The following is a 57,671-nucleotide window of genomic DNA, read 5'->3' as shown; positions in this document are numbered from 1 at the left end:
CCATGTAATCGGAAGGATGTAGAATATAAGAATATTTATAAAAGCAGAATTTTGCATATGAAATGTATTTTCTATCAATTCATTACTGACTCTTGCAACTAAAGTTAATAGTGCAAATACAATTAAAAAATATCTAGCTCGCATCGTTTGAAACGGATTCACACTCATCTCCTCCCCTATGTTACTTTTATCATATCATTTGATTCTTAATTTTTTGCGAAAGAAAACCTTAAAATTTCCTTAAAAATTCCATAAGTTACAGAAAGGTGATATGATATTCGAGGAAATTAGGAGGGATTTTTATGTATGAAGCAAATATTTTGCTCGTTGATGATGAAACAGCAATTTTACAATTATTAACTACCATTCTTGAAAAAGAAGGTTTTTCTCATATTACAACTGCAACATCAGCTGAAATAGCGTTATCTCTCACGCAGCAAAACGATTACGATTTAATTATTTTAGATGTCATGCTTCCTGGACAATCTGGTTTTGATATTTGTCCAATCATTCGCCAAAAAACAGATTGCCCTATCTTCTTCCTCACAGCTAAAACATCTGATGTAGATAAAATATCTGGATTTTCACACGGTGCAGATGATTATATTACGAAGCCATTTAATCCACTTGAAGTAGTAGCCCGTATGAAAGCACAACTCCGAAGACATATGAAACAAGCAGTACCAAATGAACAAAAAGCACACTCCAGTTCGTTTGGCAGATTTGAAATTGATCGATATTCCGCAGAACTTACAGTAGATGGACATGTTGTCGAATGTTCCGCCCAGCTATTTCAGCTACTACTCTTCTTTTGCGAGAATCCGAACTACGTATTTTCGAAAGAAGAAATATACGAAAAAGTTTGGGGAGCACCTGCCTATAATGGCGATGATAATACCGTTATGGTTCACATTCGAAAACTACGTGAAAAAATTGAACAAGACCCAAGTAAACCAGAATATATAAAAACCGTTCGCGGACTTGGCTATAAGTTCATTACAAAGTAGGGTGACAATATGAATTTTAATAAACGACTTATTATCCAGTTTATCATGCAACACGTATTTGTTTTAGTTACATTACTGCTTGCCGTAGTAGCTGCTTTCACTTATTTAATTTTCCTTGTTACTAGTACTTCATACGAACCGAATATTCCAGATGCTGATAATTTTATGATTTCAAAATATATCTCTTCAGAAGATGGCGATATTTCGTTAAAAGCTGAAGTAAAAGACTTAATTAAAGAAAAAAATGATTGGATTCAAGTTGTAGCGGAAAACGGAAAAATTCTCTATCACTTTAATACGCCGAGTGACGTACCAACATCTTATACGAAAACATCTTTATTCTCATATATACAGAATCATATAGAAAGCCCTTATACATTTACATATTGGGAAATTGAACTAGAAGAAAAGAACGTACTTGTTATATACGGCGGTATGTTAAAAAGCAATGTATTACTGAAAACAATACAGAAAGAGCACCCGTCTGTATCTACGGATTCGTTCACATTAACAGAAGAAGAAAAACAGTTACTTTCTAAAGAAAAAGCAGCACTTCAAATCTTTAATAGTGATGGCGAAGAAGTATTCTCCTATCCAGCTGGAAAGAAAAAAACGTTTTCTGCCATACAAGCTGCTCTTAGCGAAAAGGAACCGTGGAATCATAAAGAAAACACGTCTAGCTTTTACGACACAAATAGCAATTATCTTCTTGTTGTAACTGCCAAAAATGAGTACTACTATCCAGATGATGAAATAGACGATGTATTTACTAAAAAGTTTCTAATCGGATGTGGATTAATCCTTCTTATCGTATTTGTTTATTTAGTCATTCTTTCTATTTGGTACGGTAATAAATTTGGAAAACCATTATTACATGCGATGCGCTGGCTTAAAAATATAGCTGGTGGAAAGTACGAAGAGCCTGTTAGTAAAAAAGGGAAACCTGTCAGGTTCCGGCGATCTGGGAAAGAAAAATGGTCATTCCGCTTATTTAGTGATGTAACAAATTCACTAGAGCACCTTTCTATTACACTCAAAAAAAATGATGCAATGAGGCAAGTACTGCAGCAAACACGTGAAGAATGGATTACCGGTCTCACACATGATTTAAAAACACCACTTAGTTCTATATATGGCTACGCATTATTACTAGAATCACAGCAGTACAACTGGACTGATCGCGACATTCAACAATTCGGCAGCGTTATGAAAGAGAAATCTCAATATATGACGACATTAATCGATGACTTAAGCTTAACGTATCAATTAAAAAATAACAGTCTTCCTGCGCAGCACGTAAACATTGAAATGAATCAATTCGTCCAAAAAGTATTATTACAATTTATTAATAATCCGACACTTCAAAATCAAAATATTGAATTCGTACCGAGCTCAAATAAAATTCAATATTTCATTGAAGAAAAATGGTTCCAGCGTATTATCGAAAACTTACTCGTAAACGCTGTAAAACATAATAATGAAACGACAAATGTGAGCGTAAAACTTTCCCAAAACGCTACTTCATTTACACTCTCTATTTCAGATAATGGAAAAGGAATGGATGACAAAACGAAAGAGCTTCTATTTGAGCGATATTACAGAGGAACCAATACAGAAGAAAGCAACATCGGAACTGGGCTTGGCCTTGCTATTACGAAACAGCTCGTTCATGCTCATAACGGAACGATTTCTATTGATAGCGAACTTGGAAAAGGAACAACGATTATACTTGTGTTCCCGTTTCATTCGTAGAAAAGACGCTATGTGGCGTCTTTTTTTTGGCGGAGTTCAGAGGTAAATGAAATTATATCGGTGATTTTTCAAATATATCGGAGCAACTCAAAATATATCCGCGGTTTTCAAGATATATCGACTTACCGACAAAAATCATCAAATATAGCAACCTATATGAAAAAAGCGAACCACTCAGTGGCTCGCTTTTCTTTCTATTATTTCTTCTTCACCGGTATCCAAAGTTCAATTTGAGCGAACTCACTTTTATCTGCATGGGAACGCTCATCGTATAGTTCAAATTCATTAACGCCGCAATGTTCGTATCCTGAATGCGGGAACCATTCTGAAAATACCGCATTCCACGTTTGGTGGATAGACGATACCATTTCGTCATGAGGAACTTTCGGCGTTGTAAATACAGCATATGTCGCTGCTGGGAAAGTACGCTTCGCAACTTCATTTGGTACATTTTCAAAGCCTGTAACTTCCATTCCGATAATATAAGTGAAGTCGCCTGTTTCTAAATTAAAATCAGTACATAATCCAAGCTCTACCCATTGGCTCGTATCTTTCCGATTCGGAATTGTCGTTCCAAGATCTTTCTGTAAATATTCTTGCCAAAATGCTGGGATGTCTTGATGGTTTTTCCCTTCTTTACTTGTCGTCTTCAGTTCATAGCCCGCCATTAAAAATTCTGGTTTATTTACAATACGATATTCCATTTGTATGCCTCCTAAATACGGATTTAATTTTCTTTGCTTTACATTCACGCTGTAATACATCGGTGTTTCAATTTCTTGTTTTCGATATTCACTCGGTGTCATTTGAAATATTTTTTTAAAGGCTCTCGTGAACGTTTCATGAGATTGAAAGCCATGCTCAAATGCGATATCAATAACTTTTTCATCCGTATGAGAAAGTTGATAAGCTGCCCGGGCTAGCCTCCTCTTTCGAACATACTCCATTACTGTATCACCTACTAATGCCTGAAATACACGATGAAAATGCGACTCAGAAAAACCTGCAATACGCGCTAAATTACGCAGCGTCTGTTTTTCCATTACATCTTCTTCAATATAATCAATTGACCTTTGAATTTGTGTCTCATAGCTTTCCATCTCTGTTCACCCGCCTTATATGTATTATGATAAAAGAGAATCCTATCCAATTCTTGACGTTTTTTACTATAATTCCATGAAAAATTGTAACTTTTTTATATGTATTTCGTTGTTATGTATGAAGGGAGGGAAATGTAGTGAAACGCAAACAATCATTAGAAGACATTTACTCCGAGCATATGCAAGATTTATTTCGCTATCTTCTCTCCCTAACCGGAGATTCCCACTACGCGGAAGATCTCATGCAAGAAACATTTTACCGAATGCTCGTCCATATTGACTATTATAAAGGAGAAGAAATTAGGCCGTGGTTATTTACGATTGCCTACAACGCCTTTATCGATTGGTATCGAAAAGAAAAAAGATATAAAACAACGACAATTACAGAATTCCATTTACCAAACGTACCAAGTACAGAGCACTCTTATTTCGTAAAACATGAAATTGCTAGTTGGTTAGACAGCTTATCTTCTCTCCCCCTTGAAAGACGAAATGTGTTACTACTACGAGATTACTACGGATTCTCGTATAAGGAAATAGCCGAGATGACTGGTCTCTCACTAGCGAAAGTGAAAATTGAATTACACAGGGGACGAAAAGAAACGCAAAGCATAAAGGAGTGATCAGGATGGGTTGTACAAAGTTTAAAAAACTATGGGAGAAGTACGAAAACGGAACGCTCACGCATGATGAACAAGAGCAGTTAGAAAGTCATATTGAGACATGTGAAGAGTGTGATGCTTACTTAGATGAGTTGCTTTCAAAAAGTGAACCAATAAAGAAAAGACTACTACCACAAAATCTTAAAGTCCCGTTTTGGAAAATAAAATGGAAACAGCGTTGGCAAACCGTTAGTTTTGTCCTCGCTGTTTGTATAGCAATCTATTTTGTTGATCATTTTTCATCTTCTTTTTATTTCTATAATATGAAAAAATTAGCTGAAGTAGATGAGATTCCAGCACTCGCACTAGAAGCAACCATGCCAAATAGTCGTTCCACTGGAGGCAGTACAAAAATAAAACCCTTTTTTCGTACAGAAAATGAAATGAATTTAGTTAAAACTGTCGGCAAAAAAGAAGTTCAATTCGGTACAGTAACAACGAAAAGCTTCTTATCTTCTGTAACTGTTACAAATAAATCTTGGGCAAACAAATTGAATTACTCTAATCTTTATTTTGTTCATCCAAAAATAAAACAAGGTGATCACTTAAAAAAATCGTCTAAAAAAGTTTGGGATACACTTACAAAAGTACATGAAGGAACCGTTGCAGAAGTAGCAATTTCTTTTGACAAACCATATACGTTAAAAGAACTAGAATCCATACTATATAGCATATTTGAAGCACAAGAAATGCCACCAACTCCTGTATGGTACGCTTTAGACACAGGACAAGAGAGAATAGATGAGGAAGATTTCATCCTACATGGCGGAGAGGTTATCGGATTTCCAGAACATATAAACCTCCCTGATAGTGAAACAGAACGACCGAAGACAAAAGAAGATGAAGTAATCGAAATGATGCGCATTCTTTCTGAGCATAAAAAAACTGTAAGTAAAACTACTTGGACTCCTGAAAAAGATCTGAACTTAGATAAGCGCTATCAGTATGTAAAAGATAACGGTGTCAAAGTATACGGCATTGTCATTACTGGCCCGTCAAAAGAGTTATTAAAATTACAAAACTCACCGAATGTGCGTTATGCGACTCTTGGAGATATTGAGGTTTGGAATTGGTTTGATCAGTGATGTGAAAAAGTAAAGCATCTAGGGGTGATGCTCTACTTTTTTATTTCCTCTCCACAAACTTCCAAACTAACATTGTTGCACATAAATAGGCGATCCCCATTACTAAAAAACTATAGCTTGCCCCTCTGTACCAATTCGATGATTCATTTAAAATGATTCCCATAATTGCTATACCGACTAATGCACCAATTTGACGATTTACATTTAAAGTTGCCCCAGCCATATTTCCATTTTCACGACCGGCAGATTTCATTACGATTGTAGTCATGGCAGGCACTGCTATACCGATTCCAAGATTAACAATACTGTATATGAATGCAATTCCTATATAACTCACATTATTTACTAAAAGCATTAATAATAAAGATCCTATACTAGCTATAAATAACGCTATGAATAATAACGATTTTGAGCTAAACTTAGTCACCATTTTTGCAAATAATACATTCCCAATAACAAATACGCTCATCATCGGCAATAGTTGTAATCCTGCTACAAACGTGCTTGCTCCATATGCTTTTTGCAAAAAGAGTCCAAACATAAATATGCCACCAAATAACGCAAAGTTTATTAGAAATCCAACTATATTCGCCGAGGTAAATGTCTTGTTTTGGAACAATACTCTTGGTATAACCGAGTTTTTTGATTTTCGTTCTGCATAAACAAAGAGAATAGTAGTTAATACCGTCCCCACTACCCCTCCTAAAATTTGAAACGAGGACCATCCGTAACTTGGCCCTTCAATTAGAGTAAACGCCAACAATGTTATTGCAATTATACCGATTAAATGATTCGCTATATTTATTTTCTCCTTTTTCGGTAATACATTGGGAATAATTACAAAGGCCATTAGAACACCAATAACCCCAATTGGAAGGTTTATAATAAAAATGCTCCGCCAACCAAATGTATTTACTAAAAGACCACCAATAAAAGGACCTGTACCAGAGGCGATAGAGACAATTGCCGACCATATCCCAAACATTTTAGCTCTCTTCTTTTCATCTGGAAATGATACTACTAATAAGCTAAGTGAACTTGGCATAAATAAAGCCGCTCCAACGCCTTGAAGTACCCGGCCGATAATAAGAGTGTTCCCATTTGTGGCAATCGTACATAAAAGAGAGGCGAATACAAAAATGATTAAACCAACCATATACATATTTTTTGCTCCATATTGGTTAGCCAATGCCCCTCCAGCGAGTAATAATACCGCAAAAGATAAAATATATCCGTCAACAATCCATGTTGAACTATATAATGTCATTCCTAATGTTTCTTGAATATTCACCACCGCAACATTTACTACTGTCACATCTAACGTAGCCATAATAAAACCGAGTGCCAAAGTTATTAAAATGACGATACCAGATTTCTCTTTTGTTTGAACATCTAAATTTCTACTAGCCACCCCACTCACTTGCTAACTCCCCTCTCAAAAATTAGTAATTTACCTATATATTCCTTTAGAACTATAATAAAGAAAGTACTTCATTTATAAAAGTACTGATTTTTTATATAGTACCTATACTTTTATATAGTAAGGAGTGTTTATATGGAAAATGTAAATGAAGAGATTTTATTAAAATGCCCCATTGAAAAAACAATGTCTGTAATAGGTGGAAAGTGGACTTTCTTAATTTTAAGAGATTTATTTTATAGTCCTAAACGTTTTGCTGAGCTTGAAAGGCGTCTAAGTGGCATTAGCCCACGCACACTCTCTCTTCGCTTAAAAGAACTTGAACAAGAAAATATTATAAAGAGAACAATCTATTCAACTATGCCACCTCACGTGGAATATTCACTAACAAAAAAAGGGGAAACACTCCGTCCTATTTTTGACGCGATGAAGGACTGGGGAAATGCGTGGAAAATATTAGATGAATAAAAAGAAGGTATCATCTTATGTGATGATACCTTCTTTCTGTTAATCCGAAATCACCTTCACATACATCCCTCTCACCGCTTTTTCATAAGCGACCTCGCTCATCCGTTTTATGTTTTCTGATACGACAGACGATGAAACAACTTTACCTTCATGAAGTAACGGCGGATCAATGAGACGCACTTTATTTTTCTGATACAAATCATAATTGTTTCTATCTTCTTTTACTTTTACATTCGGATGAACTTTGCTTAATAAAGCATGTACTTCTGGATCACTACATTGCTGTAATTTCGAAATAAGCGCATCATCTTCAAGAAGAAAATCATCTGCATGAATAATCGTTTTATGAAGAGCTAACTTTAACGTTTTCGCTAACATATCATTTCCGTAAATATTCATTGGTTTCATAAAGAAATCGATTACTTCTTTGTAATATGTTTCTGCAAACCATTCGGCTATTTCGATATTTTGAAGGACCATTTTCCCATCTACTGCGATAATATCCGCTAAAAATCTATGAACCTCTTCTAAAGAAATATATCCGTATGTATACATATCTCGTAACGTATAATCCACTCTGTCTGCGCATAATTCTGGTGCTGATCTTTCCAGTAACGTCCACTTCGAATCATCTAATAAAATGTCCTCATAGTTATAACCATACTTTGAAAGAATCGCTGGAATTTCTGAGTTTTTCACGACGGAACTAAATATCTCTTCATGATAACTTTCACCCTCATTATGAAAAACGTAATCAATCACGTGTGAAAAAGCAGTATGTGATACGTCATGCAGTAAACCTGCAATTTGCTCTTCTACTGAACCACCTAGTTTCTTCACTAACAACATAACGCCAACTGAATGATCAAAGCGCGTTACATTCCATTTCTCATTCATTAAATAACTTGCACCGTTTTGATGAATGCCTTTCAGCCTTTGCACAGGCTTGCTTAAAATTAATTCTTTTACTACTTGACCCACTTTAAATTCTCCGTATAGTACATCTGATATGATCACTTATAATCCCCCTTTATTTCAGCCGAGTCTTATAATCGTACCTCTTTTATGAAATCAACATCAATATAATTATTAAATCTAAATATATTGATATCTAGTTTTTAATGTTGTATATTATACATGTCTGTTATTTCTGTTATTTCTTTTAATTCATTTTTTATTGAGTGCTCCTTATATGGAGCCTTTTTTTATTGAAAAATATGGGGACTTTCATTCCAAATCGTGAACAGGACGCTAGAAATAAAAACGTACATATTCCGGCAAGAAAAAGGATAACATTGCCAGTTTTATTCTATTTTGATTTAATACAGGTATAGCTATTAAGGGAAAGAGGGGAAACATGAGAAAAATTTTCTTCACCATTCTATTCATCATTATTGTATTAATTAGTTTAGGATATTGGAAATTCTTCACTTTATCTGGGCTCTCAGGTGGTGAAAAGATTCAATCTATCCACTCACCAAATAAAACGTATACTTTACATATATACAGGCATAATGGCGGCGCAACGACTAGCTTTGCTATAAGAGGAGAGCTTGTAGCAAATAATAAAAAATTTATGAACACGAAAAATATATACTGGAATTATCGTGAAGAAGATGCAACTGTACAATGGTTAGACGATCATACAGTGATGATTAATAAACATAAATTACATGTAGAGACGGACACGTATGATTTTAGAAAAAACTAGTTTTACAATCGTACTCAATACTAGAGAAGCGTTTTTTAACGTACAATGCTTTATAAAATTACTTCCTTGAAAAATATTCAAATCTATTTAATCATATTGCCTAAATACTGATAGATGTAAGGAAATGGCCGGAGTTAAAGGTAAAGCAGTTTACAGTTATAGTACGAAAGGTTGGGAATCTATGGACAGTTATTTTCCAAAAATGGGGAAGTTAATTGGTGGATTATGTGTACTTGTCATTTTACTTTCATCCTTTTGGCTTATATGGATTGGCGAAACAAATATTCGTTATAGTGGGGATCATAAGGGCACGATGCCTTTTTGGCACAAGTGGGTCCCTGTTATGATCGGTATACTCCTTATCCGTTTCTTACCGTTTCATCATAAAAACTATAATCCTCTTCAACAGTTTGAACCAAAGCGCATCATGATTCAAGCTATTGTCTTGTTCTTGAGCGGATCCCTCTTCACAATTAGTCTTCTCACCACGAACTTTGAAGGGATGGCATTACAATTTTGGTTTATGATATTTAAAATTATTTTATTATTATTCACCCCATTTATGCTTCTTTTGTTTTATAAAAGTAACTCCAAAAAAGAACGACCAAAATCTGTAAAAGCAATAGAGAATAATAGATGGTATCGTTTTACACCACTTATTGTCATTATAATCTGGGGTTACTTCAACTTCTTTTCTACATTCTCTACACCTTTTGTTTCAGCTAGAATGGAACCCACGGTATTAATATTAATTTTACTTGTAGGATTTCTTATAAATAGTGTACTTGAAGAGTTTTTTTATAGGGTTTGGTTGCAAACACGTTTGGAATTATTACTAGGTACTTGGCCGGCTATCCTTCTTACATCATTGTTATGGGCGAGCTGGCATATCGCATTACACGGCTCTGGTCATTGGGATATTGATACCGCTACGGTTATTGTGAACCATGGTATCGTAGGTCTATTCCTCGGATATTTGTGGGCACGTTATCGTAAAGTATGGGCAATTATTATTGTCCATGGACTAATTAATGCACATCCACTACAACTAATTGAAATTTTATTCACGTAACGGGCGCGATTGCGAAACAAAAAAGGATTATACATATTAGTCATGTATAATCCTTTTTTCCAATTCAAATCCTAGTAACGGATGAAATTTTCAGCTTAATGCGTGTGTGATTCTACTTCTAAATAAAATTTTATAACACTATTCAAACGTAACTTCCACCTGCACAATCTCAGATCTACTTCCAAGTCGAAGCGGTGGTCCCCAGAATCCGAAACCAGAAGAAACAATCGCGTGGAATGCACCTTTTTGTGCGTATCCCCAGTCTAATTCGTACATTCTTCTCGTTACAATATGATTCGGCGCCATTTGTCCGCGGTGCGTGTGACCGGATAATAGTAAATCGACGCCAGCATCCGCTGCTTGTTTCAACTCAAATGGTTGGTGATCCATTGCGATAACTGGCATGGATTTATCTACCGTACTCATTAAACTTTCAAAACTTTGGCGATCTCGCTCTGTTTTATCTCTTCTTCCAACGATATAAAAATGATCTTCAATTGTAATCACTTCATCTAAAAGAATACGAATATCAATCTTATCCATCTCTTGTAAAAATTCCGGAACCGCTCGTCCGTAATATTCGTGGTTTCCTAACACACCATATACGCCTAATGGAGCCTTCATTTGTTTCATAATTGGCCCCATATTTTTTTGAATGAACACACCTGGATGATCATCGATAATATCTCCTGGCAGTAAAATAATATCAGGCTCCATCTCATTTACATGACGGACAAGTCTTTTCAAATGCGAAACGCCAGATAATTTACCGAAATGCATATCCGAAGCCATCGCAATGCGTAAGCTTTTACGTCCCTTTACTTTTTTCGGTATGTGCACCTCGTACTTTCTAACTACTGGGCTATATGCGTTGAATACCCCATATGCAAAAATGAAGATGAACGCAAGTAACACGGCCGTTCCTGTCCAAATAATTGCCGTCTCTTTCTCCATTGAAAACTGTAGAAGGAAAACTGTAATATCCGCAAGTGGCAACAACATAAGCGCGTATTGTATGACCGCAAACCAAATTGAACCTATTGTTCGTAGAAATGGCAAAAACTTAAACACTTGCACGAGAATGTACGCATATGAAATAAAACCGACTACGAAAGCGTAATATCCCCAAGATTCCCAGCCAAACACCGCACTGAGCCAAACCCAACCGTTCCAGCCGATGTAAAACATGAGTAGTGTGTATACAATTAAAATAGTAAATATATTGAAATAACGAAAATTCTTCACAGATAGCCTCCTTCTTAATTTCTTCTATTATATCTTGTTATGCACGTTTAACGTAAATATTAAGCACAGCAATCTTTACAATAAAAACCTCTAACTGCTAGATGCAAATCTAGCAATTAGAGGTGCAATTCAAAACAAAATTACTTTTACAGATTTTCGTTATAGAAACTTGTTAATTTTTCAACTGCAATTTTTACTGGTTCTGGTTGGTCGTATAAATCGTAATGACTCGCACCTTTCACAACAAGTAAATCTTTTTTCTCTGAAGCTGCTTTCTCATACAACTCATGACCATCTTTATAAGAACCGAATGCGCCTTGCTTGCTGCCGACAATAATTTGTAACGGCTGTGTTAATAATGTATCTGCTAAATGGAACGCATCAAAACCAATTACCGATCCCATGCTCGTAAAATTTAACTTATTTGGAGAGTTAACACTTTGCCCTCGCGGTGTTGTATAGTACTCAACTGCTTCTACAATATCTATATCCGTCATACTTGCTGCCTTTAATTCCTCCTGATTTTTAGGAATCCAGTTTGTAATCATTGCCTCTGCTCCGCGCGCTTCAGCAGTACGTTGTTTACCAATCGCCTCTAACACCCCAATCGGATCAGCTTCACGGTTTAATCGCCCAATATTTGCACCAACAACTGTGCCAACTGCTTTAATACGGCGCTCTGTCATTGCGGCATTTACCGCATAACCACCGCCTGCACAAACCCCTAACACACCGATGCGTTCTTCATCTACATAAGGGAGAGTAGTTACATAATCCACTGCTGAGCGAATATCTTCAACGCGCGCAGCTGGTTCTTCCATATATCTCGGTGCCCCTTCACTTTCACCTTGATACGATGCATCAAACGCAAGCGTAACATAACCTCGTTCTGCTAATTTCTCCGCATATAATCCTGCTGTTTGATCTTTACAGCTACTACCTGGATGCACACAAACAATCGCTGCATTTTGTTTCTTTTCCTCAGCACCTACAGAAATATTTAAAATGCCTGCAACTCTTAATCCTCTTGCATAAAAATGAACATTTCTCTTCGTAACTGCCATATATAAAACCACCCTTACTTTACTTTTAATTTACACTTGTGAGAGTTAATACTCACGTGTATATTTATAATAAAGCGAGTAACCACTTGTTTCAATGACCACATTTACGCATTTGGGTGATAATACACACATAACGAAATATGTGTATCAATAACGGAGGAACATCATATGGAGAAAATCGATAGAAGAATTATAAAATCACAAAACGCCATTCAATCCGCATTTATCGAAATGTTAATTGAAGATGGCTTTGATGAAATTACTGTAAAAAACATTACCGAAAAAGCGAACATCGGAAGAAAAACTTTCTACCTACACTACCTAGATAAATACAATTTATTAGATAAAATTGTGGACGACCATTTAAATCAATTAAGAGAAATATGCGATATAAAACAAACAAAAGGCTATATAGAAGGAACTGTCATATGGTTTGAATACTTCAAAGAACACAAACCATTTTTCGCAGCGCTATTTAGAAGCAACAGCACATTATCATTTCAGAAAAAGTTCCTAACGTTCATCATGGGTGAACTAGAGAAAAAATTAAACACAAATACGTCAGTAAATAAAAACATTGATACACACATCGTCTTAAAGTTTTTAGGAACAGCTGTCATGGGCATTTTGGAATCTTACGTATTGGATGAGATTGATAATGATGTTGAGTATGTTGCGACGCAGGTTGGGGAATTGATGAGGAGGAATATATAACGGTTATGAAAAAGTGCACCCAGATTGTTGGGTGCACTTTTTATATTTATTACCTCACATATTAATTGCATCAACAGAATACAGCGTATCGTCCGTCTGAAAATACATAGCAAATCCGCGGCTATAATAAGTACCAAATTGAATTGGTTCTCCAAGTTCATTACGAAGATTCATATCATGCACATGATTATTATTTAAATCATAAACAAATCCGTCCTACATTATTTTCATCATATTTGTACGTTGCAAATACTATATTTTCACCCTTAACTGTTTATATATAAGATATTTATAAAAAAGAAAAGCTGATATCAGCTCTTCTTTCTACAATTTATTTTTCATTTAATTTTCACCATCCATTTCCTCTGCTGTCTCAGATGAAAATTCTTTTAGGTTTTTTCAATATCTCTAGTTTTTTCTTCATATAAATATCCCTTTTTACTAAAAAAGATGTTTTAAGCTCCCCTATAGGAATATATTTCTCCAATACTATTTGTCATCATAGAGTGTAAATGAATTAGCGGGGAGTTGTTGTGTAAAATTAGAAGTATTGAGTTGTTCTATTGGTTCTTGAGATGTTTGTTTCATGTGTCGTTTTTCAAATGCTAATTGTATCCTTTGTAGCATAATATGTGCTGTAATAATAGTCAGGATGAAAAATGTAATAGGAACCATTGGAATCCACGGTTGAACAGAGAGGGAACGAAAATAGAGACCAATTAAACCTGACCATTCATTGCTAACTGACTCAACTTCATTTCCGTAGAAAAGAATTGTACCACCAAAAAATAATTCTAAAATACCAAAATGAGAGAAAATGATTAAAGTTTGTACAAATTGTTGCATCATGACAATGATTAGAATAGGAAATATATTCGGAAATATGTGTTTTATAGCGAGATGAAATTTGCTTCCTCCTAATATTGTAGCAGCTTCTATAAATTCTTCATTCAGTATCTTTTTTGTCTCTTTTGCAAAATAAAATATAAGAACGGGTAAAGCGAGAATGACTAAGACTATGATTTCAAAGGATGCTCGTTCAAAGAAAGAGGGAACTGGAGACCCGTTTTGAAAACGCAATACTGTATCAAGAATAAAGTAACCAATGAGGGTCATTGGAACAACTGTAAAACAATCAAAGAGAGCTTCAAGTGTCTTAAAACTTTTTCTTACATAAAAAGCGAAGAATAATCCAATTGCTAGCCCGATAAATGTTCGTAGAAATGCTATCAATAGCGATATACCAATGGTCCATTTCGCTCCATCTACTACTCTATGTAATAAATCAAATCCCTTCATATCCGTACCTAACAGAAAAGTGAAAGAAGGGGGAAATGGTGCTGCTTGTACATTACCACTTTCATCATATAGAATAGATGTTTGGCGAACTTTCCCATCAAAGAATATGGAATTTCCGATGCTTACTATGATTAATAGAAGCAAAAAGGATATACAAATTATGAAATACTTATCTCTTTTTAAATGGGCCCACATGTTAAGATTCTCCTTTCAGTTCATCAGGTATGAAAATATTGAAAAGCTTAAAGACAATAAAGATAGGAATGTAAATTAAAAACAATGTAACGCAAAATATTTCAGGTGCTGGTTCTAATTCAGTATTATACGTTTTTAAAAATGTGAAAATACCTTGAACATTGAGTAAATATTCAATAATGTATAAATTAGATAACATATACCAAATATTTGTTTTTGAGAAGTAGAGAGTACTTAAAAAGACGTTTCTTAGAACGTGATGATTGAGAATATAAAACGTGTCAAATCCTTTGGCGCGTGCTAGCAAGGTATAATCTTTTTGTAATTCATTTTCAAAACGTAGCAATAGTAGCTTGTTAAACATAAGAATAGTTGGCAAACTTAAGCAAATAATCGGAAATAGTAAGATTGAGTTGTCTTTTGTACCAGCTATATTTGCGATTAAAAAGTTTGTCTGTTTATAAATCCAAACGACAAGTAATTGGAGACACAAAATAATAAAAATATCGGGAATTGCTTCTAATAGTAAAAAAAATGATTTTATTCTTTCTCTTTTTTTTACAGGGAGTAGCAACAAGGCATAAACAGTCATAAAAGAAACTAATACGGAAATAAAAAGAGCAGCTAAAAAGATAATAACCGTGTTTCCATATTGAATTAGAATTTGAGGAAATAGGGGTTTTGCAAATTTCGTGTAAGTTAATGGATCCGCCCCTATTAATTTAGAGGTGACGTCCATAAGTGTGTGCAGGTAATTGTTAAAGTCGATCTTCATCCCAATAAATAAGTGCGGTAATGTGCCGATAAATATAATGATAATAAACGATAAGAATAGGTGGAACGGTATCGTTAAATATGTTTGTGCAGAAATTTTTTTCATGTTAGCCTAACCTTTCCTATAAAGTGAAGCTACCATCAGTAGAGAATCTCTACTGATGGTAGCCTAATGAACCAGTTTTTACAACAAATTCAGGAAAAGGGAACAAATTTTTATTCCTTATTTATTAGGGGGTGCTAAATGTTTTTTATAAACAAATTGCATCGCTGAACCCTTTAAAGTGAACTGTTCTATAAAAGAAATTTAAGTAACTACTTTGCTTTCTAAATGTCAAGATATGAAGTTTAGTTTATGTAGACTCAAAGGTTAAAAAATTTTATTTATTAGCTTTTCATTAACTCTTCTTTGTTTATCTCTATATTTGTCTTAGTAGAATTTTTAACTTCGATTATATTTACTTGATTTTGGAATTTATTCAAGAAGTCTGTTACTAACCTAATTAACAAAAAGAAAATAATCATTTGGATAATCATACAAGCCCAAAGTAAATAATCAGTCCAGTTCATATCTTTCGCTCCTTTATTTGTTTTGTAAGGTATAAAAAATGATTCATACTACGATAAATTGTGAATGTTGAGTTTAAAATTGCTATTAATAAAACTAAGAATGTTGATAAAAGTATAGAGAAGATTCCATTATGATTGAAAATTAGTGATATATCCTTTTCATATATAAGGAGAGATTGCAAGCTGAAAAAATCTGTTTCATTTTTAATAAGGAAAATAATTAATCCTATTAAAAAAATATTGCGAAACACTAAAGTCCAAGATAAATTATGATCTCCTACAATTCCACCACATCCACAAGAAATATTGGTTCTCTTCCTATATAAATTAACAATGATTCCTATTGTATACATAATTAATAAAAGTAAAAGTATAGCGCCTACCCAAAACTGTAATAGTCCTAGAATGAGTGAAATGGAACAAATTAACGCAAAGCTTACTTCCATCCTAGAAAAGAATTTTATGAATTTTTTGGGGAGGATTTTATATTCCCCTACAATGACAACGTGTTTGCTAAAATGTAATAGTTTACTAATAGAGGACGATAGAAAAAGAGTACCTATTAATATCCTTAAAATTAAGATAATTTCATTCATATTAAAACCTCATCAAGTTTATTTTGATATAGAGTTGCTTGGGTTGTGTATAATTCATAGTATTTCCCTTTTTTTAGGAAGAGCTCTTCATGAGTGCCGAACTCAACTAATTCACCATTGTCTAATACAACAATTTTATCTGCTAATTTAGCTGCAGACATTTTATGAGAAATCATAATTGTAGTTTTCTGGTTGGTCAGTAATTCAAATTTATCAAAAATTTCTCTTTCTGAAATAGGATCTAACGCAGCAGTTGGCTCATCTAAAATCATGATATTACCATTTTTAAATAACGATCGAGAGATTGCTAATTTTTGCCATTGCCCTCCAGAGAGCTCTTCCCCCTCTTGTAAAAACCTCCCTAATGGAGTGTTGTATGCATTCGGGAATAGTTGGATATCTTCATGGATTCCTGACTGCATAGCTACATTTTTTAATTTTTCATCATTATTTATTTCGGAAACATTACCAAGAGCAATATTTTCTCTTATGGTTAAATGGTACTGAATAAAATCTTGAAACATTACTGTCGTGTGCTCTCTTAAAGAATGTAATTGAATTTTGTTAATAGGTATATTATCAAAATATATATTTCCAGATGTAAGTGGATATAGTCCAAGCAGGCATTTTATTAATGTAGTTTTTCCAGATCCATTATGACCGACTATTGCTATCTTTTCATTAGGTAATATAGAAAAAGATACATTTTGTAAAATTTTATTTTTATTATTAGGATATGAAAAAGATACATTTTCAAATCGTATGCCATATTGTAAAACACTAGGAAATGGTACTTGTTCATCGGTATTTATTTCATCCTCATCTAGTGAATCGATATAATGGAAATAGTCATATATATATAATACATCCTCATATAATTGAGCCAAATTAGCTGAAATGTTATGTAATGCATTTTGTGTACTATGTACTGCTTGTCCTATAGAAACGAAGTCACCAATTTTAACAGCAGATTTTTTAATGAGCCAAATAATAATTCCGGCCGAACCACAATATGAAAGAGCTACTAGCAAATCTAAAAATATTTCCGCTTTACTTTTGGTTTTTAAGAAATTTAAAGAATAACTCATATTTTTATTATATTTTTTTTCCCATCTTTGTATGAAGTACGTATGTAAGTTAAAAATTCTAATTTCCTTAATCGTATCTTTTTGCATTAACAAGTTCTCTATATAATTTGTCTCCCTTAAGAGAGGAGTGGTTTTTTTTGTAAGTTCAAACCCTTGTTTACCGAGATATGATTTTATGAAAAGAGCTGGAAAAAAGGTAATACTAGCAACTACAGCTAAACTCCAATGAATAGAGAGTAAAAAAATAATTAAAGATGAAATGGTTATTAAAGATTGTGCAATTAAAAACAAATTGTTAATTGGTGATAGTAGACGTCTACCGGTATTTGATTTTATTCGATTGGTATAGTTATAAAAATCAGGATTATCAAAATATGAATACGGTATTTTAAATGTCTTATAAGCAATCTCTTCAGTTAAAAATTTAGTGAGCTTAAAGCGCATATTTTCGTCAATATAATACTGGAATTGTTTAATGATAGTTTCAATTAATAATAGCAAAAATTGTAGTACAAGCAGAGTAATAGCTAATGTATAATTTTTATTTTCACTTGTAATTATGGTGGATACATTGTTAACAAGTTCTTTTGTAGTCCATATTGTAGCCACAGGTAACATCCCTAAAATAATCATGAATATGCTAGAAAAGCAAAACCAAATCTTATTGAGTTTCCAAATTAGTTTAATAGTTCTTAGTATGTAAGTAATGAACATATAAAAAACCCTCACTTTTTTTCTTTTAGAGGACATTGTCAGATATTGGAGAAAACTTAGTAATAGTAGCTTTAGAATTGATACGTATAAATGTCGGGAAAACAAATATTTGTAATTGTTTTTTTTGAATCTCAGATAAAGGAAATATCGGAATCTTACAATGCGCCGGAATACTATTATTAAATTGATTGTATAAATCTGGGGTTTCGGAATATAAATATATTATTAGGTTATGTGATTTGTGCTTATTTTTATGAATAATTTCATTTAATTTTTCATGACATATTTTACATGATGCGGCCATTAACAAGATAATAGATTCATCATGGGTCGAGTAGGAATTTGGTAATTGTAATATATTGCTAATATCTTTTTTTATTAAGGAGTTTGATTTGTTCTGAATAAATTTTGTTTTGGGCAATAGAGCGAGCACCTTTTTTAACTTACTAATTTGTATAAGTAGAACTAATAGAAAAAGTAACCATATGAAAAATAATAGAAGATATACAATCATATTAAACGCCTTTCTATCTTTAATTTAATAGGATTCAAAGCTAAGAATTTTATATTCTTAGCTTTGAATTTTACACTTTTAGCAACAACCAACAGCAACAAAACGTCCGTTACCATAATGACGAAGTAGTGTGCGACTTCTTGTGCCACAATAACTATCATAGTCACAACCTTCTTCATAATATTGTGGACCAACAACCTCATTTTTTACCCCAAATAATTTTGCTAAAACATTACTCATACTAACAACCCCTTTTCAAATTATTGGTAATACATTACAAATTTTAACAATAAAAGACAGAATATTCAATATAAATAAAATTTTATCAAGTTTTTTAGTTTATAGCACATTAATTATAAAAAGAACCCATTTCACAATTGTTTCTTTTCCTGTTTGCCAGTTTTTCTAGTAGAGAAGACGTTAAATTACAGCGCCGTTCTTCAAAAAATAGTTATAATTTATTTTGAATAGAAAGATTTATAAATTTTCTCAAGTTTTTTCAGTTTATAGCAAATTAATTATAAAAAAGAACCTGGTTCACAATTGTTCTTTTCTCATTTGTTAATTTCCATCAATAAAAGCATTAAATTACAGTTGTAATTCATTTTGAATAGAAGGATTCATAATCTATCATATTTAACCCCTTATATCATTCCATGTATACTTGTATTTTCCATCTGATGTACGATTTCCACATCCAACGCCCGCATTATCTACACATTTTAGTACTCAAACCCTCCTGTAAACAATAGATACAAGAATATAGCTCCTAACCCTATCATAAATATTCTAAACAAATAATAGCTGATAGTTAGAAGGAACGGGAATACACCCGTGAAACTGAAAAGTGACATAAACATTCGGTTTTCTTTATAACTCTCTGTATCTATTTTAAATCCCAACCATATAAAGAGAATACTCATTACAAAAATATATAAATCAAGTATAAAATCTATTATCATCATTAACTCCCTTGTATATGTATGTAACAACCTCTCCGATATTTTGCTCATTCTTATATGATTTCGGTAATTCAAAGACATCTACTTTCTTCTCACCTAAAAATTTAATGAATTTTAGAAAGAAACTCAATTAAAAAAATGTAAGACTTTAAGGAAAGATAGCAATTCTGACTCTTTATCGACAATTTCCCGTTTTCTATTCCATAATTCATTACAACGAACTAAAATATTTTTATATAAGGATAATCATTAAATAAGATGTAATATCTATCTTATTTACGATGAATAAATAGTGGAAAGAAAAGAAATTAAATCCATCCCTCAAAAACAAAAATACGGTCTTACATAAGCTACTCCGTCTACGTTTGAAACGTGCTTATACTCTGGTGCTTCTAGTTCCACGGTTTCATATATAAAGGCCCCTTAGTTTGTATAATAGAAAAAAGGCACACAATCCATTCACAAAAGTGAACGTTGTGCGCCTTTATTTCTCACTCTATTTCATTTATTTCTTCAACTTATCCGTCTTCGCAATAAATTTTGCTGCTTCTGCGCGGCTTACCGCTTTATCTGGAGCCCAGCCATTATCTGTTCCAACTGAAATGTTTTCTTGGATTAAAATATTGGCATACTTCGCACCCCAATGATTGTTTAAGTCAGCAAATTCTTTTGGTAGTTTCATATTTTCATTTGTTTGCTCTTTATAAGTTTTAAAAATAACATCGTATGTATCAGCTACTTTTATATGAATATACGCAACACAACCACGTTATCGATAATAATTATCAATAGCGCACAAAAAATATCATTTCCTACACAAATACGCCTTTCGTTCATTTTTAAACAGTAAATAATGTGCCGTATGAACTTTCCGTTCTAAATAATCGATAGAATACGAGCTTGATGGATCAACTAAATCACCTATCGCACCTGAAAGATGATCAATTACTTGCTGCAAAATTTCTAAGTTTTTCTTTTCACTTTCCGCGTTCATTTCATCCATAATGTCACAAATAAGGTATTGAACTCTCCGTAAACGTAATTCCTTTTGCTCCACGTATATCTCCTCCTTATTAGTCATATTACGGTTTAAATATATGGGGCTATAGCTTAACCAATTCTAAAAAATACAAAGGCAACCACCTTCGTAAAGATGGTTGCCCCTATTTTTAAACTTGCATCGCTTTTTCTTTTAACGCTCTTCTTAACAATTTACCCGTCGTATTCTTCGGCAATTCTGTTAAAAATTCGATACTCATTGGCACTTTATATTTTGCTAAATGTAACGTGCAATAGTGCATCAGTTCCTCTTCTGTTACGTGAGCTTGTTTCAAAACGACGTAAGCTCGCACTGCTTCTCCTAAGTTTTCATCAGGAACACCGATTACGACAACTTCTGCTACAGATTCGTGTGTATATAATACTTCCTCTACTTCACGAGGGTATACGTTATAACCGCCAACTAGGACGATATCTTTTTTACGATCAACGATATAGAAGTAACCTTCTTCATCCATTTTCGCTAAGTCACCTGTATACAGCCAACCATCTTTCAATGTCGCTGCTGTATCTTCTGGTGCGTTATAGTATCCTTTCATAACGTTAGGCCCGCGAACAATTAATTCACCGACTGCGCCAACAGGTACTTCTTCCCCAAGTTCGTTCACAATTTTATTTTCTACATGCCAAATATTTGTACCGATTGATCCTGGTTTACGCGGACGATCTAGCGGGTTAAAACAAGTAACTGGTGATGCTTCCGATAAACCGTATCCTTCTGAAACGATTACGTCAAAACGTTTTTCAAAGTTTTGCAGAAGAGCAACAGGCATTGATGCACCACCTGAAATACAAAGGCGAAGCGTCTTCACATCTTCTGCGCTTGCTTCTTCAAATAAATATAAATAATTGTACATTGTCGGTACACCAGCAAAAATCGTTGGCTCGTACGTGCGACAAATACGGAATACTTCTTTCGGACTAAATTTCGGTAACATTAAAATAGTTGCTCCGTTCACAATCGGCGCATTTACTGCTACTGTTAAGCAAAATACATGGAACATCGGCAAAGCCGCAACGACGCGATCATCAGCCGTATATTGTAAATACGACGCCACATCGCTCGCATTACTATATAAATTTTTATGTGTTAACATAGCGCCTTTCGGTTTTCCAGTTGTGCCTGAAGTGTATAGAATAACCGCTACATCTTCTTCATCTAGATCTGGGCCTTCGTAAGTTAAATCTCCAGCCCCTATCATTCTCGTAAACGTTTTCATTTTTTCGGTTTCTGTATGGTTAAAATCTGATGAGGTTTCGCATATGATGATGTTTTCAAGTGAAGGAAGTCTTGTTGTAAGAGATTGTATAACAGGTAGAAGGACGTCGAGTACGATGATTGTTTTTACATCTCCATTTTGTAAAATATAATGCATTTCGTCTGCTGTATAAATTGGATTAACTGGAATGACAGTTGCTCCAGCTTTCATTGTTCCGTATAAACCGACCAAAAAATGTGGTGAGTTTCCAACAACTAATGCGACATTGTCCCCTTTTCCAATGCCCATTTCTGCTAAATTGCTAGAAAACCTTGTGACCATTTTGTTTAATTGGTCATACGAGACCGACTGATCCATAAATATATAAGCCGGTTTATCCCCCTTCTTTTTCGCCGTTTCAGCCAAAGATTGAACGAGATTCACACAAACCCCACCTTTATAAAATTTAGAATATTTAAAAATTCTAAATTAATTATATTAAAAGAAAATTAAAGTAGCAAGTGATATTCCATTAACTGCATATACAACGATCACCTCCTATTGACTTTCTTTGGAAGGATAAGGGAATTTCATTTGTTAGCAAATGATGAAACGAAGGCTAAAATCATTTCAGGATAATATGCACTCATCTTTTCACTAAGTTTTTCTAGTTCCTCTTTATTCAAGCTCGTATGCTCCCCATATAAGTTGATTGCATCCGCTCCGTTTTCATGAAAAAACAATGTAACATATAATGTCGGTAACCCGGTATTGGCCTCATCTATCGACAAGACAAGATCTGGCGTTTTATTCACCGTACTAAACGTTTCATTTCTTTTCCATTTCTTATTTTGAAACATAGTTTGTATATCATCTATCTTTCGTCTGTTATCTGTGTGCGTAAAATATATGACATTATCCTTCGCTGGCTTTCCAATAGATAAAAGTGTGCGACTTGAGGGCGTTTCATCGTTACAGGCTGTCATTCCGATAACGAAGCTAAGCAATAATACGACGTACATTACCCTTTTCATTTCGAACCGCCTCCTTTTGAATATATATATTCCTTTATGAGGAGCAAATGTCCTGTGATTTTATGGTGAGTGAAATTATATCGGCGATTTTTAAAATATATCGACTTACCGACAAAACGTGACAATTTATGCAAAAAGAAAGAGGCTGCCCGTTACGGCAGCCTCCCTTATTTTTAGAAGAATAAATGTAAGAAATCTTCTGTTGTAATATTACCGAAGTAACGTACGATATCTACGCCTTCTAAAGCTACAGTGAATGCATCTTTATCAAATTGTACACCTGTTAGACGCTCTTCAATGTCATGCACATCTAGTGATCCGAAGAAATCACCGTAAATTTTACATTCTGTTACTGTTCCTTTTTTCACTTCAAGACGAACGTCAACTTGTCCAACTGGGAAGCGGTGTGAATGTTGTAAGTTGAACTTCGGAGATTTTCCGTAGTTCCAGTCCCAATTTTGGTAGCGTTCTTCAGAAAGTTTATGGATCTCTTTCCAATCATTTTCTGTTAATTCGTACGTTGGAATTTCTGTTTCCCCTTCGAAAATTGTTTCTAGAAGAAGTTGTCTAAACTCTTCTGTCGTCATTTTTTCGTTTAAGAATTCTGTAATGTTCGCAACGCGGCTACGGATTGATTTAATGCCTTTTGATTGAATCTTATCCATTTTTACTTTTAACGCTGATACGACGTGATCGATTTCAGAATCAAATAGTAACGTACCGTGACTGAACATACGACCTTTCGTTGAGAACTGCGCGTTACCTGAAATTTTTCTACCTTCAGCTAAAATGTCGTTACGACCACTTAGTTCTGCATTTACACCTAATTTACCAAGCGCTTTCGTTACAGGTTCTGTGAATTTTTTGAAGTTGCTGAAACTGTCTCCATCATCTTTCGTAATAAAGCTGAAGTTTAAGTTTCCTAAATCATGATATACTGCGCCTCCGCCTGATAGACGACGAACGACATGAATTCCTTGTTCTTTTACGTAATCTGCATTAATTTCTTCTACTGTGTTTTGGTTTTTACCAATGATAATCGAAGGTTCGTTAATGTAGAACAGTAAATATGTTTCGTTAATATCTAAATTCTTCACACAATATTCTTCAATTGCTAAGTTTATTCTAGGATCTGTAATCCCTTTATTATCAATAAATAACATCGTATCACCTCATGAGTTCCAAATGTAACCACTATGTGCTAGCGTAATGTGGCCACTGAAAATTTGTTTTACTTCTGTTACTAAATCAGATGTGTTTCCTGTATGTGGTAAATGCGTTAATAAAAGTTCTTTTACATTCGCATCTTTCGCAATACTTGCTACTTCTGTACTATTCATATGCCCTGCTTTTGCAGCTTCTTGATGTGCATACATATTACACTCACAAATGAAAAGATCAGCATCTTTTGTGAATGGAATAAATTCAGGAATATAACTGGAATCCGCGCTATATACTACAGCGTCACTACCAGCTGTAATACGCATCGCAAAACATGTAACAGGATGAACAGTTTTTAAGAATGAAATCGAGAACGGTCCAACTTGAAGTGTTTCTTCTGGATTGTACGCGATTCCTTTCGTATGCGGTTCATGCGTTAAAGAATGGAATCCATTCTCGTCAAACGTATGACCGTATATTGGTAATTCCGGTAGTTGCCTTGTTGTCGCACTCGTAATTAATCTCGCATATTGCAATACCCCAATATCTGCAACATGATCATGATGATAGTGTGACAGTACAACTGCATCTATATCAGATGGTGTTATATATTTTTGAAGCTGTGCTAGTACACCACTACCACAGTCGACAAGTAAACGAAAACCATCGTGTTCAAACAAATACCCCGACGTTGCTTCTCCCGCTTCTGGAAAGCCGCCCCAAAAGCCGACAACAGTCATTTTCATATGTATCCATCCTTTCTAAAACCGAGTAGGAATGCATGTTTCACTTACATTCTACATTGTTAACTATAATCCATTTCCTAAACTTTTTCATTATTTTTCAATTTTGTTATAAAACAGTTGTTGACTTTTATTTTTTGTACTAATACAATGATAGTAAGAAATGGAAATGGAGGGATTGACATGATCGATCAACCAATGGAGTTTTTCAGAAATTTACCGACGAAAACTTGTGCGCACTGTGGGAAAGAAATTGATGAGCAGCACGAAGCATACCATAACAAATGTGATGACTGCGTTCACGAAGAATAGTAGTTTATGAACATAAAAAAACCTAGCAGACATAGTCTACTAGGCTAATAACATCGTATCCTTCTTCATCGTTGAACCTTTCACCAAGAGCTCCAATTCAAACTCATACAATTCTTTTTGTCGATAATTTTTCGTATGGATTTTATCCATCATCAGGTCGACAACTTTTCGGGCCATCTCATCGATTGGCTGTTCAATTGTCGTAATACCTGGCTCAGTAATCTGTGATAATATTTGATTATCAAAACCGATAACAGCGAGATCATCTGGAATACTCCAGTCATGGCGTTTTGCCTCTGAAATGATTCCAGCTGCAACCTCGTCACCTCCTGCCAAAATCGCGGTAGGATTTTTTTTGTCCTTTAATACTTCATGGAATATTCTCTTTCCATCATCCCAAGAGAAAGCGTTTTCAAGAAAATCGATCGCTTCTACTTGGCGGCTCTTCTCAGTTATGGCACGTAAAAAGCCCATTTTTCGCTGCTGGCTAACCACTTTGGTTTCGTTACCACGGCAAAAAATAAGATTACGATATCCTTGTTCTAACACATGCTTAGCAGCTATGTATGCTCCTTGCGCATGATCAAACTTCACTGTTGGAACATTTGCTTCCTCAATATATTCATTACATAACACGATTGGACCGTGCTGTAAGTATGGCTCTACATCTTCCCACGGATTTTCTAGTGAACATAGAATAATCCCATCTACTTGTTTCGTAGATAATAATTGTAAATACTCCATCTCTTTTTCCGGTAAATATCTTGTTTGACAAATAATCAGTTTATATTTATGTTCAGAAGCAGCAATCTCAATTGCTTCGATAAATCTACTGAAGAAAGGATTTGTAATCCTTGGAACTAGCACCGCAATTGTTTCCGTCTTTTGTTTACGAAGCCTTCTCGCCGCAGAATTAGGAACGAAACCTAAATGCTTCATTGCTAATTGAACCCTTTTTTTCTTCTCATCTGAAACATATGGATGATTATTAATCACCCTAGAAACCGTTGTCCTTGATAACCCCGCTAATTTCGCCACGTCCTCTATAGTCGACACGAAATTCTCCCCCTTTGCATGAAAACGTTTTCTTAAATTGATTATATAGTATATTATTGGAAACTGCAATATGGGTTGTTATGATTTTACTATATTAATATTATACATAGGGAAAAGTCTGTTAATGGGAGGGGATTTATATTAGTTTTAGAAGTTTACAGTAGGCATATTTATTAAAGATAAAAGGAGATATTTCATGAATCGGACGGATCGTTTATTAACTATATTAATTGAATTACAAAGAAGACAAACTGTTACAGCACAAAGCTTAGCTGAAAAATTTGAGACAAGTATAAGAACAATTTATAGAGACATGGGTGCACTTAGTGAATCTGGCGTCCCACTCTTCGCCATGCCCGGCCACGGCTATTCATTAATGGATGGTTATTTCTTACCACCCATTCAACTTACGCCTGAAGAGGCTGTTACTCTTTTATTAGGCGGTGATTATATCGAGAAAACTTTCACTTCTTCTTTTTCTGTACACGCACAATCAGCAAAAGAGAAACTTGAGGTTGTTCTCCCTACTGATCAACAAAAGAAAGTGAAAGAGTTACGAGGAACTTTCCGTTTTCTTTCTCCTATATTTTCACACAAACAATCTGAACAAGAAAAACTTGAAAAACAACTTATCCTGTTGCAAGAATCTATCCAAAAAGAACAGGCTATCTCTTTTTCTTATCGTAAACCAAGAGAAACTACAAAAATAAAACGGACCGTTCACCCTTACGGCTTAGTCAATATTTCAGGAATTTGGTACGTCGTTTCCCATTGTTTACTTCGAAAACAAATACGTAATTTCCGCTTAGATCGAATGGAGGAATTACAGCGAGAACAAGAATTCTTTACAAAACCTGAAGACTTTTCTTTGCAAGAATATCAGCCTGAAAGCAACCGTACTGTGATGATTCATTTGTTATTCCCAGCCCATATTGCACATAAAATTATTGAATCACGATACTTCTTTATAGAGTCATACGAGCATAGAGACAATGGTTTTCACGTCTTTTTGAAATCAAGAAACATAGACGAAGTATTTCAATGGGTATTAAGCTGGGGAAGCCAAGTGCAAGTACTTGAGCCAAAAATTCTTTCTGAGAAAATTCGTAATGAAGCAAAAAAAATGTTAAAACTTTAATTTTTGTATTTCACTACTGACATAATGTTGTCAGCATTACTTCTTTATAGTAGGTATTAACAAATACATTTTCATAAAAGGAGTTAGCGATATGAAGAAATTTGAAGAGTTAGCAACGTACTACATAGAGGAATTAGAAAAGTACTCTATAGAACAATTTAGGATGAAGCCTTCTAATGAGGAATGGTCCCTCGGTCAAATGTATAATCACTTAATTTCAGCTACACGCATGCAGTTAGATGCAATCGTGAAATGCAGAACTGAAGTGCCTTCTGTAGCTAAAAAGAAAACAGATATGGGGGAAAAGGTATATATGATGGGAGCTTTCCCAGACATAAAAATCAAATTACCAGATCATCCTGGATATACGCCTGAAAACCCAGCTAATAAAGAAGACGTACAGAAACAGCTTCTAGAATTAATTACAATTGTTAAAGACATTGAGCCAACACTTTCTTCTATCCCTAGTGATTGTAAAGTCGAACACCCTGGGCTTGGTTACTTACATGCCGCAGAATGGTTCCAGCTTATTTCTATGCATTTTGCACATCATCTGCGCCAGAAAGAGCGACTGGAACTTAAGGTTCGCTAAGCACCTCCACTAAAAAGAGACTGCCAATATCGGCAGTCTTTTCACTACAATATGCACCGACTATACAATTACTCATAGAATCCCACTTTCTATCAATAGAAAACTCCTTTATTTCATTCAATGTAAAAACCCATCAATACATCATCTCCAAATGATCCATCTTCATACTTTATTTGCTTTCTTTGCCTTCCTTCTTCTACAAATCCCATACGTTTGTATACTCTAATCGCCCTATCATTAATAGAAACTACGCCTAAGCAAATTTTCTCCAAACCTTTCTGCCCTCTAGCCCAACTAATAAGAAATTCAATTAGTTCTGTACCAATGCCTTGATTACAGTACGCCTCTCTAATTCCCATTCCCATTGTGCCTACATGTCGTAAGCGGTCTAATTCATATCGATTGAAAATTAAAAAGCCAACCACTTTTTTATCCACTTCATAAACTATGTAAAGATTACCTTTCTCATTACTTTTCCGTATCTTTTCTCTTTCTGCATTAATATCATTTGGTACATTATTTGGAGATACTATAAAAAACTTTGTAGTAGTTTCCGATAATATAATTTCTTTTCTAATATTCGTAATGGATTCTGCATCAATCTCTTTTGCAAATCGTATCACTAAATCACCTCGTACCTTTTTCTTTAAAAAATAATATTAAAACTATATAACGCTCAAAATGCAACATTACATATTGAGAATTTTTCCACTTTTGATACAATATCCTTACATCTATATAAAAGGAATGTATACAATGAATCCAATTTTAACAGCTGCAAAACAACTATTACATAAAGAAGAAACAATTTTATCTACTTTAAATTGTTCACTTACTGGCTATATGATTACGCATAAAGTTCCGCATCCAGGCATGCTACTTGCTACTAATGGAAGACTTCTCTTTTTTAGCCAATATAAAAGCACATTCATTGCCGAATTTGATTATGAAAAAATTCTATCCATAGAAACGAAGAGACGGATCTTTGATAAAAAAATAATATTTTACTATGAAGATGAATATATCACGCTGGGATACATTACAAGTTCAAATATTGAAGAATTCATAGACTTACTACGCAGAAAGTGCAAGACTAGCACAGACTTATAATCAGTGAGGATCCCCTCACTGATTCATTATTTTAACTCCTCCCACTTCGTCCAAACTTCTCTCCCGTTTATACGGTACATATTATCCTCTCGATCCATAAATCCGTGCACAATAAACTCACGTCTAATCGTACAAAAATCATCATGATATTGTTTTATGAATGTATTCATTTCCTTTTCCGTATATTGATTTTCAGCGTTTAACTTGCTAATTAAATGCTCTAACAATACTAGTTTCTTCTTCTTTTGACCTGGAATCGATTTTAGGCGGTCCTCTTTATCGAAAAAGTTACGAATCGTCGTATCTCTGAATTTCATTTCATTTTCGGTCATTTTGTTATCCTCCATCTGTTTTTATGTACTAAAACTTTTTATTTGTCTTTACCGTTTTTCTTCATTCTTTCACTTATAACATCCATAAGGTAATACCCGCTAATTAGCACATAGTAAACTAAAAGTATTCCTAGTGCATCTTTCATATTTATATATTTTTCTTTGTGAAACAAGATAGGTGAAAGGGCGTAAACAAGAAAGATGATTAGCGGATTTACGATAAAATAATAAGTAAGATTTCCTCTCATCATATCAGCTCCTCTACCCTATGTTTCTCTGTAAATTGTTGTAAATCCTTTTCTTTCGTCTCTATATCTTGTAAAAAGGTTTATATAAACTACAGAAAAGACCCCTCCATTAAAATAAAAAAAGCACCGAAAAGGTGCTTTTTTCTATGCTTCAATCGATTGGTTTTCCGCAATATTTCTAAATTGTCGTTTGTGCATCCAAGTTAAGGATGCGATCGTTCCAAGTGATAATACAACGATGAAAATCATGAGTATTCCTATGTTTTGCCACATGAAGTCAAAGTCTCCACTTGATACGACTGCTTTCAATCCTGATACAGAGTATGTCATCGGTAACCAAGCATTGAATGGTTGTAAAAACTTCGGAATCAATTCTAGTGGGAATGTTCCAGCACTTGTTGTAAGCTGAATAATTAATGTGATGATGGCGATGAAACGCCCTGCATCACCGAATGCTGTTACTAAACATTGAATTAATGCGATAAACGCTAAACTTGTAACGATGCTAAAGAGTATGAAATACGGAATACTTTGTACTTCTACACCTAATCCGAATAGCAATATAACATCTGCTACTATCGCTTGAATAATACCGACTGATAATAACACGCCGAACTTACTAATAAACCAGCTAAATCCTGATTTCGGAACGCCAACTGTATCGCGTAATGGGTATACGATAGATAGTAGTAATGCCCCAACGAATAAACCAAGTGATAAGAAATATGGTGTAAATCCAGTTCCGTAGTTAGGAACTTCCGCCATTTTCTCCGTCTTCACTTTTACAGGACTTGCAAACATATCATACGTTTTATCTGTTCCTTTTACTTCACCAGTTTTCTCTGCCCCTTCACCAAGCTTCTCAGCAAGTTCACCTGAACCGTCGTTTACTTTTACAAGACCATCCGTTACTTTTCCGGATCCGTCTGCTAGTTTATTTACGCCGTCGATTAGCTGGGTTGAGCCAGTGGACATTTTATTTAGACCACCATTTAGAGTACCTAAACCAGTTGTTACTTGACTTGAACCGTCCGCTAATTGCGTTATACCACCTGTCATTTGGTTTGCTCCTACAGATAATGTACCTAAACCGCCTGTTACTTGGCTTGAGCCATCTGCTAGTTGATTTACACCACCTGCCATTTGGTTTGCCCCTGCAGATACTGTGCCTAAACCGCCTGTTACTTGGCTTGAGCCATCTGCTAATTGAGTTACTACTACAGATACTGCGCCTAAACCGCCTGTTACTTGACCAGACCCATCTGCTAATTTGGATACTCCTGCAGATACTGTGCCTAAACCGCCTGTTACTTGGCTTGAGCCGTCCGCTAATTGATTTACACCACCTGCCATTTGATTTGCTCCTGCAGATAGTGTACCTAATCCGCCTGTTACTTGGTTTGAGCCATCTGCTAATTGATTTACTCCTGCAGATAATTGACCTAATCCTGCTGTCACTTTTCCGGATCCGCTTTGTAATTGCGTTACTCCGTCAATTAATTGAACTGATCCATCTTTTAATTTATCGGCACCTATTTTTGCATTATCTAATCCCTCACCAAATCCATGAAACTTACTAACAAATTCGTTTTGTGCGTTCGTTAGTTTCTCAATGCCACCTGCTAGAGTTTTCACCCCTTCTGGATTTGGTAATTTGTTTTGCAATCCATTTGTTGTTTGATGTATTTCGCCTTTTAATTGTTTTACTTCTTCATTCAATTTATTTGTTCCACCTGCTACCCCAGTAGCTTTTTGCTGAACTGTCGCTGTACTTTTTGCCGCATTTGTTATATATGGCTGTAACTGCTCTTGATATTCTTTCGGTAAACTCTCAATTTGCTTTTGTAAATTCGCTATTTCTTGCGCTGCATTTTTAGCATCTCCTGCTGTTGATTGCGTAAGTTCATTTAACTGATTTACATTCGCCCCAGCTCCATCTATTTTCTCATTTACTGTATTCAATATAGAAGGAATTTTCGACTGCATTTCCTCTAAGCCTGCAGCAGACTTTTGTACGTTACTATTTAAATCTTGCAATCCCTTTTGGATTTCTTGAGACCCTTTTTCTAATTGACTTTGCCCTTCAGCAAGTTTTCCCATACCATTTGATAGATCAGTTGTTCCTGCTTTTAATTCACCGGATTTACTTACTAATTGGTTCAAGCCACCGGTCACTTTCTCAGATCCATCACGCAATTCACCCGTTTTGCTATTTAACGTAATTAAACCGTCTGTTACTTTTCCTGACCCATCTACTAATTTTCCGATACCTGTTTGCATCTCACTTGTTTTACTATTTAACGTAATTAAACCGTTCGTTAATTTTCCTGATCCGTCTACTAATTTCCCAATACCTGCATTGCTATTTAATACATGTAAACCGTCTGTTACTTTTCCTGACCCATCTACTAATTTTCCGATACCTGCATTGCTATTTAATACATGTAAACCGTCTGTTACTTTTCCTGACCCATCTACTAATTTCCCTATACCTTTCTGCATCTCACCCGTTTTGCTATTTAACGTATTTAAACCTACTGTCACTTTGCCTGACCCATCTACTAATTTCCCTATACCTTTCTGCATTTCACCTGTTTTGCTATTTAGCGTATTTAAACCATTTGTTACTTTGCCGGAGCCATCTACTAATTTATTAGAACCATCCGCTAATTTCTGAACTCCATCCTTCATCTCCCCAGACTTCCCTTGAAGTGTATGAAGGCCATCCGTCACTTTACTTGAACCATCATGCAATTCACTTGATCCGTCGTGTAGTTTATTTGCTCCTTCTGCCCCATCTGCTAATCCTTTTGAGACGTCTTGAATGGAATCAAACATTTTCTCTGCATATGTTTTCGTTAACGTACTTGATACTTCAGTTTTAATCTTTTCAATGGCTGTTCCGCCAATTTGTGAAGATAAGAAGTTTAAACTCTCGTTTGGAATGTATTCTAAGTTTAATGGTTTTGGATCATCTTTTAATAACGTTGTAGCGTTACTTGAGAAGTCATCTGGAATGCGTACTAACATGTAATACTTTCTACCTTCCATTCCTTTTTTCGCTTCTTTTTCACTTACAAATTCCCATTTAAAACTTGTATTATCTTTTAAGTTATCAACGAGCCCTTTTCCGACCTCTATTGGTTTCCCATCAAATACTGCACCTTTATCTAAATTCACTACCGCAACTGGTAAATCATCTAACTGTTTATACGGATCCCAAAAGGCCCATAAAAACATACCTGCATATAAAATCGGTACGAATAAAACCGCGATAATTGGAATTAATATTTTTTTACTTTTTATGATTTCAGTAAACTCTTTACGAAGTAACTGATTCCATTTCATCTTTACTCCCCCTTTTTCGAATGACTATTTTGTTCATCTGGTCATTTTTACCCAAATAAAAAGGCTATACCTTTTCATACATATGCCTTATCCCCGAATTTATACTATGCAACTGTTCCTTACTATGAAGTAAATATGTCTATTATCCCTCCTAAAATAAATATATGACCATTTTGTTCAAGTGGTCACTTTTTATAATAATAAAAGGATTATCTTAATTTGACAATCCTTTTAATAAATAAAGTTCAAATAATTCTGCGATTTTTTCTTTTTCTAGCGGTTCATGATTTTTTTCCCAATCAAAAATAAGCGATACGTATAAGCGAAGCATAATAAATGCTGTAATTTCTGGATCACATTTGCTAATCTCACCTTTTTCAATCGCAATCTTTAAATACGATTGAATGACAGAAACGATTTCCACATCTACTTGTTGCATCACTTCTTGTACTTCTTTCGTTCCCATATCACGCTCTTCTTGAATTAACTTAATCATGAGCTGATGTTCTTTTCTGAATTCTAATATGCTATATAATGCTCTATGTACATTTTCAAAAAATGAAACATCTGAACGAATTGCATTTTCTGCAACTTGCTTCATTTCTGTAATTAAATTAGAAATAATTTCACCAAATAGCTCTTCTTTATTTTTGAAAAAAGTATAAATCGTTCCTTTTCCTACATTCGCTAACTTCGCTACTTGATCCATCGTTGTTGCTTTATAACCGAACGCTGAAAAAGACTTTGTTGCAGCTTCAATAATAGAACGTTTTCGATCTATCGCCACATCGTCACCTCCAAAAATGACCAATTGGATAATACAGTCAATCAGTACATCTTTGATATTACCACACGCTTACATTCTATACAAGTTCTCTTTTTTATTATTTCCAGTATAAAAAATTCCAGTCAAGTTATATCATACTGTCCATAGTGTATCAAAAAGTATACATGTATGGAAAGCTAGAATATATTCATAATAATTGGTGGCTAGATCCCACTAGAAATTTAATAAAATAGACAGTGTTCTTAAAATCAAAAGTTTAAGAACACTGTCTTTTATTTTGACATAGAAAGTAAAATCTTCTCCATCTCTTTCTTAGTTAGCTCATCATCGATTATCTCTTCGTATATCTTTGTATCTCTTGTAAACATATCATTCACTATGACAATTTGATACTCACTATTCTTACCTTGTGCTGGTACAAACATTTTGAGCCCTTTTAACTTACCCTCTCCATGAGAAGATTTATTATAGACCATTCCTTTCCCGTCTAAACTATAACTTTCTAGATTCTCTTCTCCAGGCATCATATAGTGTAGTGGATCCTTATTACCATTACCATCCATATACATCCTTGACTGATAAATTGTAAAACCATATTTCCCTTTTGTATATTCTGATTTAGTAACTAATTCTACATCTCTTCCAAAATATGAGTCAGCCCATTCTCTCTTTAATTCATAACCTTCAGGTATATAAGTCGGCTGCTTAATTTGAAACGGTACATGTTCTTTTGCTTCTTCCATAGTATATGTTAAAGACTTCTCCAGCTTATCTCCAAGCGGTTTTAATGTCTTCTCAATAGTAGCTAGTCTTTCTTGATCAGCTTTCTTCAAGCGTTCAGGTTTATATTCCTTTGTATCTCCATCATAATTCTCAGGCACATTTTTCTTAACCATTGCTTTCTTATGAATTTCTTGCGCTTCCTTAAATAATTGAACATACTGCTCAAATTCTTCTTTCGTAAAATTCTTTTCTGCCAAATACAAAAAATCTGTATTCATTTTATATGACTTTATTGACATCCCCCATTCTCTACTTGCATTCTCCGGTGTACCTAATACTGTTTCTATTGCTTCTTCAAAAGCCGCTTTAGATTGCTTTTTTTCTACAACCTTTTCTTTCTGTCTTTCATCCCCCTCAGTTATCCTTGCATTTAATAAAAATCCGCCTGCTATAGCTGCTATAGCAATAACTCCAAGTAAAGACAGACGATACGATTTCTTTTGGAAATTTTTAATCATAACGATTCTCCTTTTTAATGTTCGTTTATTTCTACTTAAATTTGCTAGGCTTGGTACTTGATAGGAATAATGTTCTAAAAGGGTAATGATTGTATGACCGTATGCAATTTGCTCCTCTTTATCTATAAACGTAAGCGCATATGCATCACAGGCTAATTCTTGATCTTCTCGCATACAGAAATAGGCGTACCAAAGAATCGGATTGAACCAATTTAATAGGATTAAACTGTACATAATCCAATTTACAGCTACATCGCTTCTTTTAATATGAGCTAACTCATGATAAAAGACATATTGTAATTGTTGCTCATTTAATGCTTTCATATGTTTTTTTGATAGTAATACTTTCGGGCGAAAGAAGCTAAAAACAGTTGGGCTCGCAATCTTTCCCGCTAGACGTAATGAAACTGCCTTCTTCATTTTCATAGACTGCTTACAGCGATTAAACACTGTAACGACCTGTTCATCCGTAATATCTGGTTGTTTCTTTATGTAAGAATATAACCGTCTATTTGCAATAAACGTGATGACTGCTAATACGATTACCCCAGCTAACCAAACATATATCGCAACTTTGTATAAAGAAAATGTAGTCTGTTGTTCCGCACTCACGTTTACTTCAGGTTCACTATTCTTTGTCACAGTTTCAGAATTTGATTCTAATTCCACTGTCTGTTTCATCTCGTTATTCACTGTATTCTCACGTGAAGGTGCATTTTTTTGAATAACTTCCGATACACTAGAACTATAGGAAAATAATGAATAAATGCTATAAGAGCTATCTGGTGACCAAGGTAAAAGGAGTCTTATCATTAGTACGATCCACAGCATATATTGCCATCGGGGCGTTAATTTATTTCTAAATAGTACTTTTATACATAAAATAAATCCAACTAATATGCTAGCCATAAGTGACGTTTCTATAAGCCAATCAAAAAAATGAGGAAGGTATACATTTATAAGCGTGTCTATCATTGTTATCTATCCTTCCTCTTGTTCTCCTCTGTCTTCTCATCTAAAATGCGTTTCAGTTCATTAATATCTTCTGAAGACAATTTTTCCTCTTTTAAGAAATTAACAAGTAATGGCTTAAACGCTGCGCCGCAAAAACGCTTTAGCAAAGATTTTGTTTCAACTTGCAAATAATTATCTTGTGATACTAACGGATAATAAGCATACATGCGCCCTTTATCTTGATGGTAAGAAACAGCTTCCTTTTGTACTAACCGATTAATTAATGTACGGATTGTTTTCGGTTTCCAGTCCATTGCATCTTCTAGTTCTTCTATAATTTCATTCGCTGTTTGTGGAGAGTTAGACCAAAGTACTTTCATAATTTCTAATTCAGCTTCAGATATTTTAGGTAATTGATTTGTCATAAACATTTCACTCCTTCATATTACATTTGTAATCTACAATTAAGATTACAAATGTAATACTAAATTGTCAACCATATTTTAGAAAATAAAGTTTCAGTTAAACCTTACTTAACAACAACAAATTTCCCTTTTTTCAAATAATCAAATAAAAAAACAAGAAAATCCTTACATTTAATAGTAATATAGAAAATAGACAAGTTTATCAAAATAGTGGAGGCTTTTTCAGTCATGATGCGTGCGCTTCGTTTAAATATAAAGCAAGCTTTTTGTAGTCGTATTTCTTTAATTATGATGCTTAGTGGATTCGTTCTTATTTGCATTTATCACTATTATTATGTACTTCGTTATTTAGGAGACGCTGCGAGTGGACCTATTTCAACAGATATAAAATGGATCGGATTTCGCGACAATGAAATGGATGTTTATTTATTATTAATGCCAGTTATTGCGAGTTTTCCCTTTAGTACAAGTTACAATTCGGATAAGTCAGATGGTTTTAAACCGTTTGTGAGTAAGGGGATTTCTTTATTTCCTTATTCAGTAATGAAATATATCGTTACGTTTTTTTGCGGAGGATTTCTTTATACATTTCCATTCATCTTATCGTTATTATTTTGCAAATTAACTATTCCAGACGGAGAACCTACGGCAGGTTCAGGCATCATAAATGATGACGGAATGTTTGCAAACCTATATTTCGATGCACCTCTCGCTTACATTACTGTATATATCGGAATTAATTTTTTATTTGCAGGTTTAATGGCTCTTTTAGGACTTGCTGCATCTGTATGGTCACAAAAGGACTATATGGCAATTCTCTTTCCATTTGCAGTTGCCTCCATTCCTTACGTCCTGCTAAATACAATATTCCCTACAATAGGCGGAGCACCTTTTCATTTATATGATCCAAAGCAACCATTGCAAGGCATGTCACCGTACATTTTAACGATGCAATGTACTTTCTTCCTTCTCGTTAGCTTATTTATGTATATACAAGGAGTAAAGCGAGATAGAAAAAAATATAGAAGAAGATTGCAAAAAAGAGATCGATGTAGAAAAGCGTTTCAAGCAATTTCAGACTAAATCATTGAACGAATAAGAGCGTAATTCCCTAAGCTAGCTTAGAGAATTACGCTCTTATTATCATTACTCATATAATCATCTCCCCTTTACGGCGTACCTGCCAATCCCCATAAAATAACGACCGCCGCAAAATAAATCGCTTTAATACCTACAACTGAACATAATAAAATAATTGCATATGTACTTAATTCTCTTCTTGCACCTATTAAAGTAAAAATGACTGCCAAACTAAATGTTACATAGGACGATGCTGTATGTATTAAGTTATATGTAATATCCAAATTTTGAGTAAGTCCTGTTACCTCTGCTACAAATTGGAGCATGACGATTGTACTGAAAAAAATTGCAAGCTGATTCATTAATTTTCCATTTAACCACACTTGCATTTTTAACCTCCTCATTATAAAAAGCTGAATTTTTAATTAATTTTAACATGATTTTTACAGAAAAAGAACGCTCAGTATATCTCTAAGCGTTCTTTCATGACTATTTAAGAAGCTTTCTTCAAATCAATTTGAGCAAGTACTGGGTCGTGGTCACTTACACGTCCATGTTCTTTCATAATGTTTGAGTTTAAGTGTACTGGATCTACAATTGTGTGCGGTGCGATGTTGTTTGTTACTAAAATATGATCTAACACTTGTGCATTTCCTTCATGAATGTACGTGTAGCGGTTGTCTTTCGGCACTGTGTTTAACATATTTTTTAAGTTTGTTCCTTCTAGTGTTTTTAGTGGTTTAGCGAACTCAAAATCGTTCATATCCCCTAACACAACAACTGGTGCATTCGTGTTCTTTTTCTGAATTCCTTGTACGAATTGATTTACTTCTTGCGCTAATTGAATTCGTTTTTCTTCACTCTTTAATACGAGCGGCTGCACTTTTCCAAATGGCGTTGCATCTCCTATTTTTGAGTTTAAGTGATTTGCAACGACAACAACGTTTTGTCCTTGGAACGTAAATTCTGCTGCAAGCGGTTTACGTGTACTTTCAAATAATGAACTTTCGTCTCCAATGCGAATGACATTTTTATCAAGTAACTTCGGTACTGCTGCTAATTTCACGCGTGATGGGTTGTAGAAGAAACCGACGCGAATATTCGCTCCTGGTGCTCCTCCGTCTAGATTATTATTGGGAGCAATTTCTACATACTCATACTTCGGTCCACGAATTTCTAGAACTGCATCAATGATACGTTTTGCGCTTAATGAAGCATCTGTTGTACCGTCATTAATCGTTCCGTTATTATCTTGCATTTCCTCTACACCGATAATATCTGGCATTTTTAAATTGTATTTAATAGAATACGCTAACGCTTTTACTTTTTCATCTGTTGTTTCTTTTTTATTCGCCGAGAAGTTTTCAATGTTATATGTAGCAACTGTTAACTTATCAAGACGAGGCTGAATATTCGCGCCTACTTGCTTAAATCCACCGTCCACTACAGATGGTAATTCCGTTATTGGCGAAATGCGGAACGAACCGTAATCATATCCGACTACCCCTGTTATATCTCCAGTGAAAGTATCTCCTACTTTTGCTACATAATCACGAGGTACTTTTACAGAAAGACGCTCTGGGTTTAATTGATTTTCATCTAATACAGGTGTGCCGTATTTCGTTACGACTTTATTTCCGCCATTTTCTACTGTTACATATAAATTTCCGTTTTTCTGAGGTGCAATAATTTTTGGCGTTGGCATCGTAACGCGCATACCTTCTATACTTTCATAAAAGTCGATTGCATCTTCATTTGGATCAAATAAACCGAATGCATCATTATCGATAATTTGATCAGGGATTTTCACACCGTTTTCTCCAAGTACAATCGGTGCTGGTAAAGGTTGATCTTTTGCGATTACAGCAACGCGGCTCGCTTTAATTTCCGTCGTCGTTAAATCTGTGTCAAACCTTTCTGCATACCCAGGTCCAACATATTCTTCTACTTCTCCATCAACTTGAATAAGATCTCCTACCGCTACATTCGCATCTTTTTTGTATACGTACATACCTTCTGACGTAGCTGGATCATTATCCGGCTGGTTATCTTCTATATAAAAACCATTTTTATCAAGTGCTGTTACAACGCCTTCCACATTGTATACTTTCTTCCCTTTGTAAGGAGAAACATGTGATTTCCCTTGAATATCATGAATACGAACTGGTTCATTATTTACGATAATAAATGAAAATGTTGAAACCGCTGAAGAAGTAAGCCCTTCTTTCTCTGCGATTGCTTTAATCACACTATTTTCATTCACTACAATTTGTCCGTTATAACGAACACTCTTATTTGTAGGGTTAGAGCCATCTAACGTATAGTAGATTGTTGCTCCTTCTGTATTCGTTGTTAATGTTACCGCTGTTCCCTTCGCAACTTCTCCACTACCAGGCGAAGCCACTACATCGCTAACACGGTTTTGTCCTTCCCCTTGAAACTTATGAGCCGTTACCGATTTTAAACCTGGGCTACTAAAATATAATTCAAGCGTCCCTGTTAAACTAACTTTCTTCCCGATATTTTCAGGATGATCTTTCACATTTACTGCCGCTCTCACATCACCCTTTGGCAACTGAACAGGCATGATTTTGTCTGGATTCGTTTCATTTGGCGAATCCGCAATTGCTACGTTTGTATCATCAAACTTAGCTGGATCTTTCGTGTATTTAGAAGGACTTTGCGTATATCCAACGATATATCCTTCCACTATCCCCTTCGTTTTCCCTTGCTGCTTAAATACTTGAATTGCTTTTTCTACTGACATAGAAGCCGTTTCTTCTGCTTGTACTAAAGTTCCAGTAAATGAAAGCAATAGTATGAATGATAAAAAGACACTTAACAATTTCTTCACAGTCATTTTCCTCTCCCTATTTCATATTTTCTCAGCATTTCTATCATATCAAATGATTCGTTATATAGAACTATATTTCGACAAGTTTTACAAAAAATTTATTTAATTTACAAGCTTTCAAACTATAATACAAAATAATAATTTTACACCTTCTACGAATGCGCTCTATAATGTTAGAGAGAGAAAACAGAAAATATCGAAATTTCATTGGCATGTACAATGTAGTCATTTGAATAGGAGTGATTGGATGGAAGTGCAAACAGAAACATACCGCGCAGCTATGAATGGAACATTAGAACGTCATTTTTCAGATATGATTGCTGTTATACCAACTAGAATTACGATTGAACAGTTAAAACAGCGGCTAGAGACTATCTCTACTAAAGTGGATGAATTAAAAATTGTTTACAGTGATGAGACAAGCCTTATTGTTGAGTTACATATGGATGAAACAATCATACCGTATGAACTGCATATTGATGAAACGAGCAATCCAGAAGAATATAAAATGTACAATAGACAAGATTCTACAATCGTAGATCGTAATTTTGAAGATGCTGCTTATGGCACTGAAATTTTCACTCGTACACTATTTGTAGGCGATGTGCTGGACTGCTTTTTCCAGCAGTTACAGTTTTTATGGAACCTCGCTCCAGACTTGTTATTTGTAATTGATTCAAGTGCAGCGATGAAAGTAATATCTAGAAGTTATATTGAATATCACGTTGAAAATGAATTATTACCTGACATTCCTGACTTGTACGTTATTCATTCTGTTTATGAAGACGATAAAGAAGGTGAGCCTACGCAATATTGGTTTCATACACATGGTCTTTTAAGAGCAGGTGTAACAGAAATAGAATTAATTATTCCAAATCGTATTTCTTCCTATTACGGCATTGGCGATCTTTTTCAAACATTTGCTAATAATGCCGTTGAGAATGGACAAGTCCCTATGAATGAGCCTATCGTGATCGCGCATAGTCAACAAGGTTCTATACATACAGTAGCTGTTCCATGGGAAAAAGGATTATCTTATATTGGGCATAAAACGAGTATGGATCAATTATCTTCAATCGAGGATGAAGAAGTGAAACTACAACCAATAGATGCACAAAATATATTTCTTGGCGGAATGGATGACCGAGATGAATACCATCAATCTCCATCCGTTCTCTTATTCAAATTAAATGCTTCAGAAGAATATATTGAAAGTTTTTTCAAAGAACACGAGGAAGCTACAGGGCTCATGTTCTATAAAACAAATAGTGAAACCGATCGTATGGCTTACAATGCGGAAAATACTTTCGGGTATTTCAGCAACATTTTTCACATTGAACAATCGAATGAAGATTTTCGTTTCCTCGCTAAGTTTGGTGTCTCCTACGAAGAAGGAAAAAGTGAACATATGTGGTTTGAAATGCAAAACATTACGGAAGATTTTATTCAAGGAATACTCATTAATGAACCATATTTTATAAAAGATATGAGTGAAGGAAATAGTTATCAGTTAGATTTTGCTAACTTAACAGAGTGGGTTATTTATGCAGGGGATACCGTTATAAAGCCAAATAATTTATATATGTTTATTGGTGAATAAGTAACGAAACGCCTTCAATGTGATTGAAGGCGTTTCACTTTACTGTGCAATTAATTCGGTATCCATTACTTTCTCCAAATGAGATAGTACACGCTTTGCAGCTTTCTCACCTTGATCAATACAGTCCGGAAGACCAGAACCAGCGTAAGAACTACCTGCCAAGTATATTCCTGGCAACTCTTTTTCCATAAATGTTGTGAGTTTCTTCATTCGCTCGTTATGACCTACTGTATATTGGGGCATTGCTTCTTTCCAGCGGCTTACGACTGTAAACTCTGGATCCTCTGTAATATCCATCGTCTTTCGTAAGTCTTCTAGTACAAGCCTAACAAGTTCCTCTTCTGTTTGTTCTACAACTGCTTCATCACCAGGTCGTCCAACGTAACACCTAAGAAGCGTTTTTCCTTCTGGCGTTGTATGTGGCCATTTTTTATGTGTCCACGTACATGCTGTAATTGTGTAGTCGCTATTTCGAGATACGACAAATCCTGTACCATCAATATCGCGCTGAATGGCTGATTTCGGGAAAGCCATTGCCACATTCGCAACTGATGTGGACGGAATGTTGCGGAAGAAACGAAACTGCTTGTACTGCGCGAACATAGATGGCAATACTTTATGTGATGTTGCCACTACGACCGCGTCCGCTTCTATTTCTTTTCCGTTACTAAGAGTAATCGTATAACCATCACCAAGTTTTGCAATTTTTTCAATGCGTGTTCCCTTTATTATCGTACCTTCATGCATCTTCATTTCGAGAGATTCTACGATAGATTCTAAGCCTGTTTTCACTGTTTGGAAGATTCCTTTTTTCGGTTCAGATGTCTCTTTTTTCGGGGCAAGTGTACGCATACCGAGTGAAATACTGCGATGCTTCTGCTCAATTTGATACATTTGCGGGAATGTTGACATTAAGCTCATTTCATCAATATCCCCTGCATAAATACCCGATAGTAATGGTTCTATTAAATTTTCAACCACTTCGTTTCCGAGGCGATGTCTGAAAAACTGCCCGAGTGATTGATCAGATACTGGTTTTGATCTCGGCATTAACAGATCAAAACCAGCTCTTAGTTTACCAATTGGGGAGAACAGCTTGGAAAATAGAAACGGCGTAATTTGCGTTGGAATTCCCATCATCGATCCGCTCGGCATTTTATGTAACCGATTGTTTACGAGGATAAATGATTGACCGGCCTTATTATTTACAAGTTCATCGCCAAGACCTAATTCTCGCGCTAATCTAGCTGCACTTTCTTTTCGTGCTAAGAAAGAATCCGGCCCGCGTTCAATTGTAAATCCACCTTTTCGAACGGTTTGAATTTTCCCGCCAAGTTTACCCGATGCTTCTATCAGTAATGTATCGATCGGCAAGTTCTTGTCATGAATTTCTTTTTGCAAGTTATACATTGTTGTTAATCCTGTGATGCCACCGCCGATGACTACAACTTTTTTCCTCAAGCATGCTCCCCCTTTCTTTTTACAATACAGATTCTTTTTTCTTTAATACAACATCTGTTAAGCAATCAATAAATGCGTCCGATGCATTTGGCATTTCTGGACGATAATATTTCGCGCCAATTTCATCTGTCACAACTTTACACTCAAAGTCGTTGTCATATAAAACTTCTAAATGTTCCGCAACAAATCCAACTGGTGCGTATACGAATGAAGTATAACCGTACTTTTCATTTAGTTCTCTCGTTAAATCTTGTACATCTGGACCAATCCAAGGATCTGGCGTGTTTCCTGCACTTTGCCAACCTACTGCATAGTTTGCTACTTCAGCACCTCTTGCAATATAGTCAGCTGTTTCATTTAATTGGTCTGGATATGGATCGCCAAGTGCGATAATTTTTTCTGGTAAGCTATGTGCAGATACGATTAATACTGCTTTTTCACGCTCTGCTTCTGCCATACCGTTATATATACCTTTCACTGCATCAACCCAGTACTGGATGAATTTCGGTTCTTTATACCAGCTATCAATGCCGTGAATTGTTAAGTTTCCAAGTTTCTCAGCTTCTTCTTGTGCTCGTCCTACATACGATTTCACGCTAAATGTAGAATAGTGCGGCGCAAGAACAAGTGCGATTGCATCTTGTATACCGTCGTTATGCATATCTTTCACTGCATCTTCAATGAACGGTTCGATATGTTTTAAGCCAAGATACATATGGTACTCTACTTCATCTTGTACTTCATTTAAACGCTGTTCTAACTTTTTAGCTTGCTCTAATGTAATAGTAGCTAAAGGAGAAATACCACCAATTGCACGGTAACGCTCTGTTAAATCTTCTAGCATTTCAGGACTTGGCTTTCTTCCTCTGCGAATATGTGTATAGTAACGTTCAATATCTTCTTCTTTATATGGCGTTCCGTATGCCATTACAAGCAAACCAATTTTCTTTTTCATACAGCAATTCTCCTTTACTTCGCTAACTGCCCTTTAGAGTATTCATGAATAAATGTAGTTAAACGTTTTAATGTATCTGGATTTACTTCTGGGAATACACCGTGTCCTAAGTTAAAGATATAACCAGGCTGTTTCATCCCTTGATCTAAAATACCTTTTACATGTTCTTCAATAACAGACCATGGTGCAAGTAAGAATGAAGGGTCCATATTTCCTTGTACCGCCTTATGAACGCCGCGTGCGCGTGCCTCTTCGATCGGTAAGCGCCAATCTAAGCCTACTACATCAAGCGGTAAATCGTGCCATTCATTTACTAAGTGTGCAGCTCCTACGCCGTGCATAATCATCGGTACACCCATCGGACGAACTTCTGCAAAAATACGCTCCATTGCCGGTTTAATAAATACGCGGTAATCTGCTACATTTACTGTTCCAACCCAAGAATCGAAAATTTGAACAGCTTTTGCTCCTGCGTTAATTTGTGCTTTTAAATATGTAATAACCATATCTGCTAGCTTATCCATTAAAGCGAACCAAGCTTTCGGCTCTGCATACATGAACGCTTTCGTATTATGATAATTACGAGATGGACCGCCTTCAATCATATAGCTCGCTAGTGTAAATGGAGCTCCTGAAAAACCGATTAACGGTACGTCTAACATTTCTGTCGTTAATAAACGAATCGTATCTAATATGTACGGTACGTCATCTTCTGGATTGATTTCCCCTAGTTTTTCTACGTCTTGTAAAGAACGGATTGGATTATCAATAACTGGGCCAATACCTGATTTAATTTCTACATCCACACCAATTGCAGGTAGTGGTGACATAATATCTTTATAAAGAATTGCTGCGTCTACGTTATATTGATCAACCGGCAACTTTGTAACGTAAGCACATAACTCTGGATTATGTGTAATTTCAAATAAAGAATACTTTTCTTTTATCTTTCTATATTCCGGCTGCGAACGACCTGCTTGACGCATATACCATGCTGGTACATAATCAGTACGTTCCCCCCTACATGCTTTTAAAAATGTCTCATTTATAGTTCTTACCAAGACCCTTGCTCCCTTCCTTGCCAATGCTTTTGCTCTAAATACGTTCTATTCCGATATTTATCTTTTTTTACTATACAGCTTGTAAAAACAAAATGCATAACATTATGTACGTTGTTCATGAAATTGACACAAACATTCGTAAAACCGCTTACTATTTTCACAACATTCTTATTATAGCACAGAGAAAAACTATGGTTTAGCTACTTTTGACTTTTCCCCTTCGCGATTCGTTTGTGTGTTATATGGTACAACGTAAAAACTCGGTTTTGAAAAGATGTTAACGAACTTTTCCTCATATTCCCCGGCACCATTTACAGTACCTACATGCGTATGGATCCCGTTTTCCACTCTATAGATGCGATACATAATTCTTTCATCTGGAAGTGGTGTCCAGCTTAATTTTGCTTTAAATAAACCGAAAGGGCTAAACGCTAATTTCACTTTCACATCTTCAATCTTGCGCAAACGAATCGGAGCACCGATTGTTTCCACACCTTCTGGTTTCATAAACTGCTCTTTCTGTTCTACTTTTGCCTTCGTTAAAATTTTCTTAAACAATTTCGTTGCTGACGCACTTTCTCCTTGCAACTGATGCTCTTTATCCGTACGGTCATAACCAATCCAAACAGCGCCTACTAAATTTGGCGTATAGCCAACGAACCACATATCTCTAGCTCCATTATCGTCATTTGGTAAGGAAGTTGTACCTGTTTTCCCAGCTAATGCACCGCTATATATGCCTGCTTTCGCTGTCCCTTCCTTCACAACCCCTTCTAACATTTTCGTCATATACCATGCCGTTTGTTTCGAGAAAATTTTCGTTTCTACTTTTGGCGATTCTCCAATGACTGCGCCGTGTCTATTTAACACTTTATCAATCACGTGCGGCTCAATAATAGCGCCATTTGCTAAAAATGCACGATACATTTTCACAAGATCAAATGTTGAAACACCATTTTTCAGCCCGCCAAGTGCTGTACTTAAACCAGCATCGGCAATAGGAACATTTCCTTTCTCTAAATATTGCTTTCCTTCTTCTACCCCTAACTCATTTAATAAAGAAACTGCCGGTACATTTGCTGACTCTAAAATCGCATCATACATCGTCATTTCTTTCGTATATTGACGATTGTAATTTCGAGGTTCATAACCTTCAAAAGAAGTTTTTTCATTCGTTAATAAAGAATACGGATTATATTTTTTCGTTTCGAGTGCTGGTGCATAGACAATAAGTGGTTTTAGCACAGATCCCGGCTGTCTTTTTGCAAAAACACGATTAAAGCCTCTCGGGACATACTTTCTTCCGCCAATCGCCGCTTTAATTCCGCCCGTACGATTATCCATTAATAAAAAAGCACCTTGCGCCCCCTCTTCTTTACCAGGGAAATTCCTCGCATCTTGAAACTGGTTATACGCTACCTTTTGAACTTTTTCATCCATCGGAACGACAAACGTATATCCTCCGCGAAGTACTTCTTGATGAGACAATCCGTATAAACGAGCTGCTTCATCTATAACCATATCAATATACGGCATATATGCGAGTTCATTCTCATCTAAGTTTTTGTAAAGAGCAATGGTCTTTCCTTGATAACGTACGCTCTCTTCGGCAGTCAAATAGCCTTGTTTATGCATCAGTGACAATACGAGATCACGGCGCTCCTTGCTCTTCTCTGGAGAGAAATAAGGTGAATATCCGTTTGGTGACTTCGGAAGACCTGCAAGCATTGCACCTTCTTCTACTGTTAAATCTTCTACATTTTTATTAAAATACAACTTTGCTGCTGCTTGAATACCGTAAGCCCCATGCCCAAAATAAATATGATTCATATACATTTCAAGAATTTGTTGCTTCGTATATTTTTGCTCTAATTGAAGGGAAATTGCGACTTCCTTCAATTTACGCGTAACTGTTTTTTCACGAGTTAAAAAGACGTTTTTCGCTAGTTGCTGCGTAATCGTACTACCGCCCTCTACCTTTTCTCCAGCTAACGTATCTTTATAAAGAGCCCGGAATATAGACGGGTAATCAATTCCTTGATGCTCATAAAAGCGAGAATCTTCCACCGCAATAAATGACTGCTGCACGTATTTTGGAATTTGCTCGATTGGTACGAGGTCTCTATTTTCTACGTATAATTTCGTAATTTCTTTCCCTTTCTGGTCAACGATACGTGATGAAGAGTGGAAAACGAGCTGCTTTTCATCCATCATATAGCCACCAGCTAACACAATAAGTTTATAAAGTACAATCGCTAATACAAGCGTTGCTAATCCACCTAATAAAGTCCACTTTACTTTCTTCATACATCGGCCTTCTTTCCAAATGATGGTACATTTATTATTTGAAAAAGAAGTATCTTTATGTATATAATCTTCGAAGTTTTTTAAGAGAGTTGATATAATAGAAACAAACAATTAAGGGGGCATTAAAATGAAGGCTATTATTTCATACGAAACACCTCTAGAACAAGCACATTTCACTGCAAAAAATAATGAAAAAGATATGTTTTATAAAGAAAATACAGAAGAATCTGTAGAAGGATCACTTAAGTATGACGTATTAGACGCTGTTGGTGAATTTAAAGGACAACCTGGCTACATCGTTTGTAACAACATTTCTGTAACAGACGAAGGTCGCCCAGTATTTGAAAACCGTTTTAAAAACCGCGCAGGCCTTATCGAAAACGAACCAGGATTCCAAGCGATCCGCGTTCTACGCCCATTAAGTAACGATACATATGTCATCTTAACGATGTGGGAAACGGAACAAAACTTTAAAGACTGGACAGAATCACGTTCATTCGAAAATGCTCATAAAAAACGCCCTGCACAAGCAGAAGGACAAACTCAGGCTCAAGCACATCCACATGCAGAACAGCAGAAAAGTATTTTCTCTCGTCCGTCATTTGTGACTACTTTTGATGTGTTAGTTTAAGGGGTTTTTGTACTGTAGTTCCTCCAGAGATGCGGTACATGAAATTACATAAGCGATTTTTGAGATATATCGACTTATCGACAAATCACGACAGAAAAAAGGAAACACCATTACGCACCGGTGTTTCCTTTTTCTTTGTACCAATTATATATACAAAGTGCATCTTCTTTTCGCATATGCTTCACTTCATATCTATGCCCCGCCACTGATACGACAGCTATACATAGCTCGTCTTTCTTTTGAAAATATGATTGATTGTATCCTACTGCTTGAACATGCCTTCTTCGCATGATTCCTGTATATTTGGCAAGGCCGCGGTATACCATGACTAACTGATTGTCTCGTATTATATATCCACCACTTTTATACCGGGCATATGCAAGTAGCGTAAATGCGATAAATAGTGGTATTAAAGTGAATAACGCCATATTTTGCTTAAAATATATACTCGCACCGACGATCGGCACAGCGAGTATGGCACTTGTAATCCAGCCCATTATTACGTAACGACGTAATGCGGCCTTCGTTAAATGAACGATTTCCTCTTCCGTTTCATACGGCAACTGCAAATATGTAAGTAACTGCTGGACATCTTTTTTCTTCATAAAAGGATGTAACATTACTTCATGCCCTGCTGCTTCTATACTTTGAATAACTTCCACTTCGACAGAGCAATAACCGAAAGGCTGGCGAAGAATTCCTTCTTTCACTGTAATTGCTTGAATGCGGTGTAGTTTTAAAACAAACTCTTTCTTATCAAATAACCCTTGCACGATGCGAATTTCATTTCTGTTTCGCTCAATTTTAAAGTTCGCATATTTTAACGCATAACCAGCTGTTGAAATGACCCACGAAACCGCCATTAAAATCGCGGCCATAATGATTAATTCATATACACCGTTATCCATCACATACGCTTCTACTTTATTGATGAGCCATTCTGGAAGAAATTGATTAAACTCTGTGTAAATAAGAAGTAATCCTGAAAACACTAATCCGAATCTACCAGACGTAATGGAAGCTGCTAAAATCTCTTTCATCGTTAACTGATAAATCGTCTTACTTTCTTCTGCCATGGGTACTTCTTCAGTCACAACACTTCTTTCTTTATGTAATAAGGCAATCAGTTCCTTCGCTTCCTCTTCTCTAATGCCAGCTAACATCACTTCTGGATCACTACCGCCGCCCGCTACTTCTATGTTTAACTTCGTAAGCCCAAGTATTTGATAAATGATGTTAGAAGATGTACTAATATTTTGCACACGTTCTTTATTTAAGTAACTTTCTTTCTTTACAAAAACGCCGTGTTTAATATGTAAAATATTATTTTCAACCCAGTACACTTTGAAATACCATTTTATCGCTGAGAAAATTGCCATAATAAATAATACAAATAAAAGAACAAGATGTAAGAGATACCAAGGTTTCACTTGACCATCAGATCGAAATAAAACAAGAAAAATAAAAGGCAACAAAGTCGCAATTCGAATACCTAACAATATCGTGATTGGATGTTGCCTCTTATACATCCTCATCACTCACTTTCGCAAGTTCTCCAATTTGTCTTTTCAGCTGCTCTGCTTCTTCCTTCGTTAAGCCTGGAATACTATGAGAAGTTGCCGCTGTTGAAATATGTAATTCTGCTAAATTATACTTTCTCATAATCGGGCCCTGTTCAATCGTTACGTGCTGCACACGCATCATCGGAATGAGTACGCGTTTTACAACGAACATTCCCTTTTGAATCTCAATCTCTTCTTCATTTAATCTGTAACTATAATAACGTTGACGTAAATTTGGAAACACAAAATAATCAAGCGGGATAAATGTAATAGCTCCTGTTACTAGCAAGCCAAACAACCAGCCCCACCAGTTAAAATTGATCATAAAAAAGAAATACGCAATTACGACTGCTAGTATAACCGCTGCCCCAATTAAAGCGTGGATTCGCCACACTTTCAGCATATTAGAATGAATCTCCCTTTCTAACGGTTGCATTTCATCACTCCAATTATATGAATTTATTAATTATATATTAGTTTGTTTATACATATTTGTAAAATTATCCCGCGTTAACGAGCAGTAAAACTCCCCAAAAATTTCAGCTGGAGCAAAGAAGTTAGGTGGGCGTCGGGCTGCCCGTAAACGTCCGATTGGTGAGGGCTAATAATCAGTGGGGATGAATCCCCCACTGATTAAAGTTTCACTTTATAGTTTTCTACATCGTATCAATCATTTCTTTAAAATTCCCTTCATTAATCGCATACACTTGAAACTGAATGTAATCTATTTCATTCGTATTCGGACGGGCATATGGCAAAATGTTAAATTTAGATGCAGATCTTCCTAACATATCTACAATCATTAGAGAAACGTCAATATATTCGAAATCTACACGGAATACTACTGCTTCTCCCGTAAATTCATAATCTTTAATCGCATCATAAGACTTATTCGCACTAATTAACATTATTTTTAATAGTTGGTTCAAATTTTCTGGTTTAAAATTAATCATATACGCAGCTCCTTTTTTAATAAAACACTATAAAAATAGTGTAATCTTATACTTTCATAGCTTTACACTTCAATTATATAAAAAATAAAGCTAGTTTTTTATAAATTTTTTGATATAATTACTTACGGGAAACGGGAAGATATTTATCTTCCCTTGTGTTTTTATTTGCATCTAGTACTTTTGCTAGATGCCTTTTTTTATGCTAAAAAAGGTACCCTCATATACTTTGAGGATACCTTTGTCATCAATTTAGTGCATTTCAATAATTGTACCGTCTTCGAATACTTTGAATACGCCAGTAAATCCTGATCCGGCTGCGCCTTCTATTTTATATGTTGTACGCACTCTAATTTGATAATATTTCTTTCCATTCTCTACTTGCGTATTCTCTAGCGTGTAATCATAGTCTTCTTTATATTCATTTTTGATATATTCTTTCGCTTTCTCAAAAGTAAATGCATTTTGATTCTTTCCTGTCTCTACTTTTTGGTTCTTTTCTGCTTCTACCTTTTGGTTCTTCTCTGTCTCAGCTTTTTGGTTCTTTTCTGTTACTACCTTCTGATTCTTTTCTGTCTCAGTTTTTTGGTTCTTTTCTGTTGCTACCTTTTGATTTTTTTCTGCCTCAGCTTTTTGAGTCTTTTCTGTTGCTACCTTTTGATTCGTTACTGCATTTGTTTTTTGTGCCTTCGCTGCTGCTTCATTCTTTGCAGTTTTTTCTTCTTCATTCATTTTAGTAACTAATCCTACCGCTTTTTTATTATATTCTTCAAGATTCTTGTTATCTTTTGTTTCTGTAACTAGCTTATTTAATATTTCTTTCGCTTCTGCATAATTTTTCTTACTTATTAACTCTTCACTTTTCGTCAGTTGCTCACTATACTTCTTTTTTTGCTCTAAGATGGCTAGTAATGCTGTTCGTTCTTCCTTCGCTTGTTTTACAAGCGTAGCATTTCCATTCTTCATGTTCTCTACTTTTTCAAATGACTTGATTGATTCTTCTACCTTTGTTTCTTCTTTTAACTTCACTGCTTCAATCATTACTTTTGTTTGTTCTACAAGCATCTTTGCATCTGAATCGTCTTTTTTCTCATCTAGCGCTTTTTCAAATGATGATAATGCATTTTTATATTCTTTATTCGTTAACGCGGTCTTTCCTTCATCCATTGCTTTGTCAAAATTCCCATTACTACATCCAGCTAACATTAAAAACGTAAGTCCAATTACCATTAATAACTTTTTCATTTTTTCTCCTCCTATATATCCCTAAAACAATAACAGCATATGTATAAAAGTCTGTGTAGTAATTAGACTGAAAATAAAGATGTACTTTGTGTGTGGGAAAGGAAGTACATTTCATTTACTATCATTACTTAAAACTCCTAAATAGTTGGTAGTTGGTTTTCTTCTTTTAAAGACAGAAAGGAATTTTAATAATGTGCGTAAAGCTCTCACCAGGCTCTTTACTACACACACTCTTATACACATAGAAAAACTATTTTTAGGTTGCTATTTTTTTAACTTTACATATTATCGGTTGATTGGATACGACCTCAATTCGTAACATACCGAAAGGCAAAAGAAAACAAACCGTAATATAAGTCACGTTTTGTAACTTCACTGTAACACAAATGTAACATAAGGGTTTTGAATATACAATAGTTTTTTTACATTATTTTCCCCTATCTACATTTTAAGGCGCTAATACAGTGCCAAAACGAATTTCATCTCCACCTGCTATTGGACTATCATCCTTTGAATACTTTAGGAAATAGACCTCTTTTCTAAAGTACTCAAATTAATTACATAGATAACTCTTTTTTCACCCAAATATTACGAAGACCTTTAACCTTTTATTTTCACATTATATATATATCCATTTTTAAATATAACAATATTAAAAATAGGACGAAATTTTTCTTCCTTTTTGTTTCTATTTGCATCGAGTTCTTTTGGTGCTACCCCTTATTGAAGAATTAGATTTTACACATCTGATATAGTACGTGAAATTATATAATAGGGGCACTATACCTAAAAAAGAAAATTGTATGTTTAGACATAAAATTGACACCTTTTGATTTGTTCCCTGTAAGTTAAGGAATTAGTTTGTATATTTGAGGAGATGTACGAGACAGGTGTGAATTTAAGGGAATCCAATATTTTCTATTCAAATATGATAGAATAGAAGTATATCCAAAACGGAGGAACAACAAATGAACTCAAACACAAAACAGTTTATTTATGATATCCAGCAAAGAAAAAACAATTATATGGAAAATGTATTAAAGGCAATACAACACCCTAAAAAAGAGCATTCTGAACAGGTCATTCAAAATATAGTAGACAAGATGGATATGATGATCAGTTTAGTTATTACTTACATGGCTATTGAATCAGAATCTATAAAAGAATTAAAAGAGCTTCAGGAAGAAATTATTCATGCCCAAGCATATATTCAAAAACGAAAATTTGAAGAAACACAGAGATAAAACACTGTGTTTTTATTTGGTCTTCTATGACGCCAATCTGTTATAAATCAAATTAAGGGATTGGGTACACTTACCATATTTTGTTCACTAAAGTCATTTCCCTCCAAATAACTCATTCTATAAGACTTCTTTCTAGCTTACATTCTTTCTCTTACTATATGATATAAATCCTATAAATATGCTAGAAGGATAATTCATTATATGAACGAAAATAACATTTTAATAAGTTACGTTTTCTATTCCTAAATTATTTATATACGATTCTTTTTTTACTAGTTAATAGGTAATGATATAGGGATACTTTGCATGTACATCTAGGTTGTTCCTTTCAGGCTATGTATCATTTTAAATACGCCCTTTATTAGAATAGTGCTCATACTTTTTTTGAGATTCTTTCGTAATACGTGCGTTAAGTAAAATTGCTAACAACAAAAACACTCCATATGTTCCCCCTGTCGCTCCTATGATAACCACACTACTACAAACAAGTACAATTAGTAGTAGTAACGAAACTAAATAAATATGTTCATAGTTCTTTGACATCTTCTTGTATTTTATGCGTTCTTTCCTTGCATCCATCTAAATTCCTCCTTTACATTATCCATTTCACTATCAAATAAATCTCGCCCTTAAAAGGGAAAGAATATATCTTTTTAAATAATCAGCTTATTTTTTTATCAACTAATTTATATAACGTAAAAAGAAATCCTACCAATATTAAGCTTTCCACCATGATAATCCCGACCCTCTCCTTCCGTTTTAACTCCAACACATCAGATAAAAGTAGCAAACAAAAAGGATCCTCCCTTCTTTTAAAGGTTGATCCTTTTCTTCATGCATTCAACTATTCTTGATTAATTAGAATAACAGCTGGTCCATCTACACGAATGCCACCAACTTCGATTTTTTCATAAGGCTCAACTGTAATAGAAATGATCCCTTCCCGCTTCTTTAATTCATTACTTAATTCTTTTGTTAACATTTTTTTCATGTGTGTACTCCTTTTTACTGCTTAATTTATTATTGTTATGTAAATGAAGTTAAAAATGGTTTCCTGGTCTGGAAACCATTTTTTTGTAGTTGACCATATGGTGTTACCAGTTCGTTTATCAATTTTACGTAAAGAAGAGATAAACAATTACCTATTCACTGTCTCAGTAGATATAAGGAATTCTTAAAGAGATAGCGGTGAGATCGATTGTTTTTTCTTCTAGAAATAATGACCTAGATAATATATTACCTAAAACAATGAAAGCCCTACCTCTCTTTCATCCTTACGGATCCTTGTCCGTGCCAGTGTGAATCAGGATTGCAAAAATCAAGTGACTATTTAATCGAGTTATTTGATGAAACTTCGAACGTTCGTAAAAGAAATTTAAAAATAAAAATGGATTAGATTGAAGTAATAACAAAAGAGGTTCCTACTCTAAAAGTGAGTTGAAGAAGTTGAATGTCTTTGAAATGATTTACTTTTAATAATCATCATATTCCCGAAAAATTCAGGATATTTTCGGGGGATGTAATACATTATCTATAATGAATCCTAACAGAAACTTTTTATTTGATTTTCAGTGATCCCTTTAATTAATCCTAGTTCACTAATCAAAAATTCATGTGCGTTATCCAACATTGTTTTTTCGCTTGTATTAAGTGCCTTTTCTTTCTTCATACGCATTAAATCACGTACAACTTCAGCACCTTCTTGTATTTCACCCGTTTTTATTTTGTCCGTGTTCACTTTATACCTTTGTTTCCACGTTAATAATCTATCTGATTCTCCATGCTGAAAAATGTGTATAATGTGTTTTAATGCAAGTATATCAGTAACCGGGCGTATACTCGAACTTAATATTTTCCCCATAGGAATCATGACTTTCATATTACTGATTGACATTTTTATAACATAATACTGTTGTTTTTTTCCTGAGAATTCTTTTTCTTCTATGGCTTCAATTATACCTGCTCCGTGCATTGGATAAACAATGTTATCGCCAATTTGAAACATATAATCCACCTCCATATATGGTAACCTTCTTAACCTTAACATATGTGTGTTTTTTTATCAAATATTTTATAATATCATAAAAATATTTTTGTAGTCAACTTATTTTTTGAAAAAAATTAAATTAAGTAAAAAAGACCCCCAAAAAACGATAGGGAGTGTGTCAGATTCCGCATAAAGGGAAGGGAAATTTCCCTGCTTATATTCTGAAATCTCTACATTTTATGTAGGGATTTTTCCAATAGTTTTTTAGCAGAAGCAACTGCATCCGATAATGATTAATAAAATAAATAATACAACTAATAAAGCAAATCCTCCAGCGAAACCGCAGCCTTCGCCGCAACTACCACCATATCCCATAATAATAGTGCACCCTTTAGATCAGAGGGTAAAACTAGGGTTCATTCCATACGTTTAATGGGTTCACTTTACCTTATGTTTTGAAGAATGGATTGAGCAGGTCCTTTTGAAAATAAAGAAAAGACACCCAAAGGTGCCTTTTCCAAAATGCTGGAGATACCCCATGCCCATCAAGCGAAGTTAAAATCATATCCTCAAAATAAAAAAACGCTATGCTTATCGTAAGAAGTTTATGAGAAAGGATGGTGTTTTTAATGAATCCTATTATTTCAAATGAGCTGAATCTTTTCGCACAAGAGCTACAATACTTTTTATCTTCAGTAGTCCTACAAGATATCGCCAAACAAGTTGGCTTTGTACAGCGATCTAGTAAGTATCAAGCGAACGAACTCATTGCCCTTTGCGTATGGATCAGTCAAGAAGTAGCCAGCGCATCACTTACACATTTGTGCAGTCAGTTAGAAGCTTCAACTGGAGTACTGATGAGATCAGAAGGATTTAATCAACGCTTTAATCCAGCAGCTGTCGCATTTCTTCGAGAAGTCTTTACTTCTCTTCTCACACAAAAACTCTGTTCAAATCACTCACTGTATTCACTTCGTTGGCAGATTGAAATTTTGTTTAAAACGTGGAAGTCATTTTTTGAAATTGATGAATGTAAAAACATTAAAAGAGAGCGCCTAGAGTGCCATTTATATGGACAACTAATCGGTATTCTCCTCTGTTCTTCTACGATGTTTCAAATGCGACAGTTTCTGCTTGAAAAAACAAATCAGGAGCTAAGTGAATACAAGGCGATTTATATGATTAAAGATTACTTTCCGTTACTGTTTCAAGCGATAGCCATTGGCACAAAACAACTTTTGAAAATTTTGCATCGTCTTTATCTATTGCTCAAAAAGAACGGTCGTAAATGTCATCGGTATAAAAAAATGACCGTCTTTGATATTCTAGGGATTGTGTATAAAACGACGGTGAAGCATAGACAAACTGCCTAGCGAAAAAATCAGATTTTAATAGGCTTCTTTAGTATGCCTACTTTTCTATCAATTGTTAGTTTTGAACCAAGGATCGTTTCATATCTAGTAAATTACTTGATTAGCTTGATGGGCATGTGCTGCTACCCCTTTTGCTAAATGTTTTTTTATGCCAAATAAAAAAGGTATCCTCCAATACTTTGAGGATACCTTTTTCATTTTTATTATCTCTGCTGTTTTCTACCTAATACGAGCAATCCAAAACTCATCATAATAAGAAGTGCTCCCATATATGGTTCCACAGGCATTTTCTGTCCTGTCTTCGGTAATTCTTTTTCAGGCTTCTCTGGATTCATTGTTCCAGGTTTCTCTGAATCCGTTGTTCCTGGTTTCTCTGAATCCATTGTTCCTGGTTTCTCTGGATCCGTTGTTTCTGGTTTCTCTGAATCCGTTGTTCCTGGTTTCTCTGAATCCATTGTTTCTGGTTTCTCTGGATCCGTTGTTCCTGGTTTCTCTGGATCCGTTGTTCCTGGTTTCTCTGGATCCGTCGTTTCTGGTTTCTCTGGATCCGTCGTTTCTGGTTTCTCTGGATCCGTCGTTTCTGGTTTCTCTGGATCCGTCGTTTCTGGTT

At 35.0% G+C, this 57,671-nt stretch carries 57 protein-coding genes and 1 pseudogene (1 of these 58 cut by a window edge); 17 read left to right on the top strand and 41 right to left on the bottom strand.

All coding sequences use genetic code 11. From position 1 onward, the window contains the following. A protein-coding gene (locus tag AC3WTA_RS13265; protein WP_078182908.1) for a CPBP family intramembrane glutamic endopeptidase crosses the window boundary here: on the bottom strand, nucleotides 1-168 show its start. It extends 687 nt beyond the left edge of the window; the window shows 168 of its 855 coding nt (coding positions 1-168); the start codon lies at nucleotides 166-168; the stop codon falls past the left edge of the window. A gap of 134 nt (nucleotides 169-302) precedes the next feature. Here AC3WTA_RS13265 and AC3WTA_RS13260 point away from each other — a divergent pair, with 134 nt between their 5' ends. Together AC3WTA_RS13260 and AC3WTA_RS13255 are read left to right on the top strand one after the other, a co-directional pair. Continuing rightward, on the top strand, nucleotides 303-1,007 hold the full coding sequence (locus AC3WTA_RS13260; protein ID WP_000272689.1) for a response regulator transcription factor: 705 nt from the start codon (nucleotides 303-305) through the stop codon (nucleotides 1,005-1,007). A gap of 9 nt (nucleotides 1,008-1,016) precedes the next feature. Then, complete coding sequence (locus AC3WTA_RS13255) at nucleotides 1,017-2,759, top strand: sensor histidine kinase (protein WP_001010474.1); 1,743 nt, start codon at nucleotides 1,017-1,019, stop codon at nucleotides 2,757-2,759. A gap of 197 nt (nucleotides 2,760-2,956) precedes the next feature. On the opposite strand, the gene AC3WTA_RS13250 is transcribed toward AC3WTA_RS13255, so the two are convergent. Next, nucleotides 2,957-3,859, bottom strand: a complete 903-nt coding sequence (locus tag AC3WTA_RS13250; protein ID WP_000446838.1) for an AraC family transcriptional regulator — start codon at nucleotides 3,857-3,859, stop codon at nucleotides 2,957-2,959. 137 nt (nucleotides 3,860-3,996) lie between these two features. Here AC3WTA_RS13250 and AC3WTA_RS13245 point away from each other — a divergent pair, with 137 nt between their 5' ends. Both AC3WTA_RS13245 and AC3WTA_RS13240 read left to right on the top strand, forming a co-directional pair. After that, on the top strand, nucleotides 3,997-4,482 hold the full coding sequence (locus AC3WTA_RS13245) for an RNA polymerase sigma factor (protein WP_000823984.1): 486 nt from the start codon (nucleotides 3,997-3,999) through the stop codon (nucleotides 4,480-4,482). 5 nt (nucleotides 4,483-4,487) lie between these two features. Beyond that, nucleotides 4,488-5,606, top strand: a complete 1,119-nt coding sequence (locus tag AC3WTA_RS13240) for an anti-sigma factor (RefSeq protein WP_000501951.1) — start codon at nucleotides 4,488-4,490, stop codon at nucleotides 5,604-5,606. A gap of 40 nt (nucleotides 5,607-5,646) precedes the next feature. On the opposite strand, the gene AC3WTA_RS13235 is transcribed toward AC3WTA_RS13240, so the two are convergent. Further along, on the bottom strand, nucleotides 5,647-7,026 hold the full coding sequence (locus tag AC3WTA_RS13235) for an MFS transporter (RefSeq protein ID WP_000017201.1): 1,380 nt from the start codon (nucleotides 7,024-7,026) through the stop codon (nucleotides 5,647-5,649). 135 nt (nucleotides 7,027-7,161) lie between these two features. On the opposite strand from AC3WTA_RS13235, the gene AC3WTA_RS13230 reads away from it, so the two are divergent. Next, nucleotides 7,162-7,494, top strand: coding sequence for a winged helix-turn-helix transcriptional regulator (locus tag AC3WTA_RS13230; protein WP_000432594.1), 333 nt, complete (start codon nucleotides 7,162-7,164; stop codon nucleotides 7,492-7,494). A 39-nt stretch (nucleotides 7,495-7,533) separates the two neighbouring features. Here AC3WTA_RS13230 and AC3WTA_RS13225 read toward each other — a convergent pair whose 3' ends face one another. After that, the gene (locus tag AC3WTA_RS13225) at nucleotides 7,534-8,511 is read right to left on the bottom strand and encodes an HD domain-containing protein (protein WP_000587082.1); all 978 of its coding nucleotides are present in this window, start codon (nucleotides 8,509-8,511) and stop codon (nucleotides 7,534-7,536) included. A gap of 340 nt (nucleotides 8,512-8,851) precedes the next feature. Between AC3WTA_RS13225 and AC3WTA_RS13220 the strand changes: the two genes are divergently transcribed. Together AC3WTA_RS13220 and AC3WTA_RS13215 are read left to right on the top strand one after the other, a co-directional pair. Continuing rightward, on the top strand, nucleotides 8,852-9,205 hold the full coding sequence (locus tag AC3WTA_RS13220; protein ID WP_001225806.1) for a DUF5412 family protein: 354 nt from the start codon (nucleotides 8,852-8,854) through the stop codon (nucleotides 9,203-9,205). Between the two features lie 181 nt (nucleotides 9,206-9,386). After that, a complete protein-coding gene (locus AC3WTA_RS13215; RefSeq protein WP_033657826.1) occupies nucleotides 9,387-10,277 on the top strand; it encodes a CPBP family intramembrane glutamic endopeptidase in 891 nt (296 codons plus the stop codon). 138 nt (nucleotides 10,278-10,415) lie between these two features. Here AC3WTA_RS13215 and AC3WTA_RS13210 read toward each other — a convergent pair whose 3' ends face one another. Continuing rightward, on the bottom strand, nucleotides 10,416-11,522 hold the full coding sequence (locus tag AC3WTA_RS13210) for a metallophosphoesterase (protein WP_000787954.1): 1,107 nt from the start codon (nucleotides 11,520-11,522) through the stop codon (nucleotides 10,416-10,418). Between the two features lie 146 nt (nucleotides 11,523-11,668). Continuing rightward, nucleotides 11,669-12,586 (bottom strand): alpha/beta hydrolase, encoded by a 918-nt coding sequence (locus AC3WTA_RS13205; protein ID WP_000301562.1) that lies wholly within the window; start codon nucleotides 12,584-12,586, stop codon nucleotides 11,669-11,671. Between the two features lie 168 nt (nucleotides 12,587-12,754). Here AC3WTA_RS13205 and AC3WTA_RS13200 point away from each other — a divergent pair, with 168 nt between their 5' ends. Beyond that, on the top strand, nucleotides 12,755-13,300 hold the full coding sequence (locus AC3WTA_RS13200; RefSeq protein ID WP_000410993.1) for a TetR/AcrR family transcriptional regulator: 546 nt from the start codon (nucleotides 12,755-12,757) through the stop codon (nucleotides 13,298-13,300). Nucleotides 13,301-13,789: 489 nt separating this feature from the next. Here AC3WTA_RS13200 and AC3WTA_RS13195 read toward each other — a convergent pair whose 3' ends face one another. The 12 genes and pseudogenes from AC3WTA_RS13195 to AC3WTA_RS13140 all read right to left on the bottom strand — a co-directional run bounded on the left by AC3WTA_RS13195 (nucleotide 13,790) and on the right by AC3WTA_RS13140 (nucleotide 25,211). Next, nucleotides 13,790-14,794, bottom strand: a complete 1,005-nt coding sequence (locus tag AC3WTA_RS13195; protein WP_000263306.1) for an ABC transporter permease — start codon at nucleotides 14,792-14,794, stop codon at nucleotides 13,790-13,792. A 1-nt stretch (nucleotide 14,795) separates the two neighbouring features. Beyond that, the gene (locus AC3WTA_RS13190; RefSeq protein WP_000723894.1) at nucleotides 14,796-15,674 is read right to left on the bottom strand and encodes an ABC transporter permease subunit; all 879 of its coding nucleotides are present in this window, start codon (nucleotides 15,672-15,674) and stop codon (nucleotides 14,796-14,798) included. 281 nt (nucleotides 15,675-15,955) lie between these two features. Next, the gene (locus AC3WTA_RS13185; RefSeq protein ID WP_078182907.1) at nucleotides 15,956-16,138 is read right to left on the bottom strand and encodes a hypothetical protein; all 183 of its coding nucleotides are present in this window, start codon (nucleotides 16,136-16,138) and stop codon (nucleotides 15,956-15,958) included. After that, nucleotides 16,135-16,734: a MauE/DoxX family redox-associated membrane protein gene (locus tag AC3WTA_RS13180; RefSeq protein WP_001002420.1), complete on the bottom strand. Its 600-nt coding sequence runs from the start codon at nucleotides 16,732-16,734 to the stop codon at nucleotides 16,135-16,137. Before AC3WTA_RS13180 ends, AC3WTA_RS13185 begins: the two co-directional genes overlap by 4 nt. Further along, nucleotides 16,731-18,536, bottom strand: a complete 1,806-nt coding sequence (locus AC3WTA_RS13175) for an ABC transporter ATP-binding protein (RefSeq protein WP_000471065.1) — start codon at nucleotides 18,534-18,536, stop codon at nucleotides 16,731-16,733. Before AC3WTA_RS13175 ends, AC3WTA_RS13180 begins: the two co-directional genes overlap by 4 nt. Before the next feature lie 592 nt (nucleotides 18,537-19,128). After that, nucleotides 19,129-19,290: a hypothetical protein gene (locus AC3WTA_RS13170; RefSeq protein ID WP_000073169.1), complete on the bottom strand. Its 162-nt coding sequence runs from the start codon at nucleotides 19,288-19,290 to the stop codon at nucleotides 19,129-19,131. 1,227 nt (nucleotides 19,291-20,517) lie between these two features. Beyond that, nucleotides 20,518-20,718 (bottom strand): annotated as a pseudogene (locus AC3WTA_RS13165) (S-layer homology domain-containing protein); the annotation flags it as partial. 99 nt (nucleotides 20,719-20,817) lie between these two features. Next, entirely contained in the window at nucleotides 20,818-21,069 is a 252-nt protein-coding gene (locus AC3WTA_RS13160; protein ID WP_000435468.1) for a hypothetical protein, read from the bottom strand. A gap of 112 nt (nucleotides 21,070-21,181) precedes the next feature. Next, entirely contained in the window at nucleotides 21,182-22,714 is a 1,533-nt protein-coding gene (locus tag AC3WTA_RS13155; protein ID WP_001055158.1) for a fatty acid--CoA ligase family protein, read from the bottom strand. Between the two features lie 146 nt (nucleotides 22,715-22,860). Further along, nucleotides 22,861-23,304, bottom strand: coding sequence for a hypothetical protein (locus AC3WTA_RS13150; RefSeq protein WP_000832623.1), 444 nt, complete (start codon nucleotides 23,302-23,304; stop codon nucleotides 22,861-22,863). A gap of 173 nt (nucleotides 23,305-23,477) precedes the next feature. Beyond that, a complete protein-coding gene (gene lplA, locus AC3WTA_RS13145) occupies nucleotides 23,478-24,467 on the bottom strand; it encodes a lipoate--protein ligase (RefSeq protein ID WP_000897292.1) in 990 nt (329 codons plus the stop codon). A 9-nt stretch (nucleotides 24,468-24,476) separates the two neighbouring features. Then, on the bottom strand, nucleotides 24,477-25,211 hold the full coding sequence (locus AC3WTA_RS13140; protein WP_000784673.1) for an MBL fold metallo-hydrolase: 735 nt from the start codon (nucleotides 25,209-25,211) through the stop codon (nucleotides 24,477-24,479). Between the two features lie 180 nt (nucleotides 25,212-25,391). On the opposite strand from AC3WTA_RS13140, the gene yhfH reads away from it, so the two are divergent. After that, a complete protein-coding gene (gene yhfH, locus AC3WTA_RS13135; RefSeq protein ID WP_000567010.1) occupies nucleotides 25,392-25,520 on the top strand; it encodes a protein YhfH in 129 nt (42 codons plus the stop codon). A 39-nt stretch (nucleotides 25,521-25,559) separates the two neighbouring features. Here yhfH and AC3WTA_RS13130 read toward each other — a convergent pair whose 3' ends face one another. After that, nucleotides 25,560-26,576, bottom strand: a complete 1,017-nt coding sequence (locus AC3WTA_RS13130) for a LacI family DNA-binding transcriptional regulator (protein WP_000103724.1) — start codon at nucleotides 26,574-26,576, stop codon at nucleotides 25,560-25,562. A gap of 196 nt (nucleotides 26,577-26,772) precedes the next feature. Between AC3WTA_RS13130 and AC3WTA_RS13125 the strand changes: the two genes are divergently transcribed. Continuing rightward, a complete protein-coding gene (locus AC3WTA_RS13125; protein ID WP_001082275.1) occupies nucleotides 26,773-27,714 on the top strand; it encodes a helix-turn-helix transcriptional regulator in 942 nt (313 codons plus the stop codon). A 91-nt stretch (nucleotides 27,715-27,805) separates the two neighbouring features. Next, nucleotides 27,806-28,306, top strand: coding sequence for a DinB family protein (locus AC3WTA_RS13120; RefSeq protein WP_000713016.1), 501 nt, complete (start codon nucleotides 27,806-27,808; stop codon nucleotides 28,304-28,306). Nucleotides 28,307-28,419: 113 nt separating this feature from the next. Here AC3WTA_RS13120 and AC3WTA_RS13115 read toward each other — a convergent pair whose 3' ends face one another. Next, nucleotides 28,420-28,929, bottom strand: a complete 510-nt coding sequence (locus AC3WTA_RS13115; protein WP_492332906.1) for a GNAT family N-acetyltransferase — start codon at nucleotides 28,927-28,929, stop codon at nucleotides 28,420-28,422. A gap of 133 nt (nucleotides 28,930-29,062) precedes the next feature. Between AC3WTA_RS13115 and AC3WTA_RS13110 the strand changes: the two genes are divergently transcribed. Then, nucleotides 29,063-29,416, top strand: a complete 354-nt coding sequence (locus AC3WTA_RS13110) for a PH domain-containing protein (RefSeq protein ID WP_001068227.1) — start codon at nucleotides 29,063-29,065, stop codon at nucleotides 29,414-29,416. Nucleotides 29,417-29,442: 26 nt separating this feature from the next. Here AC3WTA_RS13110 and AC3WTA_RS13105 read toward each other — a convergent pair whose 3' ends face one another. From AC3WTA_RS13105 to AC3WTA_RS13080, 6 genes are all read right to left on the bottom strand, one after another. Further along, nucleotides 29,443-29,748 carry a DUF2087 domain-containing protein gene (locus tag AC3WTA_RS13105; RefSeq protein WP_000138201.1) on the bottom strand — a complete coding sequence of 102 codons (306 nt, stop codon included), beginning with the start codon at nucleotides 29,746-29,748 and terminating at the stop codon, nucleotides 29,443-29,445. Nucleotides 29,749-29,786: 38 nt separating this feature from the next. After that, nucleotides 29,787-29,999, bottom strand: coding sequence for a hypothetical protein (locus tag AC3WTA_RS13100; RefSeq protein WP_002096814.1), 213 nt, complete (start codon nucleotides 29,997-29,999; stop codon nucleotides 29,787-29,789). A 141-nt stretch (nucleotides 30,000-30,140) separates the two neighbouring features. Then, a complete protein-coding gene (locus AC3WTA_RS13095; RefSeq protein ID WP_078182906.1) occupies nucleotides 30,141-33,344 on the bottom strand; it encodes a YhgE/Pip family protein in 3,204 nt (1,067 codons plus the stop codon). A gap of 214 nt (nucleotides 33,345-33,558) precedes the next feature. Next, a complete protein-coding gene (locus AC3WTA_RS13090) occupies nucleotides 33,559-34,131 on the bottom strand; it encodes a TetR/AcrR family transcriptional regulator (protein WP_000963378.1) in 573 nt (190 codons plus the stop codon). Between the two features lie 272 nt (nucleotides 34,132-34,403). Then, entirely contained in the window at nucleotides 34,404-36,347 is a 1,944-nt protein-coding gene (locus AC3WTA_RS13085) for a M56 family metallopeptidase (protein ID WP_000567440.1), read from the bottom strand. Nucleotides 36,348-36,349: 2 nt separating this feature from the next. Beyond that, nucleotides 36,350-36,751 carry a BlaI/MecI/CopY family transcriptional regulator gene (locus AC3WTA_RS13080; RefSeq protein ID WP_000184503.1) on the bottom strand — a complete coding sequence of 134 codons (402 nt, stop codon included), beginning with the start codon at nucleotides 36,749-36,751 and terminating at the stop codon, nucleotides 36,350-36,352. 228 nt (nucleotides 36,752-36,979) lie between these two features. Between AC3WTA_RS13080 and AC3WTA_RS13075 the strand changes: the two genes are divergently transcribed. Further along, nucleotides 36,980-37,834 carry a hypothetical protein gene (locus tag AC3WTA_RS13075; RefSeq protein WP_000984175.1) on the top strand — a complete coding sequence of 285 codons (855 nt, stop codon included), beginning with the start codon at nucleotides 36,980-36,982 and terminating at the stop codon, nucleotides 37,832-37,834. Between the two features lie 86 nt (nucleotides 37,835-37,920). On the opposite strand, the gene AC3WTA_RS13070 is transcribed toward AC3WTA_RS13075, so the two are convergent. Both AC3WTA_RS13070 and AC3WTA_RS13065 read right to left on the bottom strand, forming a co-directional pair. After that, complete coding sequence (locus AC3WTA_RS13070; protein ID WP_001198480.1) at nucleotides 37,921-38,220, bottom strand: hypothetical protein; 300 nt, start codon at nucleotides 38,218-38,220, stop codon at nucleotides 37,921-37,923. A gap of 104 nt (nucleotides 38,221-38,324) precedes the next feature. Next, nucleotides 38,325-40,691 carry a DUF6359 domain-containing protein gene (locus tag AC3WTA_RS13065; protein WP_078182905.1) on the bottom strand — a complete coding sequence of 789 codons (2,367 nt, stop codon included), beginning with the start codon at nucleotides 40,689-40,691 and terminating at the stop codon, nucleotides 38,325-38,327. A gap of 241 nt (nucleotides 40,692-40,932) precedes the next feature. Here AC3WTA_RS13065 and AC3WTA_RS13060 point away from each other — a divergent pair, with 241 nt between their 5' ends. Beyond that, on the top strand, nucleotides 40,933-42,285 hold the full coding sequence (locus AC3WTA_RS13060) for a DUF4026 domain-containing protein (protein WP_000453742.1): 1,353 nt from the start codon (nucleotides 40,933-40,935) through the stop codon (nucleotides 42,283-42,285). Between the two features lie 39 nt (nucleotides 42,286-42,324). Here AC3WTA_RS13060 and hemY read toward each other — a convergent pair whose 3' ends face one another. From hemY to AC3WTA_RS13040, 4 genes are all read right to left on the bottom strand, one after another. Beyond that, nucleotides 42,325-43,746 (bottom strand): protoporphyrinogen oxidase, encoded by a 1,422-nt coding sequence (gene hemY, locus AC3WTA_RS13055; protein ID WP_001228150.1) that lies wholly within the window; start codon nucleotides 43,744-43,746, stop codon nucleotides 42,325-42,327. A 19-nt stretch (nucleotides 43,747-43,765) separates the two neighbouring features. Next, complete coding sequence (hemH, locus tag AC3WTA_RS13050; RefSeq protein WP_000726799.1) at nucleotides 43,766-44,701, bottom strand: ferrochelatase; 936 nt, start codon at nucleotides 44,699-44,701, stop codon at nucleotides 43,766-43,768. A gap of 14 nt (nucleotides 44,702-44,715) precedes the next feature. Continuing rightward, the gene (gene hemE / locus AC3WTA_RS13045) at nucleotides 44,716-45,762 is read right to left on the bottom strand and encodes a uroporphyrinogen decarboxylase (RefSeq protein WP_000252609.1); all 1,047 of its coding nucleotides are present in this window, start codon (nucleotides 45,760-45,762) and stop codon (nucleotides 44,716-44,718) included. Between the two features lie 189 nt (nucleotides 45,763-45,951). After that, nucleotides 45,952-48,069 carry a transglycosylase domain-containing protein gene (locus AC3WTA_RS13040; protein WP_000756272.1) on the bottom strand — a complete coding sequence of 706 codons (2,118 nt, stop codon included), beginning with the start codon at nucleotides 48,067-48,069 and terminating at the stop codon, nucleotides 45,952-45,954. Between the two features lie 127 nt (nucleotides 48,070-48,196). Here AC3WTA_RS13040 and hmoB point away from each other — a divergent pair, with 127 nt between their 5' ends. Then, nucleotides 48,197-48,700: a heme-degrading monooxygenase HmoB gene (hmoB, locus tag AC3WTA_RS13035; protein ID WP_000644076.1), complete on the top strand. Its 504-nt coding sequence runs from the start codon at nucleotides 48,197-48,199 to the stop codon at nucleotides 48,698-48,700. Nucleotides 48,701-48,810: 110 nt separating this feature from the next. Here hmoB and AC3WTA_RS13030 read toward each other — a convergent pair whose 3' ends face one another. The 4 genes from AC3WTA_RS13030 to AC3WTA_RS13015 all read right to left on the bottom strand — a co-directional run bounded on the left by AC3WTA_RS13030 (nucleotide 48,811) and on the right by AC3WTA_RS13015 (nucleotide 52,457). Then, entirely contained in the window at nucleotides 48,811-50,229 is a 1,419-nt protein-coding gene (locus AC3WTA_RS13030; RefSeq protein WP_000278139.1) for a PH domain-containing protein, read from the bottom strand. Then, nucleotides 50,222-50,698, bottom strand: a complete 477-nt coding sequence (locus tag AC3WTA_RS13025) for a PH domain-containing protein (protein ID WP_001182715.1) — start codon at nucleotides 50,696-50,698, stop codon at nucleotides 50,222-50,224. The genes AC3WTA_RS13030 and AC3WTA_RS13025 overlap by 8 nt, the downstream gene beginning before the upstream one ends. 220 nt (nucleotides 50,699-50,918) lie before the next feature. Continuing rightward, complete coding sequence (locus AC3WTA_RS13020; protein ID WP_000606808.1) at nucleotides 50,919-51,215, bottom strand: hypothetical protein; 297 nt, start codon at nucleotides 51,213-51,215, stop codon at nucleotides 50,919-50,921. A 249-nt stretch (nucleotides 51,216-51,464) separates the two neighbouring features. Next, nucleotides 51,465-52,457 (bottom strand): hypothetical protein, encoded by a 993-nt coding sequence (locus tag AC3WTA_RS13015; RefSeq protein WP_000735169.1) that lies wholly within the window; start codon nucleotides 52,455-52,457, stop codon nucleotides 51,465-51,467. Nucleotides 52,458-53,425: 968 nt separating this feature from the next. Here AC3WTA_RS13015 and AC3WTA_RS13010 point away from each other — a divergent pair. Continuing rightward, on the top strand, nucleotides 53,426-53,701 hold the full coding sequence (locus AC3WTA_RS13010) for a hypothetical protein (protein ID WP_001087727.1): 276 nt from the start codon (nucleotides 53,426-53,428) through the stop codon (nucleotides 53,699-53,701). Between the two features lie 345 nt (nucleotides 53,702-54,046). Here the strand turns inward: AC3WTA_RS13010 and AC3WTA_RS13005 are convergent, their stop codons facing one another. From AC3WTA_RS13005 to AC3WTA_RS12990, 4 genes are all read right to left on the bottom strand, one after another. Further along, the gene (locus AC3WTA_RS13005; protein ID WP_000340042.1) at nucleotides 54,047-54,280 is read right to left on the bottom strand and encodes a hypothetical protein; all 234 of its coding nucleotides are present in this window, start codon (nucleotides 54,278-54,280) and stop codon (nucleotides 54,047-54,049) included. 265 nt (nucleotides 54,281-54,545) lie between these two features. Beyond that, on the bottom strand, nucleotides 54,546-54,692 hold the full coding sequence (locus AC3WTA_RS13000; RefSeq protein ID WP_000738547.1) for a BC1881 family protein: 147 nt from the start codon (nucleotides 54,690-54,692) through the stop codon (nucleotides 54,546-54,548). Nucleotides 54,693-55,244: 552 nt separating this feature from the next. Further along, complete coding sequence (locus AC3WTA_RS12995; protein ID WP_000486311.1) at nucleotides 55,245-55,706, bottom strand: CarD family transcriptional regulator; 462 nt, start codon at nucleotides 55,704-55,706, stop codon at nucleotides 55,245-55,247. A 246-nt stretch (nucleotides 55,707-55,952) separates the two neighbouring features. Then, a complete protein-coding gene (locus AC3WTA_RS12990) occupies nucleotides 55,953-56,063 on the bottom strand; it encodes a YjcZ family sporulation protein (protein WP_000540371.1) in 111 nt (36 codons plus the stop codon). Nucleotides 56,064-56,317: 254 nt separating this feature from the next. Between AC3WTA_RS12990 and AC3WTA_RS12985 the strand changes: the two genes are divergently transcribed. Beyond that, nucleotides 56,318-57,061 (top strand): IS4 family transposase, encoded by a 744-nt coding sequence (locus AC3WTA_RS12985; RefSeq protein WP_001068148.1) that lies wholly within the window; start codon nucleotides 56,318-56,320, stop codon nucleotides 57,059-57,061. A gap of 203 nt (nucleotides 57,062-57,264) precedes the next feature. On the opposite strand, the gene AC3WTA_RS12980 is transcribed toward AC3WTA_RS12985, so the two are convergent. After that, on the bottom strand, nucleotides 57,265-57,671 hold a 407-nt coding region (locus AC3WTA_RS12980; protein ID WP_492332905.1), incomplete at its 5' end, for an LPXTG cell wall anchor domain-containing protein.

Source organism: Bacillus sp. EB106-07-01-XG149, assembly GCF_058791555.1.
This window is presented reverse-complemented; position numbering and strand designations above follow the sequence as displayed.

Excerpts from the sequence above, each read along its gene's own strand:
- AC3WTA_RS12995 (WP_000486311.1), bottom strand. The coding sequence starts at position 55,706 with ATGTTTCAAATTGGCGATAACATTGTTTATCCAATGCACGGAGCAGGT.
- AC3WTA_RS13030 (WP_000278139.1), bottom strand. The coding sequence starts at position 50,229 with ATGTATAAGAGGCAACATCCAATCACGATATTGTTAGGTATTCGAATT.
- AC3WTA_RS13220 (WP_001225806.1), top strand. The coding sequence starts at position 8,852 with ATGAGAAAAATTTTCTTCACCATTCTATTCATCATTATTGTATTAATT.
- AC3WTA_RS13065 (WP_078182905.1), bottom strand. The coding sequence starts at position 40,691 with ATGACTGTGAAGAAATTGTTAAGTGTCTTTTTATCATTCATACTATTG.
- AC3WTA_RS13010 (WP_001087727.1), top strand. The coding sequence starts at position 53,426 with ATGAACTCAAACACAAAACAGTTTATTTATGATATCCAGCAAAGAAAA.
- AC3WTA_RS13080 (WP_000184503.1), bottom strand. The coding sequence starts at position 36,751 with ATGACAAATCAATTACCTAAAATATCTGAAGCTGAATTAGAAATTATG.
- AC3WTA_RS13175 (WP_000471065.1), bottom strand. The coding sequence starts at position 18,536 with ATGTTCATTACTTACATACTAAGAACTATTAAACTAATTTGGAAACTC.
- hmoB (WP_000644076.1), top strand. The coding sequence starts at position 48,197 with ATGAAGGCTATTATTTCATACGAAACACCTCTAGAACAAGCACATTTC.
- AC3WTA_RS13240 (WP_000501951.1), top strand. The coding sequence starts at position 4,488 with ATGGGTTGTACAAAGTTTAAAAAACTATGGGAGAAGTACGAAAACGGA.
- AC3WTA_RS13180 (WP_001002420.1), bottom strand. The coding sequence starts at position 16,734 with ATGAATGAAATTATCTTAATTTTAAGGATATTAATAGGTACTCTTTTT.
- AC3WTA_RS13250 (WP_000446838.1), bottom strand. The coding sequence starts at position 3,859 with ATGGAAAGCTATGAGACACAAATTCAAAGGTCAATTGATTATATTGAA.
- AC3WTA_RS13150 (WP_000832623.1), bottom strand. The coding sequence starts at position 23,304 with ATGAAAAGGGTAATGTACGTCGTATTATTGCTTAGCTTCGTTATCGGA.
- yhfH (WP_000567010.1), top strand. The coding sequence starts at position 25,392 with ATGATCGATCAACCAATGGAGTTTTTCAGAAATTTACCGACGAAAACT.
- AC3WTA_RS13195 (WP_000263306.1), bottom strand. The coding sequence starts at position 14,794 with ATGTGGGCCCATTTAAAAAGAGATAAGTATTTCATAATTTGTATATCC.
- AC3WTA_RS13110 (WP_001068227.1), top strand. The coding sequence starts at position 29,063 with ATGAATCCAATTTTAACAGCTGCAAAACAACTATTACATAAAGAAGAA.
- AC3WTA_RS13095 (WP_078182906.1), bottom strand. The coding sequence starts at position 33,344 with ATGAAATGGAATCAGTTACTTCGTAAAGAGTTTACTGAAATCATAAAA.
- AC3WTA_RS13020 (WP_000606808.1), bottom strand. The coding sequence starts at position 51,215 with ATGATTAATTTTAAACCAGAAAATTTGAACCAACTATTAAAAATAATG.
- AC3WTA_RS13215 (WP_033657826.1), top strand. The coding sequence starts at position 9,387 with ATGGACAGTTATTTTCCAAAAATGGGGAAGTTAATTGGTGGATTATGT.
- hemH (WP_000726799.1), bottom strand. The coding sequence starts at position 44,701 with ATGAAAAAGAAAATTGGTTTGCTTGTAATGGCATACGGAACGCCATAT.
- AC3WTA_RS13075 (WP_000984175.1), top strand. The coding sequence starts at position 36,980 with ATGATGCGTGCGCTTCGTTTAAATATAAAGCAAGCTTTTTGTAGTCGT.
- AC3WTA_RS13140 (WP_000784673.1), bottom strand. The coding sequence starts at position 25,211 with ATGAAAATGACTGTTGTCGGCTTTTGGGGCGGCTTTCCAGAAGCGGGA.
- AC3WTA_RS13005 (WP_000340042.1), bottom strand. The coding sequence starts at position 54,280 with ATGGATGCAAGGAAAGAACGCATAAAATACAAGAAGATGTCAAAGAAC.
- AC3WTA_RS13060 (WP_000453742.1), top strand. The coding sequence starts at position 40,933 with ATGGAAGTGCAAACAGAAACATACCGCGCAGCTATGAATGGAACATTA.
- AC3WTA_RS13190 (WP_000723894.1), bottom strand. The coding sequence starts at position 15,674 with ATGAAAAAAATTTCTGCACAAACATATTTAACGATACCGTTCCACCTA.
- AC3WTA_RS13255 (WP_001010474.1), top strand. The coding sequence starts at position 1,017 with ATGAATTTTAATAAACGACTTATTATCCAGTTTATCATGCAACACGTA.
- AC3WTA_RS13205 (WP_000301562.1), bottom strand. The coding sequence starts at position 12,586 with ATGGCAGTTACGAAGAGAAATGTTCATTTTTATGCAAGAGGATTAAGA.
- AC3WTA_RS13100 (WP_002096814.1), bottom strand. The coding sequence starts at position 29,999 with ATGATGAGAGGAAATCTTACTTATTATTTTATCGTAAATCCGCTAATC.
- AC3WTA_RS13185 (WP_078182907.1), bottom strand. The coding sequence starts at position 16,138 with ATGAACTGGACTGATTATTTACTTTGGGCTTGTATGATTATCCAAATG.
- AC3WTA_RS13105 (WP_000138201.1), bottom strand. The coding sequence starts at position 29,748 with ATGACCGAAAATGAAATGAAATTCAGAGATACGACGATTCGTAACTTT.
- AC3WTA_RS13170 (WP_000073169.1), bottom strand. The coding sequence starts at position 19,290 with ATGAGTAATGTTTTAGCAAAATTATTTGGGGTAAAAAATGAGGTTGTT.
- AC3WTA_RS13200 (WP_000410993.1), top strand. The coding sequence starts at position 12,755 with ATGGAGAAAATCGATAGAAGAATTATAAAATCACAAAACGCCATTCAA.
- AC3WTA_RS12985 (WP_001068148.1), top strand. The coding sequence starts at position 56,318 with ATGAATCCTATTATTTCAAATGAGCTGAATCTTTTCGCACAAGAGCTA.
- AC3WTA_RS13120 (WP_000713016.1), top strand. The coding sequence starts at position 27,806 with ATGAAGAAATTTGAAGAGTTAGCAACGTACTACATAGAGGAATTAGAA.
- lplA (WP_000897292.1), bottom strand. The coding sequence starts at position 24,467 with ATGTTATTTATTGATAATAAAGGGATTACAGATCCTAGAATAAACTTA.
- AC3WTA_RS13260 (WP_000272689.1), top strand. The coding sequence starts at position 303 with ATGTATGAAGCAAATATTTTGCTCGTTGATGATGAAACAGCAATTTTA.
- AC3WTA_RS13040 (WP_000756272.1), bottom strand. The coding sequence starts at position 48,069 with ATGAAGAAAGTAAAGTGGACTTTATTAGGTGGATTAGCAACGCTTGTA.
- AC3WTA_RS13025 (WP_001182715.1), bottom strand. The coding sequence starts at position 50,698 with ATGCAACCGTTAGAAAGGGAGATTCATTCTAATATGCTGAAAGTGTGG.
- AC3WTA_RS13015 (WP_000735169.1), bottom strand. The coding sequence starts at position 52,457 with ATGAAAAAGTTATTAATGGTAATTGGACTTACGTTTTTAATGTTAGCT.
- AC3WTA_RS12990 (WP_000540371.1), bottom strand. The coding sequence starts at position 56,063 with ATGGGATATGGTGGTAGTTGCGGCGAAGGCTGCGGTTTCGCTGGAGGA.
- AC3WTA_RS13230 (WP_000432594.1), top strand. The coding sequence starts at position 7,162 with ATGGAAAATGTAAATGAAGAGATTTTATTAAAATGCCCCATTGAAAAA.
- AC3WTA_RS13070 (WP_001198480.1), bottom strand. The coding sequence starts at position 38,220 with ATGCAAGTGTGGTTAAATGGAAAATTAATGAATCAGCTTGCAATTTTT.
- AC3WTA_RS13000 (WP_000738547.1), bottom strand. The coding sequence starts at position 54,692 with ATGAAAAAAATGTTAACAAAAGAATTAAGTAATGAATTAAAGAAGCGG.
- AC3WTA_RS13125 (WP_001082275.1), top strand. The coding sequence starts at position 26,773 with ATGAATCGGACGGATCGTTTATTAACTATATTAATTGAATTACAAAGA.
- AC3WTA_RS13085 (WP_000567440.1), bottom strand. The coding sequence starts at position 36,347 with ATGATAGACACGCTTATAAATGTATACCTTCCTCATTTTTTTGATTGG.